General features: G+C 70.4%; 53 protein-coding genes and 1 pseudogene (1 of these 54 cut by a window edge). 26 read left to right on the top strand and 28 right to left on the bottom strand.

Features of this window, described 5'->3' with window-relative positions; translation table 11 throughout:
- Nucleotides 1-233: hypothetical protein (locus IE262_RS39540; protein WP_229877362.1), on the top strand; the 233-nt coding region annotated here is incomplete at its 5' end.
- A 228-nt stretch (nucleotides 234-461) separates the two neighbouring features.
- On the opposite strand, the gene IE262_RS20330 is transcribed toward IE262_RS39540, so the two are convergent.
- A complete protein-coding gene (locus IE262_RS20330) occupies nucleotides 462-1,469 on the bottom strand; it encodes a stage II sporulation protein M (RefSeq protein WP_134042665.1) in 1,008 nt (335 codons plus the stop codon).
- 119 nt (nucleotides 1,470-1,588) lie between these two features.
- Here IE262_RS20330 and IE262_RS20335 point away from each other — a divergent pair, with 119 nt between their 5' ends.
- Nucleotides 1,589-2,596 carry an RDD family protein gene (locus tag IE262_RS20335; RefSeq protein ID WP_189875420.1) on the top strand — a complete coding sequence of 336 codons (1,008 nt, stop codon included), beginning with the start codon at nucleotides 1,589-1,591 and terminating at the stop codon, nucleotides 2,594-2,596.
- A gap of 21 nt (nucleotides 2,597-2,617) precedes the next feature.
- Here IE262_RS20335 and IE262_RS20340 read toward each other — a convergent pair whose 3' ends face one another.
- From IE262_RS20340 to IE262_RS20380, 9 genes are all read right to left on the bottom strand, one after another.
- Nucleotides 2,618-3,232 carry a hypothetical protein gene (locus IE262_RS20340; protein WP_189875422.1) on the bottom strand — a complete coding sequence of 205 codons (615 nt, stop codon included), beginning with the start codon at nucleotides 3,230-3,232 and terminating at the stop codon, nucleotides 2,618-2,620.
- A gap of 245 nt (nucleotides 3,233-3,477) precedes the next feature.
- The gene (ahcY, locus tag IE262_RS20345; RefSeq protein ID WP_189875423.1) at nucleotides 3,478-4,935 is read right to left on the bottom strand and encodes an adenosylhomocysteinase; all 1,458 of its coding nucleotides are present in this window, start codon (nucleotides 4,933-4,935) and stop codon (nucleotides 3,478-3,480) included.
- Between the two features lie 389 nt (nucleotides 4,936-5,324).
- The gene (locus IE262_RS20350; RefSeq protein WP_189875425.1) at nucleotides 5,325-6,302 is read right to left on the bottom strand and encodes a cation diffusion facilitator family transporter; all 978 of its coding nucleotides are present in this window, start codon (nucleotides 6,300-6,302) and stop codon (nucleotides 5,325-5,327) included.
- A 170-nt stretch (nucleotides 6,303-6,472) separates the two neighbouring features.
- The gene (manA, locus tag IE262_RS20355) at nucleotides 6,473-7,624 is read right to left on the bottom strand and encodes a mannose-6-phosphate isomerase, class I (RefSeq protein ID WP_189875427.1); all 1,152 of its coding nucleotides are present in this window, start codon (nucleotides 7,622-7,624) and stop codon (nucleotides 6,473-6,475) included.
- Nucleotides 7,625-7,690: 66 nt separating this feature from the next.
- Complete coding sequence (locus IE262_RS20360; protein ID WP_189875429.1) at nucleotides 7,691-8,818, bottom strand: SIS domain-containing protein; 1,128 nt, start codon at nucleotides 8,816-8,818, stop codon at nucleotides 7,691-7,693.
- Nucleotides 8,819-8,915: 97 nt separating this feature from the next.
- A complete protein-coding gene (locus IE262_RS20365; RefSeq protein WP_134042677.1) occupies nucleotides 8,916-9,086 on the bottom strand; it encodes a Trm112 family protein in 171 nt (56 codons plus the stop codon).
- Nucleotides 9,087-9,343: 257 nt separating this feature from the next.
- Nucleotides 9,344-10,708, bottom strand: coding sequence for a phosphomannomutase/phosphoglucomutase (locus IE262_RS20370; RefSeq protein WP_189875432.1), 1,365 nt, complete (start codon nucleotides 10,706-10,708; stop codon nucleotides 9,344-9,346).
- Nucleotides 10,709-10,877: 169 nt separating this feature from the next.
- A complete protein-coding gene (locus tag IE262_RS20375; protein WP_189875434.1) occupies nucleotides 10,878-12,494 on the bottom strand; it encodes an L-lactate permease in 1,617 nt (538 codons plus the stop codon).
- A 255-nt stretch (nucleotides 12,495-12,749) separates the two neighbouring features.
- Nucleotides 12,750-13,172: a DUF3499 domain-containing protein gene (locus tag IE262_RS20380; RefSeq protein ID WP_134042683.1), complete on the bottom strand. Its 423-nt coding sequence runs from the start codon at nucleotides 13,170-13,172 to the stop codon at nucleotides 12,750-12,752.
- Nucleotides 13,173-13,479: 307 nt separating this feature from the next.
- Here IE262_RS20380 and IE262_RS20385 point away from each other — a divergent pair, with 307 nt between their 5' ends.
- Nucleotides 13,480-13,932 carry a metallopeptidase family protein gene (locus IE262_RS20385; protein WP_134042747.1) on the top strand — a complete coding sequence of 151 codons (453 nt, stop codon included), beginning with the start codon at nucleotides 13,480-13,482 and terminating at the stop codon, nucleotides 13,930-13,932.
- Between the two features lie 103 nt (nucleotides 13,933-14,035).
- Here the strand turns inward: IE262_RS20385 and IE262_RS20390 are convergent, their stop codons facing one another.
- The 3 genes from IE262_RS20390 to IE262_RS20400 all read right to left on the bottom strand — a co-directional run bounded on the left by IE262_RS20390 (nucleotide 14,036) and on the right by IE262_RS20400 (nucleotide 19,774).
- Nucleotides 14,036-15,538 (bottom strand): DUF5719 family protein, encoded by a 1,503-nt coding sequence (locus IE262_RS20390; protein WP_189875436.1) that lies wholly within the window; start codon nucleotides 15,536-15,538, stop codon nucleotides 14,036-14,038.
- Complete coding sequence (locus IE262_RS20395; RefSeq protein ID WP_189875438.1) at nucleotides 15,535-19,248, bottom strand: glycosyltransferase family 2 protein; 3,714 nt, start codon at nucleotides 19,246-19,248, stop codon at nucleotides 15,535-15,537. Before IE262_RS20395 ends, IE262_RS20390 begins: the two co-directional genes overlap by 4 nt.
- A gap of 262 nt (nucleotides 19,249-19,510) precedes the next feature.
- A complete protein-coding gene (locus IE262_RS20400; protein ID WP_003975777.1) occupies nucleotides 19,511-19,774 on the bottom strand; it encodes a WhiB family transcriptional regulator in 264 nt (87 codons plus the stop codon).
- Nucleotides 19,775-20,465: 691 nt separating this feature from the next.
- Here IE262_RS20400 and IE262_RS20405 point away from each other — a divergent pair.
- The 4 genes from IE262_RS20405 to IE262_RS20420 all read left to right on the top strand — a co-directional run bounded on the left by IE262_RS20405 (nucleotide 20,466) and on the right by IE262_RS20420 (nucleotide 24,577).
- Nucleotides 20,466-20,990 carry a cysteine dioxygenase gene (locus tag IE262_RS20405; protein WP_189875440.1) on the top strand — a complete coding sequence of 175 codons (525 nt, stop codon included), beginning with the start codon at nucleotides 20,466-20,468 and terminating at the stop codon, nucleotides 20,988-20,990.
- 136 nt (nucleotides 20,991-21,126) lie between these two features.
- The gene (gene cofD, locus IE262_RS20410) at nucleotides 21,127-22,110 is read left to right on the top strand and encodes a 2-phospho-L-lactate transferase (RefSeq protein ID WP_134042691.1); all 984 of its coding nucleotides are present in this window, start codon (nucleotides 21,127-21,129) and stop codon (nucleotides 22,108-22,110) included.
- Complete coding sequence (locus IE262_RS20415) at nucleotides 22,107-23,456, top strand: coenzyme F420-0:L-glutamate ligase (RefSeq protein WP_229877363.1); 1,350 nt, start codon at nucleotides 22,107-22,109, stop codon at nucleotides 23,454-23,456. The genes cofD and IE262_RS20415 overlap by 4 nt, the downstream gene beginning before the upstream one ends.
- Before the next feature lie 113 nt (nucleotides 23,457-23,569).
- Nucleotides 23,570-24,577 carry a DNA-3-methyladenine glycosylase family protein gene (locus tag IE262_RS20420; RefSeq protein ID WP_189875443.1) on the top strand — a complete coding sequence of 336 codons (1,008 nt, stop codon included), beginning with the start codon at nucleotides 23,570-23,572 and terminating at the stop codon, nucleotides 24,575-24,577.
- A 90-nt stretch (nucleotides 24,578-24,667) separates the two neighbouring features.
- Here IE262_RS20420 and manB read toward each other — a convergent pair whose 3' ends face one another.
- Nucleotides 24,668-25,750 carry a mannose-1-phosphate guanylyltransferase gene (gene manB / locus IE262_RS20425; RefSeq protein WP_189875445.1) on the bottom strand — a complete coding sequence of 361 codons (1,083 nt, stop codon included), beginning with the start codon at nucleotides 25,748-25,750 and terminating at the stop codon, nucleotides 24,668-24,670.
- A 152-nt stretch (nucleotides 25,751-25,902) separates the two neighbouring features.
- The gene (locus tag IE262_RS20430) at nucleotides 25,903-27,333 is read right to left on the bottom strand and encodes a peptidoglycan recognition protein family protein (protein ID WP_229877364.1); all 1,431 of its coding nucleotides are present in this window, start codon (nucleotides 27,331-27,333) and stop codon (nucleotides 25,903-25,905) included.
- A 114-nt stretch (nucleotides 27,334-27,447) separates the two neighbouring features.
- Here IE262_RS20430 and IE262_RS20435 point away from each other — a divergent pair, with 114 nt between their 5' ends.
- The 5 genes from IE262_RS20435 to IE262_RS20455 all read left to right on the top strand — a co-directional run bounded on the left by IE262_RS20435 (nucleotide 27,448) and on the right by IE262_RS20455 (nucleotide 33,965).
- A complete protein-coding gene (locus IE262_RS20435) occupies nucleotides 27,448-28,203 on the top strand; it encodes a TIGR03089 family protein (RefSeq protein WP_189875447.1) in 756 nt (251 codons plus the stop codon).
- Between the two features lie 116 nt (nucleotides 28,204-28,319).
- Nucleotides 28,320-29,570 carry an LCP family protein gene (locus IE262_RS20440; RefSeq protein WP_189875449.1) on the top strand — a complete coding sequence of 417 codons (1,251 nt, stop codon included), beginning with the start codon at nucleotides 28,320-28,322 and terminating at the stop codon, nucleotides 29,568-29,570.
- 222 nt (nucleotides 29,571-29,792) lie between these two features.
- Nucleotides 29,793-31,517 (top strand): LCP family protein, encoded by a 1,725-nt coding sequence (locus IE262_RS20445; protein WP_189875451.1) that lies wholly within the window; start codon nucleotides 29,793-29,795, stop codon nucleotides 31,515-31,517.
- A gap of 291 nt (nucleotides 31,518-31,808) precedes the next feature.
- A complete protein-coding gene (locus IE262_RS20450) occupies nucleotides 31,809-33,476 on the top strand; it encodes an LCP family protein (protein WP_189875453.1) in 1,668 nt (555 codons plus the stop codon).
- Nucleotides 33,477-33,602: 126 nt separating this feature from the next.
- On the top strand, nucleotides 33,603-33,965 hold the full coding sequence (locus IE262_RS20455) for a four-helix bundle copper-binding protein (RefSeq protein ID WP_189875455.1): 363 nt from the start codon (nucleotides 33,603-33,605) through the stop codon (nucleotides 33,963-33,965).
- 133 nt (nucleotides 33,966-34,098) lie between these two features.
- On the opposite strand, the gene IE262_RS20460 is transcribed toward IE262_RS20455, so the two are convergent.
- Nucleotides 34,099-35,379: an LCP family protein gene (locus IE262_RS20460; protein ID WP_189875457.1), complete on the bottom strand. Its 1,281-nt coding sequence runs from the start codon at nucleotides 35,377-35,379 to the stop codon at nucleotides 34,099-34,101.
- A 177-nt stretch (nucleotides 35,380-35,556) separates the two neighbouring features.
- Complete coding sequence (locus tag IE262_RS20465; RefSeq protein WP_444545232.1) at nucleotides 35,557-37,008, bottom strand: LCP family protein; 1,452 nt, start codon at nucleotides 37,006-37,008, stop codon at nucleotides 35,557-35,559.
- 128 nt (nucleotides 37,009-37,136) lie between these two features.
- Between IE262_RS20465 and IE262_RS20470 the strand changes: the two genes are divergently transcribed.
- Nucleotides 37,137-38,165: a glycosyltransferase family 2 protein gene (locus IE262_RS20470; protein ID WP_134042711.1), complete on the top strand. Its 1,029-nt coding sequence runs from the start codon at nucleotides 37,137-37,139 to the stop codon at nucleotides 38,163-38,165.
- A 206-nt stretch (nucleotides 38,166-38,371) separates the two neighbouring features.
- On the opposite strand, the gene IE262_RS20475 is transcribed toward IE262_RS20470, so the two are convergent.
- From IE262_RS20475 to IE262_RS20485, 3 genes are read right to left on the bottom strand one after another with little or no spacing between them, the layout of a single operon-like run.
- A complete protein-coding gene (locus IE262_RS20475; protein WP_189875459.1) occupies nucleotides 38,372-39,220 on the bottom strand; it encodes a helix-turn-helix domain-containing protein in 849 nt (282 codons plus the stop codon).
- Between the two features lie 14 nt (nucleotides 39,221-39,234).
- Nucleotides 39,235-39,750, bottom strand: a complete 516-nt coding sequence (locus IE262_RS20480) for a DUF6879 family protein (RefSeq protein ID WP_189875461.1) — start codon at nucleotides 39,748-39,750, stop codon at nucleotides 39,235-39,237.
- Entirely contained in the window at nucleotides 39,722-39,976 is a 255-nt protein-coding gene (locus tag IE262_RS20485; protein WP_189875463.1) for a hypothetical protein, read from the bottom strand. The genes IE262_RS20480 and IE262_RS20485 overlap by 29 nt, the downstream gene beginning before the upstream one ends.
- Before the next feature lie 180 nt (nucleotides 39,977-40,156).
- Here IE262_RS20485 and IE262_RS20490 point away from each other — a divergent pair, with 180 nt between their 5' ends.
- From IE262_RS20490 to IE262_RS20500, 4 genes and pseudogenes are all read left to right on the top strand, one after another.
- Complete coding sequence (locus IE262_RS20490; RefSeq protein WP_189875465.1) at nucleotides 40,157-40,339, top strand: hypothetical protein; 183 nt, start codon at nucleotides 40,157-40,159, stop codon at nucleotides 40,337-40,339.
- A 356-nt stretch (nucleotides 40,340-40,695) separates the two neighbouring features.
- Entirely contained in the window at nucleotides 40,696-40,920 is a 225-nt protein-coding gene (locus tag IE262_RS20495) for a DUF397 domain-containing protein (protein WP_189875467.1), read from the top strand.
- A 98-nt stretch (nucleotides 40,921-41,018) separates the two neighbouring features.
- Nucleotides 41,019-41,486, top strand: coding sequence for a hypothetical protein (locus IE262_RS39545; RefSeq protein ID WP_229877366.1), 468 nt, complete (start codon nucleotides 41,019-41,021; stop codon nucleotides 41,484-41,486).
- Between the two features lie 75 nt (nucleotides 41,487-41,561).
- A pseudogene (locus IE262_RS20500) lies at nucleotides 41,562-41,711 on the top strand (VOC family protein); the annotation flags it as partial.
- 101 nt (nucleotides 41,712-41,812) lie between these two features.
- Here the strand turns inward: IE262_RS20500 and IE262_RS20505 are convergent.
- The 4 genes from IE262_RS20505 to IE262_RS20520 form a co-directional block, all read right to left on the bottom strand.
- The gene (locus IE262_RS20505) at nucleotides 41,813-42,415 is read right to left on the bottom strand and encodes a DJ-1/PfpI family protein (protein ID WP_229877367.1); all 603 of its coding nucleotides are present in this window, start codon (nucleotides 42,413-42,415) and stop codon (nucleotides 41,813-41,815) included.
- Nucleotides 42,416-42,660: 245 nt separating this feature from the next.
- Entirely contained in the window at nucleotides 42,661-43,362 is a 702-nt protein-coding gene (locus IE262_RS20510; protein ID WP_189875469.1) for a 2-phosphosulfolactate phosphatase, read from the bottom strand.
- 126 nt (nucleotides 43,363-43,488) lie between these two features.
- Complete coding sequence (locus tag IE262_RS20515) at nucleotides 43,489-43,677, bottom strand: DUF397 domain-containing protein (RefSeq protein ID WP_189875471.1); 189 nt, start codon at nucleotides 43,675-43,677, stop codon at nucleotides 43,489-43,491.
- Between the two features lie 11 nt (nucleotides 43,678-43,688).
- Nucleotides 43,689-44,549, bottom strand: coding sequence for a helix-turn-helix domain-containing protein (locus IE262_RS20520; RefSeq protein WP_189875473.1), 861 nt, complete (start codon nucleotides 44,547-44,549; stop codon nucleotides 43,689-43,691).
- Between the two features lie 255 nt (nucleotides 44,550-44,804).
- Here IE262_RS20520 and IE262_RS20525 point away from each other — a divergent pair, with 255 nt between their 5' ends.
- Nucleotides 44,805-45,212: an ATP-binding protein gene (locus IE262_RS20525; RefSeq protein ID WP_189875475.1), complete on the top strand. Its 408-nt coding sequence runs from the start codon at nucleotides 44,805-44,807 to the stop codon at nucleotides 45,210-45,212.
- 270 nt (nucleotides 45,213-45,482) lie between these two features.
- Here IE262_RS20525 and IE262_RS20530 read toward each other — a convergent pair whose 3' ends face one another.
- Nucleotides 45,483-46,640, bottom strand: coding sequence for an acyl-CoA dehydrogenase (locus IE262_RS20530; protein WP_134042713.1), 1,158 nt, complete (start codon nucleotides 46,638-46,640; stop codon nucleotides 45,483-45,485).
- Nucleotides 46,641-46,862: 222 nt separating this feature from the next.
- Between IE262_RS20530 and IE262_RS20535 the strand changes: the two genes are divergently transcribed.
- The 6 genes from IE262_RS20535 (at nucleotide 46,863) to IE262_RS20560 (ending at nucleotide 53,345) form a co-directional block, all read left to right on the top strand.
- Nucleotides 46,863-48,206: a UDP-glucose dehydrogenase family protein gene (locus IE262_RS20535; RefSeq protein WP_189875477.1), complete on the top strand. Its 1,344-nt coding sequence runs from the start codon at nucleotides 46,863-46,865 to the stop codon at nucleotides 48,204-48,206.
- A gap of 639 nt (nucleotides 48,207-48,845) precedes the next feature.
- The gene (locus tag IE262_RS40205; protein WP_189875479.1) at nucleotides 48,846-49,475 is read left to right on the top strand and encodes a hypothetical protein; all 630 of its coding nucleotides are present in this window, start codon (nucleotides 48,846-48,848) and stop codon (nucleotides 49,473-49,475) included.
- Nucleotides 49,472-50,827, top strand: a complete 1,356-nt coding sequence (locus IE262_RS20545; protein WP_229877368.1) for a copper resistance CopC/CopD family protein — start codon at nucleotides 49,472-49,474, stop codon at nucleotides 50,825-50,827. The genes IE262_RS40205 and IE262_RS20545 overlap by 4 nt, the downstream gene beginning before the upstream one ends.
- 42 nt (nucleotides 50,828-50,869) lie before the next feature.
- A complete protein-coding gene (locus IE262_RS20550; RefSeq protein ID WP_189875480.1) occupies nucleotides 50,870-51,949 on the top strand; it encodes a cupredoxin domain-containing protein in 1,080 nt (359 codons plus the stop codon).
- A 119-nt stretch (nucleotides 51,950-52,068) separates the two neighbouring features.
- Complete coding sequence (locus IE262_RS20555; protein WP_189875482.1) at nucleotides 52,069-52,623, top strand: hypothetical protein; 555 nt, start codon at nucleotides 52,069-52,071, stop codon at nucleotides 52,621-52,623.
- Nucleotides 52,620-53,345, top strand: coding sequence for a cupredoxin domain-containing protein (locus IE262_RS20560; RefSeq protein ID WP_189875484.1), 726 nt, complete (start codon nucleotides 52,620-52,622; stop codon nucleotides 53,343-53,345). The genes IE262_RS20555 and IE262_RS20560 overlap by 4 nt, the downstream gene beginning before the upstream one ends.
- A gap of 10 nt (nucleotides 53,346-53,355) precedes the next feature.
- On the opposite strand, the gene IE262_RS20565 is transcribed toward IE262_RS20560, so the two are convergent.
- Nucleotides 53,356-53,859: a CGNR zinc finger domain-containing protein gene (locus tag IE262_RS20565; protein ID WP_134042723.1), complete on the bottom strand. Its 504-nt coding sequence runs from the start codon at nucleotides 53,857-53,859 to the stop codon at nucleotides 53,356-53,358.
- 155 nt (nucleotides 53,860-54,014) lie between these two features.
- Between IE262_RS20565 and IE262_RS20570 the strand changes: the two genes are divergently transcribed.
- Both IE262_RS20570 and IE262_RS20575 read left to right on the top strand, forming a co-directional pair.
- The gene (locus tag IE262_RS20570; protein WP_189875486.1) at nucleotides 54,015-54,374 is read left to right on the top strand and encodes a VOC family protein; all 360 of its coding nucleotides are present in this window, start codon (nucleotides 54,015-54,017) and stop codon (nucleotides 54,372-54,374) included.
- Nucleotides 54,375-54,387: 13 nt separating this feature from the next.
- Nucleotides 54,388-54,780, top strand: a complete 393-nt coding sequence (locus IE262_RS20575; protein ID WP_189875488.1) for a VOC family protein — start codon at nucleotides 54,388-54,390, stop codon at nucleotides 54,778-54,780.
- Nucleotides 54,781-54,853: 73 nt separating this feature from the next.
- Here IE262_RS20575 and IE262_RS20580 read toward each other — a convergent pair whose 3' ends face one another.
- Both IE262_RS20580 and purE read right to left on the bottom strand, forming a co-directional pair.
- The gene (locus IE262_RS20580; protein WP_189875490.1) at nucleotides 54,854-56,068 is read right to left on the bottom strand and encodes a dipeptidase; all 1,215 of its coding nucleotides are present in this window, start codon (nucleotides 56,066-56,068) and stop codon (nucleotides 54,854-54,856) included.
- 5 nt (nucleotides 56,069-56,073) lie between these two features.
- Nucleotides 56,074-56,494 carry the 3' portion of a 5-(carboxyamino)imidazole ribonucleotide mutase gene (purE, locus tag IE262_RS20585; RefSeq protein ID WP_134042731.1) on the bottom strand. It continues 119 nt past the right edge of the window, so only the last 421 of its 540 coding nucleotides appear in the window; the start codon falls outside the window, past its right edge; the stop codon is at nucleotides 56,074-56,076.

The following is a 56,494-nucleotide window of genomic DNA, read 5'->3' on the forward strand; positions in this document are numbered from 1 at the left end:
CTTTTGGCACGCTGTTGAGTTCTCAAGGAACGGACGCTTCCTTTGTACTCACCCGAGAAACTCTCTCGCGGCTTTCCTCCGGGCGCTTCCCTTCGGTGTTTCCGACTCTATCAGATCTTTTTCCGATCCGATTTCCTCGGCGCTTTCCAGGTCAGTCGCTTTCGCGCTTCCCTTTCCGGCGGTTCCGACTTTATCAGAAGTTTTGGGCCGGACTGACCGGCGTCCATTTCTGAATCATCGGGAGGGGCTTCGTCGAAATCGATGTATCGAGGTTTCGAGAAGCGGATAGATGCTCACTGTCGCCACCGGGGAGAGGTCCCCTCTAGGCAACTGTTCAAACCTACCTCCCCACACGACCCGTGTCAACGGGTCCTGCGAGGCGAGGACGAGGTTAACAGCTCGCCGGGGGTGCCTGCACATCGGCACTGCGCCTACGTGCCTGCCGGGCGCATCTACTGCTGTCAGGCGGCCGTCGGAACGGCGGCGCTCCGTTCGGGTTCGGCCAGGTCTCCCATGTTCCCGGCACGGGCCGCGCGGCCGCCCAGGACGTAGACGTACGCGAGGAAGGCCAGTTCCGCGGCGACGCCGATGCCGATGCGGGCCCAGGTGGGGAGGCCGGAGGGGGTGACGAAGCCTTCGATGGCACCGGAGACGAAGAGGACCAGGGCCAGGCCCAAGGCCATGCCCAGGGCGGCGCGGCCCTCCTCGGCAAGAGCAGCTCGGCGGGTGCGGGGGCCCGGATCGATGAGGGTCCAGCCGAGGCGCAGGCCTGTTCCGGCGGCCACGAAGACGGCAGTCAGTTCCAGGAGGCCGTGCGGGAGGATGAGGCCGAGGAACACATCGAGGCGGCCGGCCGAGGACATCAGGCCGATGCCCACGCCCAGGTTCAGCATGTTCAGGAAGAGGATCCAGAGCACCGGCAGGCCGAGGAAGACACCCAGGACGAGGCACATGGCGGCCGCCTGGGCGTTGTTCGTCCACACCTGGGCCGCGAAGGACGTGGCGGGGTGACTTGAGTAGTAGGTCTCGTACTCGCCTCCGGGGCGAGTGAGCTCACGCAGTTGGTCCGGGGCCGCGATCGAGGACTGGATCTCCGGGTGCGTGCCGATCCACCACCCCAGGAGGGCCGCTACGGCGATGGACAGGAGTGCGGTGGGTGCCCACCAGTGGCGGGAGCGGTAGACCGCGGCGGGGAAACCGTGGGCGAGGAACCGGGTGACATCGCGCCAGGAGGCGCGCCGGGTGCCTGTCACGGCACTACGCGCGCGTGCCACCAGTTGGCTGAGGCGCCCGGTGAGCTGGGGGTCCGGGGCGCTGGACTGGATCACTGAGAGGTGGGTGGCGGTGCGCTGATAGAGGGTGACCAGTTCGTCGACCTCGGCGCCGCTGAGGCGTCGCTGGTTCCGGAGCAGTGCGTCGAGGCGGTCCCACTCGCCGCGATGAGCGGACACGAAGACGTCGAGGTCCATCCGGTTTGCTGCTCCTCGTCCTGTCGTACTGCGTGTCAGCTTGTCGTACCGGGGCGCGATGTGCCCTCAGCTTGGCAGACTGGCGGTTCTCGGGGCAGGTCAGGGGAAGGAACAAGTAAGTGACTGAGCTAGTGACGGGCGAGGCGGTGGCGCTGGAACTGCGCCCCGCGAAGCTGCCGAGCCGGGCTCTGGCCGTGTTGCTCGACCTGATCGTCGCCTTCGTCGGCTACATCGTCGTGACCATGGCACTGGTCCTCTCCACCGCGAGTCTGGACGAGGCGGCGCAGACGGCGATATCGATCGCTGCCTTCTTGCTGGTACTGGTGGGCGGGCCGATCGCCGTGGAGACACTCAGCCACGGGCGTTCGCTGGGGAAGCTGGCGTTCGGGCTGCGGGTGGTGCGGGACGACGGTGGGCCGATCCGATTTCGACATGCGTTGGTGCGTGGCGCGGTCGGCGTGGTCGAGATTCTTATGACGCTGGGGGTCATCGCGTGTATCGCCTCGCTGGTGTCGGCGCGCGGGCGACGGCTCGGTGACGTGTTCGCGGGGACGCTGGTCGTGCGGGAGAGGGTGCCGGCCGGGCGCACGCCGTTCGTGCCTCCGCCACCGCAGTGGCTGGCAGGGCGATTCTCCGAGCTCGATCTCTCGGCCGTCCCGGATGGGCTGTGGCTGGCCGTCCGGCAGTACCTGACGCGGATGCAGCAGCTTGATCCGCAGGTCGGGCAGGCGATGGCGGAACGACTTGCCTCCGATCTCGTTGCGGTAACGGGGTCTCCGGCGCCACAGGGTGTTCCGGCGGCCGCTTATCTGGCGGCCGTGATGCAGGAACGACAGGCGCGGGAGGCCCAGCGGGCGTTCGGGGGCGGGGCGGCTGTCGGCATGGGCCCGTCCGGCCCCGTGCCGGGGCCGTCTGTCGGAGCCCCAGGCTGGGGCGGACCGGTCCAGCCGCCCGCCTACCAACCCCAGGGCTCGTATCCGCCCCCGGCAGCAGGCGGGCCCGAGGCACAGCTCCCGACCGCGCTGCCGCCATCCCCGTCACCGCAGGGCTCCGAGCCTGCGCCGTCCCAGGTCGCCGCAACCGAGCAGACCGACCGGCCTGTCACTGGATTCGTGCCGCCTGCGTGAGGCGGAGTGCTGCGTCCTGCGTCAGCTGAACACCGATGGCGGTGATTCGAGGTGCTGCAGCTCGATTCCGGGGCCCGCCAGGACCACGTCGCCGGCGATGTGGATGGTGTGCTGCTCACCTGTGTCCAGGGCTGTGACCTGGTATTCGTCCACGGTCAGGGGGCCGTTGTCAGTGGCGTGTGCTTCTCTTGCGATCAAGGCCCAGGACTGGTCGACGGTGCGTGGGGCGAGGACCGGGTCCGTGAAGGTGACGAGGCGTACGCGGGTTGCGGACGCGGAGGGGGTGAGGCGCAGGAGACGAGTGGTGGCGATGAGGAATGCGGGGGAGGTGCCGGTGAAGGCGTGGGCGCGGACATTGCCTTCGGTGGCATGCGCACCGGTGGGGTCGGTGCGGACCCAGGTGACGCCGTCGAGGGCGGCGCCGCGGACCTGCCAGCTCGCGGCGTGGAGTTCGAGACGGATGGGGCGGCCGAGGTCGTCGAGGGCGAGGTCGACGGAGCCGGCGTGGTCGCCGGAGGGGGTCGTGACTTGGGAGACATAGCGCCAGCCGGAGGGGCCGGGCGCGCACTGGAAGTGTTCTTCGGCGAGGAGGGAGTGGTCGTGCGGATCGTGGAGCGAATAGCGGCCGCGGGGCATGGGGGGTCCTGGAGCTTGACGGGCTGCTGGTCCGGGCGTCCTGGCGGACGCTGGTCCGGCGGTACGGGCAGGCCCCCGGCACGGGGGTGCGGGGGCCTGCCCGGGACCTGCTGTCCGGGCGAGCGCGTCAGTGCACGGACGCGCTCAACAGCTGTGACGACTCGGTAGCCGTGGCGGAGATCCGCCCGGCGGACCGGTCAGTACCGGCACTGGTCAGTAGCGGCAGTGGTCAGTAGCGGTAGTGGTCAGTAGCGGTAGTGGTCCGGCTTGTAGGGGCCCTCGACCTCGACCCCGATGTACGCGGCCTGCTCCGGGCGCAGCGTCGTGAGCTTCACACCGAGGGCGTCGAGGTGGAGGCGGGCGACCTTCTCGTCGAGGTGCTTGGGCAGCGTGTAGACGCCGGTCGGGTACGCGTCGGGCTTGGTGAACAGCTCGATCTGGGCCAGGGTCTGGTCCGCGAAGGAGTTGGACATCACGAACGACGGGTGACCGGTGGCGTTGCCCAGGTTCAGCAGGCGACCCTCGGAGAGGACGATGATCACCTTGCCGTCGGGGAAGGTCCACGTGTGGACCTGCGGCTTGACCTCGTCCTTGACGATGCCCGGGACCTTGGCGAGACCGGCCATGTCGATCTCGTTGTCGAAGTGGCCGATGTTGCCGACGATCGCCTGGTGCTTCATCTTGGCCATGTCCGAGGCCATGATGATGTCCTTGTTGCCGGTCGTGGTGATGAAGATGTCGGCCTTGTCGATGACCTCGTCGAGGGTCGTGACCTGGTAGCCGTCCATCGCGGCCTGCAGGGCGCAGATCGGGTCGATCTCGGTGACGATGACGCGGGCGCCCTGTCCGCGCAGGGACTCCGCGCAGCCCTTGCCCACGTCGCCGTAGCCGCAGACGACCGCGGTCTTGCCGCCGATCAGGACGTCGGTGGCGCGGTTGATGCCGTCGACCAGGGAGTGGCGGCAGCCGTACTTGTTGTCGAACTTCGACTTGGTGACGGCGTCGTTCACGTTGATCGCCGGGAACAGGAGGACGCCGTCGCGCTGCATCTCGTACAGGCGGTGGACGCCGGTCGTGGTCTCCTCGGTCACGCCGCGGATCTCGGAGGCCAGCTGGGTCCACTTCTGGGGGTTCTCACCCAGGGTGCGGTGGAGCAGCTGGAGGATGACGCGGTGCTCGTCGGACTCGGCGGTCTCCAGGCCGGGGACCTTGCCGTCCTTCTCGTACTCGACGCCCTTGTGGACGAGGAGGGTGGCGTCGCCTCCGTCGTCGAGGATCATGTTCGGGCCGCCGGTGGGCGAGTCGGGCCAGGTCAGTGCCTGCTCCGTGCACCACCAGTACTCCTCCAGCGTTTCGCCCTTCCAGGCGAAGACCGGGACGCCCTGCGGGTCGTCCACCGTGCCGTTCGGGCCGACAGCGATCGCGGCGGCGGCGTGGTCCTGGGTGGAGAAGATGTTGCAGGACGCCCAGCGGACCTGGGCGCCCAGGGCGACCAGGGTCTCGATGAGGACCGCGGTCTGGACGGTCATGTGCAGGGAGCCGGTGACGCGGGCGCCGGCCAGCGGCTGCGTCTCGGCGTACTCCTTGCGGATCGCCATCAGGCCGGGCATCTCGTGCTCGGCGAGGGTGATCTCCTTGCGGCCGAACTCGGCCAGGGAGAGGTCGGCGACCTTGAAGTCCTGTCGCTTGTCGACAGTCGTCATTGCGAGCTGCTCCTCGGTGTCGGGTCGAGGGTGGTTACGGCTGGTCTGCGCGGCGGCGGGCACAGGGGTGCCCGAAGAGGACACGGGCATGCCCGCGTGCGCGCAGCGCAGTCCGTCGGAGGCCCTCTCTCCCTCGGTCGGTCCGTGGTGGGACCGCCCGACCGCCATCAGCAGCGACGTCTGGCTCCGTCCCAAGCTACACGGTCGGCCCTGCTGTCCCCAGTCCGCCTCCGCGGTCCGCCTCCGTGCGGATCCGGTCAAGGGCGGGTGGTTCGGGGGGTGATGGTGCCGGGCGGGGGCTGGCGCGGGGCTGTGACGCGGCAGGGCCCGCCGAGCAGTTCGGCGGGCCCTGGTTCGGTTGGTGTGACCGTCAGTGGTCGGTGCGACCGTCAGTGGTCGGCGGTCTGGACGGGGCCGCCGGGGCTGGCCTCGGGGTCCGGGCCCTTCGCGGCCTCCACGTCGCTGTAGATGTCCGGCTCAAGGTAGATGACGCGGGCGATCGGGACGGATTCGCGGACGCGGGCCTCGGCGGCGTTGATGGCGGTGGCGACCTCGGTGGCGGTGTCGTCGTGCTGGACGGCGATCTTGGCGGCGACCAGGAGCTCCTCGGGGCCGAGGTGGAGCGTGCGCATGTGGATGACGCCCGTGACGCTGTCGCCGTCGACGAGGGCCTTTTCGATCTTGGCGACCTCTTCGGCGCCCGCGGCCTCGCCGAGCAGCAGCGACTTGGTCTCCAGGGCCAGGACGACCGCGATCAGGATGAGCAGGATGCCGATCAGGAGCGTGCCGATGCCGTCCCAGACGCCCTCGCCGGTGAGCAGGGCGAGGCCCACGCCGCCCAGCGCGAGGATCAGGCCGACCAGCGCGCCGAGGTCCTCCAGGAGGACGACGGGCAGTTCGGGGGCCTTGGCGTGACGGACGAAGTCCTTCCAGGACTTCTTGCCGCGCAGGGCGTTGGACTCCTTGATGGCGGTGCGGAAGGAGATTGACTCCGCGATAATCGCGAAGACGAGAACGCCGACCGGCCAGTACCAGTTGTCCAGTTCGTGCGGGTGCAGGATCTTCTGGTAGCCCTCGTAGAGGGCGAACATGCCGCCGACCGAGAAGAGGATGATCGAGACGAGGAAGGCGTAGATGTAGCGCTCGCGGCCGTAGCCGAACGGGTGCTGCGGTGTCGCCTCGCGCTGTGCCTTCTTGCCGCCGACGAGCAGCAGGGCCTGGTTGCCCGAGTCGGCCAGCGAGTGCACCCCCTCGGCAAGCATCGAGGACGATCCACTGAAGGCGAACGCCACGAACTTCGATACCGCGATCGCGAGGTTGGCGCCGAGTGCCGCCACGATCGCTTTGGTGCCGCCTGACGCGCTCATGTGTCCGGGATGTCCCTTCGCTTACGCTTTTGTGCGTCGTTTTGTCCGTCGTCGGCCGGGCCTTGCCCGCCATTTGCAGTGGGCATTGTTGCAGCCCGGTCCGACGCCGGTGTGCCAGGTCTTTCGTTCCGATGGCTTTCAGGCGTTCGTCGACGCCTTCCGGCTGTCGGTCAGGCGACCACCGTGGCGCGGAAGACCGTGCCGGCTCCGGAGACCTGGGCCTTTTCGCCGGCCGGTACGAAGACGGACTCACCGGGGCGGAGCGGGTGTTCGCCGGCCTGTACGGAGCCCGCCGTGCACAGCAGGATCTGCGGGGTCGCGCGCGTCAGGTCGTGGGCGGCGGAGCCCTCGGGGAGGACGTAGCGGGAGAGGCGGAACTCGTCGGTGGGGGTTTCGTAGACCTCTTCGCCGTCCGGGGACGCCTCGGGGCGCAGGACGCCGGGGTCGCCGGCCTCGAAGCGGACGATGCGCAGGAGTTCGGGGATGTCGACGTGCTTGGGGGTCAGGCCGCAGCGCAGGACGTTGTCCGAGTTGGCCATGATCTCGACGCCGAGGCCGTTCAGGTACGCGTGTGGGACGCCCGCGCCGAGGAACAGCGCCTCGCCGGGCTGGAGGCGGACGTGGTTGAGCAGCATGGCGGCGATGACGCCGGGGTCGCCCGGGTAGTGGTGGGCGATGTCGGCGTACGGAGCGTAGGCGCCGCCGAGGCGTTCGCAGGCGGCCGCGGTCTCGTGGACCGTCTCGGCCATCTGTCCGGGGTCGGCCGACAGTACGGCGGTCAGCACCTCGCGCAGGGCTGCCTCTTCGGGGTGGGCGTGCAGCAGGTCGACGTACGGCTTCAGGGAGTCGATGTCGAGTCCCGCGAGCAGGTCGGCGGCCTGCGCGGGGTCCCGGAAGCCGCACAGGCCGTCGAACTCCGTGAGGGCACAGATCAGTTCGGGCTTGTGGTTGGCGTCCTTGTAGTTGCGGTGGCCGGCGTCCACGGGGATGCCACGGCGTTCCTCGTCCTCGTAGCCCTCCCTCGCCTGGTGGAGGTCGGGGTGCACCTGGAGGGAGAGGGGTGCGCCGGCGGCGAGGATCTTCAGAAGGAAGGGGAGGCGGGGGCCGAACTTGGCGACCGTCCGGTCCCCCAGCTCCCGCTCCGGGGCTCCGTCGATCACCTCGGTGAGGGGGCCGCGTGCGGTGCGTGAGGGCGCGCCGGGGTGGGCGCCCATCCACATCTCCGCCTGTGGTTCGCCGGTCGGCTCCACGCCCAGGAGGTGCGGTATGGCGGTCGTGGAGCCCCAGGCGTAGGGGCGGACGGTGTTCTTGAGGCGGTCCATGGTTCCTTTTGTCTCCGGTGCGTACGCTGCTCGGCCCCGGTGCTGGTCACGGGGTGCGAGCCCACTTCACGTCGCTGAGGCGAGCGCCAGGTAAACGGCGGCGAAATCCGTGACGGCGATCAGCTCCGCGAGGGTCTCCAGGTCGCCGCCCTGTTCGGGTTCGAGTTCGCTGATCGCGGTGTCGTGGGTGAGAGCCAGTTCGCGGGCGGCGGGGGCGGCGCTGAGGGCGCCGCCCGCCCGGTCGCGCAGCAGCACCACGCGCGCGTGGAGGGCGGCCTGCTCCTCGACGCGGTCGCGGAAGAAGTCGTCGGGGTCGGCGCCCGCGGCCAGTGCGCCGGAGAGCAGGACCGTGTGCGAGACGAGCGCCTCCGGAAGCTGGGCGGCCAGGGCGGGGCGGCCTGCCAGCTCGGCCAGCGCGGCGGCGAAACGGCGCCCCACGGGACCTGAGGAAAGGCCCTCGGTCCAGATCAGCGGGAGGGACTCGGCGAGCTCGGCGGCGAGGGTCTTGGCGGGGTTGCTGTAGGTGGCGATGGCCGGTCCGCAGCGCTGGGCGACATGGTCGAGGCGGTCGGCGACCTTCTCCAGGCCGTCGGGGGGTGCCGTGATCAGGCCGGTGCGGTCGAGGAGCGCGAGCATCGGGGTGAGCAGCGCCCACAGGAGGCCGGGTGCGGTGGCCGCCGGGGGTTCGTCCTGTTCGTACGGGGCGGTGGCCATGGGGACGAAGAGGCCGTAGGCGCCCTCTACGGCATCGGTGATCGGGGTGCGGGCGGGAGCTACGGCGACGACCGTGCAGCCGCGGCGGTAGGCCTGGTCGACGAGGAGGGAGAGGCCCGCTTCGGTGCCGTCGGGGGTGGCGACCAGGAGGAGGTCGAGAGATCCCACCCAGCCGGGGAGTTCCCAGCGGAGGGCGCCCGAGGCGGGGGCCACCCCGGTGGGCTGCAGCCGGGTGACGGGGCAGCCGGAGCCGGCGAGGGTGCCGAGGAGGTCGGCGACGCCGGCGGACGCGGTGCCGGGGCCCGCGATCAGGACGGCGCGGGGGCGGCCGTCGGGCTTCAGGTCGGGGATGCCGGCCTCGGTGGCGAGGCGGACGGCGGTGCGGACGCGGGCACCGGCCTCGGCGGCGCCCCGGAGCAGGCCGCGGTGGTCCGCCTCCGCCAGGGCGTCGGGGGTGTCGAGCAGCGATTCGTCGAGCATGGGCGGCAGCCTCCGATCGCCGGTTGCCCTTGGTTCCCTTGTCGCCAGTTCCCTTGTCGCCGGTTTTCCTCGGCGTACCCGCTTCTGGGGCCGGGTGCTACTCGGGGCGGCGGGCCTCGTCGACGAGGAGTACGGGGATGCCGTCCCGGACGGGGTAGGCGAGGCCGCAGTCCTGGCCCGTGCAGACCAGCTCGGTGTCCTCCTCCTTGAGGGGGGCGTGGCATGCCGGGCAGGCGAGGATCTCCAGGAGGCCGGCTTCGAGCGGCATGGGCGTGTCCTTCCGAACGTGGATGCGGCCTGGTCAGCGTACCGCTGTGGGGCGGCTGCCGCCGGGGGGTGGAGGGGGGTTGGTGGGGGTGCCTGTGGGGGATGTCGCCCCCGCCGCCCCTACCCGTCCCATCCCCGGGGGCTCCGCCCCCAGATCCCCTCGGGGGGAGGGTGGTTGGGGGCGGCGGGTCTGTGCGGGACGGTTGGTGGCTGGTCGCGCGGTTCCCCGCGCCCGCAGGCCCCCCCTGGGCTCCCCTCTCAGCCCCTGATGATCGCCAGGGCCTCGTCGCGGATCTTCGCCATCGTCGTCTCGTCCCGGGCCTCGGCGTTCAGGCGCAGGAGCGGCTCCGTGTTGGAGGGTCGTACGTTGAACCACCAGTCCGTCGTGGAGACGGTCAGGCCGTCCAGTTCATCGAGCTCGACGCCCTCGCGGCCCTCGTACGCGGTCTTGAGGGCGGCGAGGCGGCCCGCCTGGTCGTCCACCGTGGAGTTGATCTCTCCGGAACCCGCGTAGCGGTCGTACTGGGCGACCAGGGCTGAGAGGGGGCCGTCCTGACCGCCCAGGGCGGCGAGGACGTGGAGGGCGGCCAGCATGCCCGTGTCGGCGTTCCAGAAGTCGGCGAAGTAGTAGTGCGCGGAGTGCTCGCCGCCGAAGATCGCGCCCGTGCGTGCCATCTCGGCCTTGATGAAGGAGTGGCCCACGCGCGTGCGTACCGGTGTGCCGCCGTTCTCCTTGACCACCTCCGGCACCGACCACGACGTGATCAGGTTGTGGATGATCGTGCCCTTGCCGCCGTGCTTGGCGAGTTCGCGGGAGGCGACGAGCGCGGTGACGGCGGACGGCGAGACCGGGTCGCCGTGCTCGTCGACGACGAAGCAGCGGTCGGCGTCGCCGTCGAAGGCGATGCCGAGGTCGGCGCCCTCCTCACGGACGCGCTTCTGGAGGTCGACGATGTTCGCCGGGTCCAGGGGGTTGGCCTCGTGGTTCGGGAAGGTGCCGTCCAGTTCGAAGTACATCGGGACGAGGTCGAGGGCCAGGCCCGCGAAGACCGTGGGCACCGTGTGCCCGCCCATGCCGTTGCCCGCGTCGACGACGACCTTCAGGGGACGGATGGCGGTCAGGTCGACGAGGGAGCGGAGGTGGGCCGCGTAGTCCTCCAGCGTGTCGCGCTGCGTGATCGTCCCCGGGGTCGCCGCGGGCGCCGGCGCGCCCGACTCGCTCCACTGCTCGACCAGCTCGCGGATCTCGGCGAGGCCCGTGTCCTGGCCGACCGGGGCGGCGCCCGCGCGGCACATCTTGATGCCGTTGTACCGCGCGGGGTTGTGGGAGGCCGTGAACATCGCCCCGGGCAGGTTCAGCGCGCCCGACGCGTAGTACAGCTGGTCCGTCGAGCACAGGCCGATCTCGGTGACGTCGACGCCGCGCGCCGCCGCCCCGCGCGCGAAGGCCCGTGACAGGCCGGGTGACGAGGGCCGCATGTCGTGGCCGATCACGATGGCGTCCGCGCCGGTCACCTGGGCGAAGGCTGCCCCGAAGAGCTCGGCCAGCGGCTCGTCCCACTGGTCCGGGACCACTCCGCGTACGTCGTACGCCTTCACGATCGTCGACAGATCAGCAGCCACGGCCTACCCTCCTGAAGTCCTCATCGGTCACCCCAAACTACCCGCCCGGGGTGACAGTCGGCTGTGCGACGTCTGTGGATGCGTAACGACTTCCTCCCGTGTTCTTCCCCGGGTCACCCAGGGGATCACTCAAGCGCCCCACCCGGGCCCGTGGCGTCCCGCGAGTCGCTCACGGGAGCATCCAGTCCAGTACGGGCGTGCTCTGCCCCACCACGATGAGACACATCACCAGGAGCAGCCCGAGGCTCCACGGCAGCACCTTGCGCAGCAGGTCGCCCTCGCGGCCCGCGAGCCCGACCGCCGCGCACGCGATGGTCAGGTTCTGCGGCGAGATCATCTTGCCGAGCACACCGCCGGAGCTGTTGGCGGCGGCGAGCAGTTCGGGCGAGAGCCCCGACTGCTGTGCCGCGCTCACCTGGAGGGCGCCGAAGAGGGCGTTGGCCGAGGTGTCCGATCCGGAGACCGCGACGCCGAACCAGCCCAGAACCGGTGACAGGAAGGCGAGTCCGGCGCCGGCCGCCGCCACGAAGTGGCCGATGGTGGCGGCCTGTCCGGAGAGGTTCATGACGTAGGCGAGGCCGAGCACGGAGGTCACCGTGAGGATCGCGAACCGCAGTTCGTACACGGTCGCCGCCCACTCCTTGGCCGCCACGCGCGCGTGGACCCCCAGTACGGCGGCCGTGCACACTCCGGCGAGGAGCACGAGGGTGCCTCCGGTTGACACGATGGGCCAGGTGAAGACGTTGCCGCCGACCGGGTCCCCGTCCGGGTTCGCCACGTCGAGGAACGGCCAGTCGAAGGTGCGGGTGGCTCCGGCCAGCCAGTCCTTCACGACGGGGATCTGGGCGAGGGAGAAGATGACGACGATGAGCGCGTACGGGGCGTAGGCGCGCACGACCTCGCGGCGCGGGTCGTCCTCGTCCAGGTCCTCGCTGCGGGCGCCGGTCAGGACGGCCGCCCGTACGGGTTCGGCGGCGGGCCTGCGCGCGTGGGGTACGGCGACCAGGGCGCCCGCGCCCAGCAGGGCCGCCCCGATGTCGGCGAGTTGCGCGGAGACGTAGTTGGACGCGATGAACTGGCCGACGGCGAAGGCGGTTCCGCACACCACGGCGGGCAGCCAGGTCTCGCGCAGCCCGCGCCGTCCGTCGACCAGGCCGACCAGCACCAGGGGCACCACGAGGGCCAGCAGCGGCGTCTGACGGCCCACCACGGACGCCACGGTGTCCAGGGGCAGTTCGGTGACCTGGGCGAGGGTGACGACGGGCGTGCCCATGGCGCCGAAGGCGACCGGCGCGGTGTTCGCGACCAGCGCGACCACGGCGGCCCGTACCGGTTCGAAGCCGAGTGCGACGAGCATCACCGAACAGATCGCGACCGGCGCACCGAAGCCCGCGAGGGCTTCCAGGAGCGCGCCGAAGCAGAACGCCACGACGAGCGCCTGGATCCGCGGGTCGTCGGAGAGCCGCCCGAACGACCGGCGCAGGATGTCGAAGTGCCGGGTGCGGACGGTCATCCGGTACACCCAGAGGGCGTTGACCACGATCCACATGATCGGGAACAGCCCGAAGACGGCGCCCTGCGCGGCACCGGAGAGTGTCTGGCCGAGCGGCATGCCGTACGCGAGCCACGCCACGAGCGCGGCCGCCACCAGCCCGGTCAGGCCCGCCCGGTGAGCCTTCATCCGCACGCCGCCGAGCAGGACGAGGACGAGGACGAGGGGCAGGGTCGCGACGAGTGCGGACAGGCCGAGCGAGTCGGCCACGGGTTCCAGTTCCTGGACGTACACGGGTGCCTCCCCGGATTCCGCGATGCGGAAAGCGATGTATCACCGGTACCCGGAATGGTCGTGTCCGTGACAAGCAGGCGTCAATGTGCGTGCACCGCTCGGTGAAATCCGCACACGGGAAGCACAACTACGAAACAGCCGCTTGCGAAACAGCCGCCTGCGAAACCGCAGTCTCCACAACAGCCGCCCGCGAATCAGACGTCGGGCGAAGGGAGTTCAGATGGACTCCGGAAGCGTCGAGGAGAGGAGGACCCGTCAGTTGTCCGGGGACCTCAGGACCCGCAGATGGCCCCGGCGAGCGACCTCCATCGGGTCCGCGGAGCGACCGCTGCCGCCGGCCTCCGCGGCACGCTGCTGCGGCCTGGCGGCCTCGCGCACGGCGTTGGCAAGGGCTTCCAGATCGTCGCCGCTGGGCCGGGCCGGAGCAGAGCCGTCGAGGAGGCGGACGACCTCCCAGCCGCGGGGGGCGGTGAGGCGCTCGGAGTGCTCGGCGCACAGGTCGTAGCAGTGGGGCTCGGCGTAGGTGGCGAGCGGGCCGAGGACCGCGGTCGAGTCGGCATAGACGTACGTCAGCGTCGCGACGGCAGGCCGGCCGCAAGCGGTGCGCGAACAGCGACGTACAGGGCTCACGACGTTGGACGGTACCGCACTCTTGAGCGGGCCGCGACGACTCTCCACCAGGTCACTCCACCGTGTCGCGCTGTGAAACGCCCCACACGCCCCACTGGACACACCATTCTGACCTGGGCGGGGAGCCGCGTCCAGAATGCCGAACATCTCACAAACCGGTCACAAGTCGCCTCAAACTCTGTCAATTGCCATGAGGTTGACGGTCCCGGAGGGATACGGAATCGAGCCCAACCTTGGCTGGAATGGTCATCTGCCGACATGCCGTAGGGCGTCCGCAACGGCTCGACGCGTCTCCTCCCGGGGCCCGCGTGGGCGTCGGGCACCCGCCCCCGCCGCGGACTACGCTTCGCAGGTGATGGACAAATCCGTACCGCCCCGTGCCGCCGCGCCCGGGCCCCGCCGCCGTGACCGGCACGGCAGGGGCATGCGTGGCCCCGTCGCACCGCCCCAGGTGCCCCTCGCGGCGAGCCGCGCCGAGGTGTTCGCGGACCTCGTGCAGGACTCCGTGGAGCGCCTCGAACGGCGCTGGCCGCAGCTCGCCGACATCGACTTCCTGGTTCTCCCGGTGCCGCGCCTCGACGGGCCGCGCGGGGCCGCCTGGAGCGATGAGGCGGTGCCGCTGGGGGGCACGATCCCCGCCCGGGAGGGCCGGCCCGCGCGTGTCGTCGTCTACCGACGGCCCGTCGAGATCCGCACCAAGGGGCGGGAGGAGCGGGCCGCGCTGGTTCACGAGGTCGTGGTGGAGCAGGTCGCCGAGCTTCTGGGGCTCACCCCGGAGACGGTGGATCCTCGGTACGGGGAGGACTGAGGGCGAGCGGGGGGGCGCCGCGAAGGGAGTCGCCCCCGCCGCCCTTACCCGTTCCCATGCCTGGGGGCTGCGCCCCCAGATCCCCCGCCGCTGAAGGACGCGCTCACTTCTGCAGTACCGACAAGTCCTGTTCCGCGTCCGGGACCGACACCGTGCCCCGGTCGTCCGGAAGGGGCTGCACCGTGAAGCCCGTGACGCCGCCGCTCGTGGTTTCGAGCATGCGGGAGCCGTAGACGGAACCGCCGGACACTGATTCGACCGTCAGTGCGTACGTGCCCTTCAGGCCGCTCGGGACGGGCACGGCCACGTTCTGGGTCGTGCCCGACTTGATCGTGTACGTCTTGGTCGCCGCCGTGCCGCCCTCGCTGCCCGGCGACGCCGTGACCTTGACCTGCGCGGTGCGCCCCGGCGCGGTGAGCGCGAGGGTGACGCCCTTGGAGCGGTTGTCGGCGACACTCGCGCGCGCACCCACCGCCCTGGTCCCGGGGATGAACGCCGTCTCCTGCTTGGTGCCCTTGCCGCGCACCACCCGCGCGGCGGCCACCACGGGCACCGCATCGTCCGTCGGTGTCAGCACCAGGGAGCCCGCCTCACCCCGTGTGACGTCGCCGAGGTCCACGGCCGCCGTCATGCCGGCCTTCACGTGCAGCGTGCCGTTGCCGACGGGGGTGAGCAGCCCTGAGGGAGTGGCGAGCCGGACCTTCAGTTCGGCGTCCTGCTCACCGGGCGCGAAGGCGACCAGGCGCACGGACGTCGCGTCCTTCGGGATGCCGGGGATCACCACGCTCCCCGCGGGATCGGCCGAGGGAGCGAGCCAGTCGCCGCCCGCCTTGGCGTCCAGCGCCTGGACGGCCGCGGCGACACGGCCGCTGCGCACACTCACGTGCACGGTCAGGTCCGTCTCCGCCGCTTCGGTGAGCGTGGACAGCAGCACCGGCTCGCTGGAGCGCGGCTTGACCGTGATGCCCTCCTCCACGGTCGTCTTGAGGGCGCCGTCCTTGCCGTACACCTCGATGTCGGCGACGGCGACGGAGTCGTCCGGGTTCGTCAGGTGGACGTAGTCGATGCGGTCGGCTCCGGTGCTGGCGGCCGGGAACCAGAACTCGGTGTCCGGAGCGGTGCAGTTGGTGCCGAGCAGCCCGCGCCCGCTGCCCGCGGCGACCTCGGTGGTCTCCTGGACGGTCCAGCCCGGCGCGTACTTCCCCTCGGCGAGACCGATCAGCGCGGGCGCCTCGGCTCCGTCGGTGCTGCCGGTGACGGGCTTGCCCGGGGCCTGCGGCTCCAGGACGGGCTTCGTGGCCTTGCCGGTCCGCTTCTTGCCGCCGTCGCCACCGCCGTCCGCCGCCCCCTCGCCCGCCGCCGCGAGTTCGGCCCTGCCCTTGGCCCCGGTCCCCTCCGTGACAGGCGTGAAGGAGGTGTACGTGGTCTCCGCGACGTCCGACGTGCTCGGCTGGGGGCAGAGCAGGCTCGTGCGCTCCACGGGCAGTTGGGCCGCCGCCCTGGCCGTGCCCTCGCCGGAGGCGTCGGGCGCGGTGAGCGCGGCGAAGCCGGTGACGGCGGCGAGCGCGGTCGCGCCGGCGATCAGGGACAGGGTCGTGCGGTTCACTGCTGGCTCCCGTCGGGGCGCTCACGGTCGGGGCGTTGCGACGGGTCGTACGTCGCGTCGTAGCCCTGGGGGTACGTCTGGGGGTACGTCTGGTCGTACGACGCGGTCGTGCCCCCGTAGGCGTACGGGTCGTACTGGCCGCCCTGCTGGGCGTCCGTCTGGTACGGGTCCGCCTGGTACGTCTGGTCGTACGTGCCCGCCGGGTACTGCTGGGCTCCCTGGTACGGGTCGTGCCCGTAGGTGCCGTGGTCAGTGCCCGCGTACCCCTGGGTGTCCCAGGTGCCGTAGGACTGCTGCTGCGGGACGGCTGCCGCTGCCGGGGCTGCCGGGGCCTCCTCCGGAGGAGGAGGCGTGGCGGCGGTCTGGTCGGTTCCCTCCCCGCTCGCGGCCTCGGCTTCGGCCTGGGCCCGCAGACGGCGGGCGCGGCGGCCGTCGCCGGTGATGTCCTGGGCGGGGACGACGGGCTCCTCGGGGAGGTCGTCGTCGACGTCGCGGCGGCGGCCCGGGAGAGCGAGGACGACGAGGACGAGGACGAGCGCGCCCTGTGCCCACAGCCAGCCGGTGTGGCTCATGGGGGCCTCGTAGGTGACGTCCAGCGTCCCGCCGTTCGGGGGGAGTTCGAAGCCCTGGGCCCAGCCGTCGACGGTGGTGCCCGTGAGCGGCCTGCCGTCCAGGGTGGCCGTCCAGCCCTCGTCGGCCGTGTCGGCAAGGCGCAGGACACGGCCCGATCCGCCGTCGGGGACGGTGGTGTGGATCTCGACGGGGCCGGCCGCGACGGGCTCCGGCTCGCCGGAGCCGGAGACGATGGTGGCGCGGGCGACCTGCCGGTCCACGCGCCACAGGGCGCTGCCGTCCTGCTGGCTGAGCCGGGTGAGGCCGGGCGTGGCGTCCAGGACGCGGCTGACCTCGCGGGGCGCGCCCTTGCGGACGAGGACGTAGCGCACGGCGAACCCGCCGAGTTCGTCGGCCTGGTCGGCGCCGGAGCCCGCCACGAGGTTGGCGACCACCTTGTCGAGCAGCTTGTTCTCGCCGCCCGCCGCCGCGAGTTCGGCGTCGCCCATGCGCGCACCGGAACCCCGGACGAGGCTGTAGCCGACCTTGGCGCCGGAGTGGCTGTCGAGGACCAGGGTGCGGGCCTGGTCGCGGGTGCCGCTCTCCTCGGCGACGAATGCGGGCACCTGCACCGGGTCGCGCCGCTCCAGGGGACCGTCGGCGCCGCGGATCATCCACCCGGCGGCGATCAGCAGGGGGCCGGCCGCCGCGGCGAACGCGATGAGCGCGGCCACCGGCTGGCGCCAGCCGAAGCTCTGCTCGGCCACGCGCGAGCGTGCCCCGTCGGCACCGAGCACGGCGGCGGCCAGCAGCGCGATGCCGTACACGAGGGTCGCGGGTCCGGCCCAGGTGGAGCCGTTCGAGAGGACCGCGAAGACGAGGGCCACGAGGGCGGCCGACCAGGCGGTCCAGATGGGCAACTGCCGCTCGGAGCGCAGCAGTGCGGCCAGTGCGGCCAGGACGACGCCGATGAGCATCAGCCCGCTGACCGTGCCGGGCCCGCCGGGACTGGCGCCGAGGAGGTCGGTGGCGGAGGCTGTGCCCTCCGTGTACTTCAGACCGGCCTCCCTGAAGAAGCCGAACGGCAGCAGCGTCAGCGACCAGGGGGCGAGGACCAGCAGCGGAGTGCCGAGCTGGACGAGGAAGCGCACCCCGTGGGCGGTGATGCCGCCGCGACGCAAGCCGAGCAGCCCGAGGCCGAGGACCAGGGCGATGGGCCACACGATGGGCGTGAACGCGGTGGTGACGGTCAGTAGCAGCGCGTACGCCCAGGTGGCGCGCCAACTGCCGGGTGCGCCCGAGGCGTTCGCGAGGCCGCCGGCCGCGACGCCCGCGCGCGCGATGAGCGGCAGCAGCACCGCGAGGACGGCGGTGCCGATGCGGCCGCCCGCGAGCGCGCCGGTGGCGGCGGGCAGGAAGGCGTACGCGACGGCCGCCCACGCGCGCAGCAGCCGGGACTGGACGAGCGGCCGTGAGGCGAAGTACGCCGTGAACCCGGCGAGCGGCACGGAGGCGACGAGCAGCACGGTGACCGCGAGCCCGGTGGAGCCCAGCAGCACCGAGGCGAGCATCGCGACGAGCGCCAGGTAGGGCGGCGCTGACTGGATGTCACCCGCGCCCACCGGATGCCAGCCGTCGAGGTAGCGCGCCCACAGCTCGCCGGCGTCGGCGGGCGCGGGCAGCAGCGCGCCGCCCGCGAGCGCGCCACCGCCGAGCAGTTCACGGCAGGCGACGAGCGAGACGAACAGCAGGACCGCGAAGAGCACGGGCCCGGGCTTGCGGGCGACGCGCTTGAGCCGGGCGAACTGCTCGACCTCCAGGAAGTCGGCGTCGTCGCCGCCGGGTCCGGACTCGACCGCGCCACCGTGCCGGCCGGCGGACGAGGACTCGGGGTCGGAGCGGCCCATCAGGTTGCCGGCGACCTGTTCGACGGTGGCCCGGACGGTCGCGCCGGGCGGCGGGAACAGGGCACGCAGCTCGCCCTTGTCGAGCTCGGAGCGGCCGCGCCTGCGGCGGCCCGCGATGATCCGTTCCGGACGCAGCAACGTGCCCAGAAGGCCCCGGATCTCGTCGACGGCCTGCCCGGGGACCTTGCCGACGAGGTAGGCGAGGGTCCGCAGCAGGGTGCCGAGCACGATCCGGACCAGCACCCACGGCAGCTGTGCCGTACGCGTGTTGACGAGCAGGGTGTAGACGGCGCCGGCCTTGTCGACCATGTGCGGGGAGGCGGCGCTGCGGCCCACGCAGTCGACGGTGCGGCGCTCGCGGGAGGCCGCCTCGGCGTGCCGTAGGACCGCTTCGGGGGCGACGAGGACGCGGTGTCCGGCGGCGGTGGCGCGCCAGCACAGGTCGACGTCGTCGCGCATCAGGGGCAGCCGCCGGTCGAAACCGCCGAGTTGTTCGAAGACGTCGCGGCGGATCAGCATGCCGGCGGTGGAGACGGCGAGGGCGGGCTTGACGTGGTCGTGCTGGCCCTGGTCCTGTTCGCGCCGGTCCAGGCCGGTCCAGCGGCGGCCGGAGTTGGCGATGGTGACGCCGACCTCAAGGAGCTGGCGGCGGTCGTACCAGCCGCGGAGTTTGGGGCCGACGACGGCGACGTCGTCCCGGCCCAGCTCGCGCTCGTTCTCGACGACCCTCAGCAGCTGGGCGAGCGCGTCCGGTTCGGGGGCGCAGTCGTCGTGCAGCAGCCACAGCCACTGCACCGGCTCCCCGTGGGGGAGCTCGGGCATGTCGTACGCCTCGTCGCGCCAGGTACGGGTGACCGGGTCCCAGCCGCTGGGGCGCTTGAGGTACGGCAGGTCGTCCGGGGTGAGCTCACCGGCGGTGCGGTTGACCTCGTCGACGGCCTGGCCGAAACCGGTGCGCCGGGCGAGGTGGAGGACCCGGTCGGCACCGAGGGCGTCGGTGAGCAACTGGGCGGACTCGTCCGCGCTGCCGGTGTCGGCCGCCATGACGTTCTGTACGGGGCGCTCCTGGCCGAGCACCCCGGCGAGCGCGTCGGGGAGCCAGCGGGCGCCGTCGTGGGCGACGAGCACCGCGGTCACCACGTGTCGCGGAAACTCGGGTGGGCGGGTCGGGTCGGACACCGCTGAGCGGGTCGGGTCGAACACCGCGGTGGCAGCGTCGTGGTGGGCTGCCGTGTGGCTGTGCACGGACATCGAGGTACGGGCCCCGGTTCGGTGGACTGTGGTCGACGCCTGTGTCCTGCGGGGACAGCGGACGTCTTGGACGAGCGACCACACTAACGGCTGGGCAGCAGAGCGGCCCGCCGCCTGTGGACAAGCCACCGGCGACGGGCCGATCGTTACGTAAGGGTGTGTGCTGTTTGGTCAGCGGTGCTCACGCGTGCGCGTGGCTGGTTCCAGTTGGTGCGCCGTCAGCTTCGGCTCCGCTGCCGCGGCGCGCACCATGCGTCTGTTTTCAGACAGCGGCCTTCTTCAGGCGGCGGCGCTCACGCTCCGACAGTCCGCCCCAGATGCCGAACCGCTCGTCGTTGGCGAGGGCGTATTCAAGGCACTCGGAGCGGACCTCGCAGGCGAGGCAGACCTTCTTGGCCTCGCGGGTCGATCCGCCTTTCTCGGGGAAGAAGGACTCGGGATCGGTCTGGGCGCAGAGCGCGCGCTCCTGCCAGCCGAGTTCCTCGTCCGCGTCGTCGACCAGCAGTTGCTGCACGAGCTCGGTCATGTGCGCCCCTCGTCTGTCTTTCGCGTCCCCGTCGTGCTGCCGTTACCGATTTCGGCTGAACGACACGAGTGAAATTACAAGTGTGCTGCTACGGGCGAGTCAAGCCGAGATCTGCTATTGAGCCCCTTATTCACTCTCCGGAACCAAGCCAATGCGGAAAGTGTTCAAATCGGCATAAACCATGACAGCGGCGGGGACCTGGAGCGCGTCCCCCTCCCATACGGGAAAAGACGTCCAGAAGTTCGATCCCGTTGCGGCCCGAACGCCGAAGCTCACCGAATCCGCCACGGAGGCCGCCCGCGGAGGCCGCGCCCGATGGGACGCCATGTGTCCCGAGAGCCCACGCACAAACCTTTCACCGGCCAGATGAACCGGAAGAGGTGAAACATCTCCCACATATCGGGCGTCAAGTTGACAGTCGAAGTGTGAACCGGTGTCCTAGTGGGCATGCTCGCGAACTTGGCACTCACCTCGACCCGCTCCGCCGGGTTCCCCGGTGCTGCCCACGCTCGCTGTAGCTGTCGCTGTTCCAGCTGTTGAGCCCAACGCGCTCCGGCTGCCACTGAGCCCACCCAGGGCTCGGCTGCTGTTCCCTCCGCCCGTACCAGGGCGCACCACAACGCCCGCGACCCGGGCGGACCAGCCGCTCCTCCCCACGCTTCCGCACACTTCCGCCGAGGAAACCCCACCCATGAACAGCGACAGCGACCTCCAGATCGCCGGCGACATCCTCGAAGTACCGCACCTCCTGCAGGCCCCGCGCGAGCACCCGGTCACCGTGGCCGAGTTCGCCGGCCTCGCCCGCTCCATCGCCGCCGACCGCTCCCAGTGGGAGCACCTCGTCCAGTACGACGCGACATCCCGCTGGTACCACCGGCTGCGCACCGGCCCCGGCTACGAGGTGTGGCTGCTGTCCTGGGTGCCCGGGCAGGGGAGCGGGCTGCACGGCCACGGGCGCTCCTCCGGCGTGCTCACCGTCCTCACCGGCGCCCTGACCGAGCGCACCGAGCGCGGCACGCGCGCCCTGGGCGCCGGCGCGCAGCGGGTGTTCGCGCCCGGATACGCGCACGAGGTGGTGAACGACGCACTCGAACCGGCGGTCAGCCTGCACGTCTACTTCCCGGGGCTGACGGAGATGCCGATGCGCCCCCAGTCCTCCATGGCGGACTCGGCCCGGTGCGCGGCTGCGTCCCCGTCCGCGGACGTGACCGCCTGAGGAGATCTGCGAACCGCCTGAGGGACGTCCGGCATGACTGCCTGACCCGTTGTCGTAGCCGCCTGCAACACTGTCCCACCCGTCACCCGGCCACCACCCCTCAAGGAGTCAGCCTGACGGCTGACACACTGTTTCAATGCGCATTGTGGTTCTGGCAGGCGGCATCGGTGGTGCCCGGTTCCTGCGTGGTCTGAAGCGGGCCGCGCCGGACGCGGACGTCACGGTCATCGGCAACACCGGGGACGACATCCACCTCTTCGGGCTGAAGGTCTGCCCGGACCTCGACACGGTGATGTACACACTCGGCGGCGGGATAAACGAGGAACAGGGCTGGGGCCGGGCCGACGAGACCTTCCACCTCAAGGAGGAGCTCACGGCGTACGGGGTGGGACCGGACTGGTTCGGGCTCGGGGACCGGGACTTCGCCACGCACATCGTGCGCACACAGATGCTGAGCGCCGGCTATCCGCTGAGCGCCGTGACCGAGGCGCTGTGCGACCGGTGGAAGCCCGGGGTGCGGCTCATCCCGATGTCGGACGACCGCATCGAGACCCATGTCGCGGTCACGCTGCCCGACAGCGGGGCCACCCCCGACTCCGGGGAGCGCAAGGCCATCCACTTCCAGGAGTACTGGGTGCGGCTGCGCGCCTCCGTTCCGGCCGAGGCGGTCGTGCCGGTGGGGGCGGAGCAGGCGAAGCCCGCGCCCGGTGTCCTGGAGGCCATCGCCGAGGCGGACGTGGTGCTCTTCCCGCCGTCCAACCCGGTCGTGTCCATCGGCACGATCCTCGCCGTGCCCGGCATCCGCGAGGGGATCGCCGACGCCGGGGTGCCGGTCGTCGGTCTCTCCCCCATCGTCGGGGACGCGCCGGTGCGGGGCATGGCCGACAAGGTGCTGGCCGCCGTCGGTGTCGAGTCCACGGCCGCGGCCGTCGCCGAGCACTACGGGTCGGGGCTGCTGGACGGGTGGCTGGTCGACACGGTGGACGCGGGCTCGGTGGAGCGCGTCGAGGCCGCCGGAATCCGGTGCCGGGCCGTGCCGCTGATGATGACGGACCTGGACGCGGCGGCGCGGATGGCCCGCGAGGCGTTGACGCTGGCCGAGGAGGTGCGGGGCGCTTGAGCAGCGAGTCGCCGAAGGGCACGGGCAGCGAGGTGTCGAGCGCTGTTCCCGGCTACCGTGTGTGGGCCGTTCCAGGGCTGCCCGAGGTGCAGCCGGGCGACGATCTCGCCAAGCTGATCGCCGCGGCCGAGCCGGGGCTCGCCGACGGGGACGTGCTCCTCGTCACCTCGAAGATCGTGTCCAAGGCGGAGGGCCGGGTCGTCGAGGCCACCGACCGCGAGGCCGCGATCGACGCCGAGACCGTACGGGTCGTGGCGCGCCGCGGGCCGCTGAGGATCGTCGAGAACCGGCAGGGGCTGATCATGGCCGCCGCCGGGGTCGACGCCTCGAACACCGCGCCCGGGACCGTGCTGTTGCTGCCCGAGGACCCGGACGCGTCCGCGCGGGACATACGGGAGGGGCTGCGGGACGCGCTCGGTGTCGACGTCGGCGTCCTCGTCACCGACACGTTCGGGCGGCCGTGGCGCATGGGGCTGACGGACGTCGCCATCGGGGCCGCGGGCATGCGCGTGCTCGACGATCTGCGGGGCGGGACCGACGCGCACGGCAATCCCCTCAGCGCGACCGTCGTCGCGACCGCCGACGAGCTGGCCGCCGCCGGGGACCTGGTGAAGGGCAAGGCCGCGGGGCTGCCCGTCGCCGTCGTACGCGGGCTGCCGCACCTGGTGGCCGGGGACGACGGCGACGGCGAGGGAGCGCGGGCGATGGTGCGCGGGACACGGGACGACATGTTCCGGCTCGGGACGTCGGAGGCCGTACGGGAGGCGGTGACCCAGCGGCGTACCGTACGGGCGTTCACCGACGAGCCCGTCGACCCCGGTGCCGTACGGCGTGCCGTGGCCGCGGCCGTCACCGCGCCGGCGCCGCACCACACCACTCCGTGGCGGTTCGTGCTGCTGGAGTCCGAGGAGTCGCGCCTCGGACTGCTGGACGCCATGCGGGACGCGTGGATCGCGGATCTGCGGCGGGACGGCAAGAGCGAGGAGTCCATCGCCAAGCGGGTCCGCCGGGGCGATGTCCTGCGGAACGCGCCCTACCTGGTCGTGCCCTGTCTCGTCATGGACGGCTCGCACACGTACGGAGACGCGCGGCGCGACGGGGCCGAGCGGGAGATGTTCGTGGTCGCCGCCGGGGCCGGGGTGCAGAACTTCCTGGTGGCGCTGGCCGGGGAGCGGCTCGGCTCCGCGTGGGTGTCGTCGACGATGTTCTGCCGGGAGGTCGTACGGGACGTGCTGGGGCTGCCGGAGGGGTGGGATCCCATGGGGGCCGTGGCGGTGGGCCACGCGGCTGAGGAGCCGAGGCAGCGGCCGGAGCGGGACGCGGGGGCCTTTATCGAGGTGCGGTGAACGTGGTGCACTGAATCGACGGCACCTTCTGTCTCTCCTTCTGTCTTTCCCTCTTCTGTCTCTCCCCTTCTCTCACTTCGCCCCCTCTCTCTTCGACCTCTGGGAACTCAACCGTGGCAGGACGTTTCGCACCGCGGCCCACGCGTACGACCGTGCGCGGTGGGCATGTCGTCGTACCCGGACCCAGGGGTGCGGCGCGGCCGGCTCCGGTGGCGGGGCGGACGCGGACGTGGGTGCCCGGCGGGCCGCTCGATCTGGGGCTGGTGCTCGGGCCGCTGCGGCGCGGGCCCGCCGATCCGACGTTCCGGGTGGCTCCGGACGGGTCCGTGTGGCGGGCCACGCGGACACCGGCCGGGCCCGGCACGCTGCGGGTCTCGTTGCGGGGCGGGGTGGCCCAGGCCGAGGCATGGGGGCCGGGCCGTGACTGGCTGCTGGACCAACTGCCCTCCCTGCTCGGGGCGTTCGACGATCCGGAGGCCTTCGAGCCGCGGCATCGGCTGGTCGCGCTGACACGGCACCGGCGGCCGGGGCTACGGCTGACGCGCACCGGGCTGGTGATGGAGTCGCTGATTCCGTCGATCCTGGAGCAGAAGATCACGGCAGGTGAGGCGTATCGGGCGTGGCGGTTGCTCGTACGGAAGTACGGGGAGCCGGCGCCGGGGCCCGTGCCGGGGCCGATGCATGTGATGCCGGCGGCGCGGACGTGGGCGCTGATCCCGTCGTGGGAGTGGCATCGGGCCGGGGTCGACAACAAGCGGGCGTCGGCGATTCTGCGGGCCGTCCGGATAGCCGCTCGGCTGGAGGAGGGAGCCGGGATGGCGCCGGAGGAGGCGCGTCGGCGGCTGGAGCTCGTACCGGGGATCGGGCCGTGGACCTCGGCGGAGACCGTGCAGCGGAGCCATGGGGCGGCGGATGCGGTGACCGTGGGAGATCTGCATCTGCCGGGGATCGTGGGATATGCGCTGACGGGCGACAGGGACGCGGATGACGCGGTGATGTTGTCGCTGCTGGAGCCGTATGCGGGGCAGCGGCATCGGGCGGCTCGGCTGATCCTGTTGTCGGGGCGCACCCCGCCTCGTCGTGTGCCGCGGATGCCTCGGGGGGATATCGGGCAGTTGTAGTTCGTTGCGGTTGTAGTTCGTTGCGGTTGTGGTCGGTTGCGGTTGTAGTCGGTGGCAGGTGTAGAGGGCGGTGCCGGACGGACTGGTCGGCTACTCGTCCGACGAGAAGCGCACCGCTGCCGTCGGGATTCTCGCGTCGCACCACACGCGTACGCCGTCCCGGAGTTCGTTGTCCGCCCCGATGACCGCGCCGTCGCCGATGACCGCGCCGGTGAGGATCGAGCGCTCGCCGATGCGTGCCCTGGCGCCGATCAGGGAGTCGGTGATGACGGCGCCGGGCTCCACGACGGCGCCGGCCAGGACCGTACTGCCGAAGACGCGCGCCCCCTCGCCGACGAAGGCGCCCTCGCCGACCACCGTGCCGCCGGTCAGCTTGGCGTCGCCGGCCACCCGGGCCGTGGGGAGGATCAGGCGGTCGCCGCAGCGGCCGGGGACGGCGGGGGACGGAGCCCGGCCGAGGACCAGGTCGGCGGAGCCGCGGACGAAGGCCGCCGGGGTGCCGAGGTCCAGCCAGTAGGTCGAGTCGACCATGCCCTGAAGGTGGGCGCCCGCCGCCAGCAGGTTCGGGAAGGTCTCGCGTTCGACCGAGACCGGGCGGCCCGTGGGGATCGTGTCGACGACCGAGCGGCGGAAGACGTACGCCCCCGCGTTGATCTGGTCCGTGACGATTTCCTCGGGGGTCTGCGGCTTCTCAAGGAAGGCGGTCACGCGGCCCGTCGCGTCCGTGGGGACCAGACCGTAGGCGCGCGGGTCCGTGACCTGTGTCAGGTGCAGGGAGACGTCCGCGCCGGTGGACCGGTGGGTCGCCACCAGGGCCCCGATGTCGAGGCCCGTGAGGATGTCGCCGTTGAAGACCAGGACAGGGTCGTCGGGCCCCGAGTGCAGGCGCGAGGCCACGTTGCGGATGGCGCCGCCGGTGCCGAGGGGCTCCTCCTCGGTGACGTACTCCAGGTGGAGGCCGAGCGCCGAACCGTCGCCGAAGTACGGCTCGAAGACCTCGGCCAGGTACGAGGTCGCCAGGACGATGTGGTCGACGCCCGCTGCGCTCGCCCGTGCCAACTGGTGGGTGAGGAAGGGGACGCCCGCCGCCGGAACCATCGGCTTCGGGGTGTGCACCGTGAGCGGACGCAGCCGGGTGCCTCTGCCACCGACCAGGAGGATCGCTTCTGTCACCTGTCGTCTCTGCTTCCTGCCGGGACCGGCCGAACTGAGTGCCGGCCGGCCAGTGTGTGCAGACGTGGGGTTGGTCGTGCGCGATCCGGAGCACCCAACTAGCGGCGCTACCGGCACTACCGGCTCTACCGGCTCTACCGGCTCTACCAGCGCTACCGGCTCTGGTACCGCGCCGCCTGCGAGCGGATCGTGCCGAGCCTGCTGTAGAGGCTGCGGCCGGGGCAGTCGGTGGCGAAGCCGTCCCGGTGGCCGGAGATCACGTTCAGTCGCACCTTCTTGCCCTTTGCGTAGAGATTGCCACCGCCCGACGTGAGATATGTCTTGCCGTTCGCGACTGCCCCGTAGAGCCCGAGTTTCCAGGCGGTGAGCTTCGCGATCCCCGTGACCGCGGCGCCGGACGGCTTCGTCGTGCCGTAGCTGCCGATGACGGCGACGCCCATGCTGTTCGCGTTGAACCCGCGGGTGTGGGCGCCCATGACGGCCTTGGCGACACCGCCCGCGCGGCCTTCGTAGATGGTTCCGCACTTGTCGATGAGGAAGTTGTAGCCGATGTCGCGCCAGCCGGTGCTCAGCACGTGGTACCGGTAGATGCTGCGGATGACCGAAGCTGCCTGCGAACAGCTGTAGTTGTTGCCCGACGCGGTGTGGTGCACAAAGGCCACCTTGACGCGTTTGGTGTAGAGGAACTGGCGTTCCCGCAGTTTCTCGTCGGCACCCCACCCGCGGCGTGTGACGATGGTCGGCCGTGGGGCGACGCGCGCGGCCACGCCGGGCTCCGCGGCGGCCTGCTGCTCGGCGTCCCGCGCGGACAGCGCGGGGATCTCCAGGGCGCCCAGCGGCGCGAGCTCCGCGTTCACGGCGGACGCGGCGGCCGCCTCGGCGGTCAGCGGTTCGAGGCGCGAGGCGTCCGCGGAGCCCCCGCCGACCGGTGGGGGCTCCGCGCCGACGCCCGGGTCGACGAGTTCGAGGCGCAGCCCCGAAGGGAGCGTCTGCACTCCGGGGACTCCTGTCCGGTGTTCGATCTCCGCGCGGACCCGTAGCTCGACCCCGTCCGAGGCGCCGACCCAGAGCGGCGCCGTCGAACCGCGTACGCGCCCGGAGGCGCGCTCGGCGGATTCCGGGTCCGCCGCGTGCTCCTGGTTGTGCGTCTCGATGTCCTGCCAGCCGGACCAGCGGGCCGTGCCGGTCGCCCGGGTACGGACCTGGACGCGGCCGCGGAGTTCGGTTTCCGGGTCGTCCCAGACGACGCCGACCATCGAGAACGAGCGCACGCCCCGGCGCGTGACGCCTTGTTCCGGTGCGGCCGGACCGCCCGCACGGTCGCCGCCGAGGGGGACGAGGGGGGCGAGGGGGATCGACTGGGTGCTGCCGGGCAGAGGCTCGACAGACCGGGGCTCACCGGACGCGGGCTCACCGGACGCGGGCTCACCGGACCGCGGGTTGACCGGCGCGGCCGAGGCCAGGGTCGCAGCCGAGGCCGGAGACGCGGGCAGGACCAAGGGGAGGGACAGGGCCGCGGCGCAGGTGACGCCGATCGAGGATGCCAGGAATCTACGCATACGCATGATCTTGGGCACAGTCATACTTATATGCATATCCAGGACTTAACGGATCGTCGGCCGAGTTCCCCCGAACCGGTGGTACGGCCGATCGACCACGCGGCCGTTCCCGGCTCGCGCCCCGCGTACGCTTGCCGCGTGAACGCCACCGACCGCACCCCTGCCGACCTGCTGCGATCCGCGCTCGCCGCGGACCCCGCGCGCCCCCTGGTGACTTTCTACGACGACGCCACGGGCGAACGAGTCGAACTGTCCGTGGCCACCTTCGCCAACTGGGTGGCCAAGACCGCGAACCTGCTCCAGGACGACCTCTCCGCCGAGCCCGGCGACCGGGTCGCGCTCCTGCTGCCCGCGCACTGGCAGACGGCCGTGTGGCTGCTGGCGTGCTCGTCGGTGGGTGTGGTCGCGGACGTGGCCGGCAGCCCGGCGGCGGCCGACATCGTGGTCAGCGGGCCCGACACGCTGGACGCCGCCCGCGCCTGCTCCGGGGAGCGCGTGGCGCTGGCACTGCGGCCGCTCGGGGGGCGTTTCCCGCAGCCGCCGCAAGGGTTCGCCGACTACGCCGTCGAGGTCCCCGGCCAGGGTGACCGTTTCCTGCCGTACGCGCCCGTCGATCCCGAGGAGCCCGCGCTGATCGTGGCCGGGCGGGAGTTCAGCGGTGCGGAGGTCGTGGAGCGGGCCCGGGCGGAGGCGCCCGCGCTGGGCCTGACCGGGCCCGGGTCACGGTTGCTGTCGGGGTTGCCGTACGACACGTGGGAGGGGCTGGCCGCCGGGTTGTACGCACCCCTCGCGACGGGTGGGTCCGTGGTGCTGTGCCGGCATCTCGACCGGCTCGGGGAGCTGTCGCTGGCCCAGCGGGTCGAGCGCGAGTGCGTGACGGCGACGGCCCGCTGAGGCCCCCGGCACCCCCCGGTCCCCCATTCGGCCCACTCCCGGCCGCCATCCCCGCCCTTCCTGAGGCATCGTCGTGAGAGCACGTCGCTCGTACGACACGAGGGGGTGACCCCGAGGTGAGAGGTACCGAGGGCGCCCCGGGCGGCATACGTCGGCGGCGGGAGTGGCTGAAGTGGGGTGCGGTCGGGCTGGCCGTGCTCACGGTCGGGGCCGTCGGCGTCGGGTGGGCGGCGTACGAGAAGCTGGACGGGAACATCACGCCGGACACCGAGACGGCGAACGAACTCGCCCGGTACGAGAAGGAGCGCCCCACCGCGCTGGTGCGCGACGCGCAGAACATCCTGCTGATCGGTTCGGACTCACGGTCGGGAGCGGGTAACCACGGGTACGGGCAGGACTCCGGCGCCGAGCACTCCGACACCACGATCCTGCTGCACCTCGCGGCCGACCGGCGCAGCGCCACCGCGGTGTCCCTGCCCCGCGACCTGATGGTGAAGGTGCCCAGTTGCCTGAGGCGGGACGGGACGCGCACCAGGCCCGTGTTCACCGTGTTCAACCAGGCCTACCAGATGGGCGGATCGGCGTGCACGATCCGTACGGTCGAGAGGCTGACGGACATCCGTGTCGACCACCACATCGTGGTGGACTTCCGCGGTTTCAAGGAGATGGTCGACGCGCTCGACGGCGTCGAGGTCTGCATGACGAAACCCATCGACGACGAGGCGGCCAAGCTGCGGCTGCCCGCGGGCAAGGTGCGGCTCGACGGCGAACAGGCCCTCGGTTATGTGCGCGCCCGCAAATCCCTGGGCGACGGCAGTGACACCGAGCGGATGGACCGCCAGCAGCGGTTCCTCGGCGCACTGGTGAGCAAGGTGCAGAGCAATGGCGTCCTGCTGAGCCCGGGCAGGCTCTATCCCGTGCTGGACGCGGCCACTTCGGCGCTCACGACGGACCCGGCGCTGGCCAGTTTGCGGGGTTTGTACGACCTCGTGCGAGGCATGCGCATGATCCCTACGGGAAACGTGCAATTCCTGACCGCTCCCCGCCGGTCGTATCCCTTCGACACCAATCGCGACCAACTCGTGGAGCCCGCGGCACAGAAACTCTTTGCGCAGTTGCGCGCGGACGCGCCAGTGACGGTGGTCACAGAGAATACGGAGGATTCCGGCTCAAAAAGCCGCAATGCGGCGCCGGAAGTCGCGGATCGAAGTGAACGCCGGACCGGAGAGAATCCGTACAGGGAGTCGAACACGCACCCGCATGACTACAGCGAGTCCCCTGGGGACACGGGCGAGGAGGGCTCCCGTGAGTCCGATCCGGCTCCCACTTTCCGCGGCAGCACGGCCGCCGAGGGCACCTGTAGGTAAAACGCACGTCAACGCAGGGAACAAATGCACTAAGAAATGGGCGGATTGCCCAGTTGTATGGACGTGGAATTTGTCACCGCCGTCGCTTGACGCCTAATCGGGCGGATAGTGTGAGCGATCCGGTGTGCCGGGCCTTCTTCGGCCGCGCACCACTTGCACGAGACCCGAGCGCCTTTTGAGGGGGAAGGCGCCGCGTGGCCCCATCGGAGGAATCGGACAACCGTGGACGCGCAAGGCCGTGGGCGGGCGGATGACATCGACCCCGCAGACCAGTGGGTGCTCAACCCGAACACCGGTGAATACGAACTGCGACTGACCCCTTCCGCACCGCAGTCAACGGTGCCGAGGCCCCGGAGGAACGGTGCGGGCGCCACGGGGAAGCGCTCCGCCGGACCCCGTACGGAAACCATGACGGCGGGACCGGCCACCCGGGAGATGCCGGAGGTCGTGCCGGGGCAGCGCCGTCGGCGTGGCGCGCCGCCCGGGCCGCCGCCGGGACGCCGCCGGCCGAAGCCCAAGGCCAAGGGCAGGAAGGTTCTCGTCTGGACGGGCGGCGTGCTGGCCTTCGTCCTCGTCGGCGGGAGCGCGGCAGGCTACGCCTATTACCGGCACCTCAACGACAACATCACGGCGCTCTCCGACGACGGCGCGAGCACCGGCGGCTTCAGCACGGACCGCGCGATCAACATCCTGATCATCGGCACCGACAAGCGCAGCGGCAAGGGCAACGAGGGATACGGCGACACCGGGAGCGCCGGCCACGCGGACACCACGATCCTGCTGCATGTCTCCAAGGACCGTTCGAACGCGACCGCGATGAGCATCCCGCGGGACATGGTCGTGGACATCCCGGACTGCCCGACCACGCAGGAGGACGGCAGCACCAAGGACATCCCGGGCACGCCCGGTACCCGCTTCAACGTGAGCCTCGGCCAGGCCGGGCGCACCCCGAGCTGCACGATGCGGACCGTCACGGAGCTGACCGGGATCAAGCCGGACCACTTCATGGTGGCCGACTTCAACGCGGTGAAGACGCTGTCCACGGCGGTCGGCGGTGTCGAGGTCTGCCTGAAGAAGGACATCGACGACCCGAAGTCCCACCTGAAGCTGCCCAAGGGCAGGTCCGTCATCCAGGGCGAGCAGGCGCTGTCGTTCGTGCGCACCCGGTACACCGTCGGCTTCGGCAGCGACCTCAGCCGGATCGAGCTCCAGCAGCAGTTCCTCAGCTCGCTGATGCGCAAGCTGAAGTCGAACGACACGCTGACCAGTCCCTCGAAGATGCTGAAGCTGGCCGAGGCCGGCACCAAGGCACTCACCGTCGACTCAAGGATCGCGGACATCAGCAAGCTCGCCGCGCTCGGCCAGGAGGTCGGCAAGGTCAACACCAAGAACCTCACCTTCACGACCGTCCCCGTCGTCGACAACACCGACGGCGCGACCGTGCTGCCCGCTCCGGAGAAGGCCCAGGCGCTGTTCGACACGATCCGGAACGATGTGTCGCTCTCCGAGGTGAAGAAGCAGGAGAAGGCCAAGGAGGCCGCCAAGCTCAAGGGCCCGCGGGCGGAGGCCTCCGAGGTCCGGGTGGACATCTACAACGGTGGCGCCCGCGCCGGCAGCGCACAGGAGACCCTCACCTACCTGCAGAACGACGAGGGCGTCACCAAGTCCAGTCAGCTCGGCAACGCGGACAAGAACCAGGCCAAGACGACCCTCGCGTACGATCCCGACCAGGCCGACCAGGCACGCAAGCTGGCCGACATACTGGGCCTGCCCGCGTCGGCGCTGAAGCCCGGTGACGGCAACAGCGAGAGCAACGCACAGGGGCTGCCCGCGATGGTCCTCACCCTCGGCGAGGACTTCAAGGGCGCCGGGAAGTCGGGGAGTTCGTCCGCGGCCGATCTGGACGTGGAGAAGAACACGGCGGACAAGGAAACGTGCGCCGAGTGATGACCTGACGGGGTCATTCCGCGTCTCACCATGTGTGAGGTGTGTCCGGGCCGGACACGAGAGCGCGTCCCGAGCGGGCGCGCGCGTGTCCGGCCCGGGCGCGTACTCCTGTCCGGGGACGCCGGACGGGCGGGCGCAACGGGGCGTCCGGGGCCGGGCGTACGAACGTGTCATACGGATCGGTCCTGTGATGTGTTCAACCAGTTGTGAGTACATCCCCGTTGGGCCTTCGAAAGTCCAACAGGGCGCGGGAACGGTCCCGTTCGGCAGGCAGGGTGGGAGGGCACGGAGTTGGTGCGCGGTGGTGTGCGAGAGGATCGTTGCCGGCCAGGGGTACGGGAGGCCGGTGCGGGCGGTGGCGACGGCCCGTACGACGCCGAGAGCGGCCCGAAGACGGACGACGCCTCGGCATCCGAGCCGCAGGGCGACGAACAGCACGGCGGGGGTGGCCAGGGGCGCGCGAGCGCTCCCGGACGCCCGCGCCGCAGACGCCGCGTCCTGCGCTGGTCGGCGACCGTCCTGGCGGTGCTGATACTCGGCACCGCGGGCGCCGGTTACCTCTACTACGAGCACCTCAACGGCAACATCAAGAAGGACGACCTGAACCTCGGTGACACGGACATCGCCAGGCCGACACCGAACGCGGCCGGTCAGACCCCGCTGAACATCCTGCTCATCGGCTCGGACGCGCGGGACACCAAGGAGAACCAGAAGCTCGGCGGCGCCAGGGAGACCTTCGGCGGCAAGCCGCTCGCGGACGTCCAGATGCTGCTGCACCTGTCCGCCGACCGCACCAACATGTCGGTGATCAGCATGCCCCGCGACACGCTGCTCCAGATCCCCAAGTGCACGGACCCCGACGACGGCAAGGTGTACCCGGCGTCCGCGGGCCCGGTGATGACCAACCAGTCGCTGGGCCGCGGCGGTCCCGGCTGCACGGTCGCGACCTGGCAGGAGCTGACCGGGATCCGCATCGACCACTTCATGATGGTGGACTTCGCGGGCGTGGTGTCGATGGCCGACGCGATCGGCGGCGTCCCCGTGTGCGTCAAGGACAACATCTACTCCAAGGACAGCCAGGGGCACGGCTCCGGCCTGAAGCTGGAGAAGGGCACGACGTACATCAAGGGCGAGCAGGCACTGCAATGGCTGCGCACCCGGTACGGCTTCGAGGACGGCAGCGACATCGCACGCGCCAAGGCACAGCACCAGTACATGAACGCGATGGTCCGCGAGCTGCGCGAGAACGCCACGATCAGCAACCCGAACAAGCTGCGCAACCTGGCCGAGAAGGCCACGGACGCCCTGACCGTCGACGCCGGCCTGGGCACCGTGAAGGAGCTGTACGACCTCAGCACCGAGCTGCGCGGCGTCGAGCCCGAGCGGATCACGATGACGACGATGCCGTACACGTACGTCGGCGCCCGTGTGATCCCGAAGGAGGGCGACGCCGAGCAGCTGTTCCGGCTGGTGCGTGAGGACATCGCGCTGGACGGCAAGGACGAGAAGAAGCCGGCCGCGGAGGAAACCTCGTCCGACCCGGCCGCGCCGGAGGACGAGATCGGCGTGCTCGTACAGAACGGCACGAGGACACAGGCGCTCGCGCCGGCCGCCGGGCGCGCGAGCACGGTGAGCGGACTGCTCGTGGAGAAAGGCTTCACCAGGACCACGGCCGACCAGACCACGGCGGTGACCGAGGACGAGACCGTCGTGCGCTATCCGAGCGCGGAGCTGGAGGGCGACGCCCAGGCGGTCGCCAAGGCCCTGGGCATCCCGCTGGGCCAGGTGGAGAAGTCGACCGACGTCAGCGGGGTCACGCTCGTCGTGGGCGCGGACTGGCGCGAGGGGACGGCGTACCCGGCGAAGAAGGAGGACGACACGACGCCCGAGTCCGCCGACGCCCTGAACGGCGCCAACAAGAAGGCGTGCATGGAGGTGAACCCGAACTTCACCTGGTAGCTCCCGCGCCCTGGCGGCTCCCGCATGGCGGAGTCTCGCCGTCCGCCCGATGGCGAGGGGTGGCCGGGTGGCGTACCACGGAGGGTGAGGGGCCCGTACGGGGCCCCCGTCCCCCGAGGAGGAGCCATGCAGCCGACCGGATCGATGACCCCCATGAGCAAGGAGATGCAGGACTGCGTCCAGGCGTGCATGTCCTGCCACGCCACGTGCGAGGAGGCCATGAGCTCCTGCATGCAGATGGGCGGTCAGGCCCAGATGCAGATCATGCGCACGCTGATGGACTGCTCCGAGATGACCCGCATGTGCGCGGACATGATGATGCGCCGGTCGCCGCTGTCGGCGGAGATGTGCGCCCTGTGCGCTCGCGCGTGTGACATGTGCGCCGAGGCGTGTATGTCCATGCCGGACGACCCCCACATGATGCGGTGTGCCGAGGCGTGTCGCCGCTGCGCGGACATGTGCCGCACGATGGCGGCCGCCCGGGCGTGACCCATCTGGTCGAGCCGAGGACGGCGAGAGGCCGCGTATCAGCGCGGCCTCTCACTGTTCCGGCGTGACCTGTTCCGGCGTGACCTGTTCCGGCGTGACCTGTTCCGGCGTGACCTGTTCCCGCGTGACGCGGTCAGTTCCCCGAGACGGTCACCTTCTCGTCGTTCTTCAGTTCGCTGACCAGCTGCTTGACCTTCGCGGTGTCCCACTGGAGGTTGCCGTTCGGGGAGTTGCCCGAGAGCGGGATGTTCATGGACGTGCCGTCGCCGCCCGTGACGCCCTTCATGGCCCAGAACATCTGGCCCAGGTCCCACAGGCTCATGTCCTTGTCGACGATCAGGGTGTCGAGACCCGCGCTCATCGTCGGGTACAGCTTGAACGGGTTGAGGATCGTGCTCGGCGTCGCCGTCTGGCTGGCCAGGGCGGAGAGGAACTTCTGCTGGTTCTTCGTGCGGTCCAGGTCGCTGCCGGCGAGGGCGTACCGGGTGCGGACGAAGGCGAGGGACTGCTCACCGTTCAGGGTCTGCTTGCCCGCCTCGAAGTTGGCACCGGACTTGGTGTCCTTCATGCCGCCCTTGGGAATGTCGATCTCCACGCCGCCGACCGCGTCGACGATGTTCGCGAAGCCCGCGAAGCCGATCTCCACGTAGTGGTCGATGTGCAGGCCCGTGTTGGCCTCGACGGTACGGACCAGCAGCTCGGGCCCGTCCTCCGCGTACGCCGCGTTCAGTTTCACCTGACGGCCGGTGCCCTCGTAGGTCTTGCCGGACTCGGAGCCCTTGTAGCTGGGGATCGTGACGTTCGAGTCGCGGGGCAGCGAGATGAGCGTGGGCCCGTTGCTGCCGGTGTGCAGGAGCAGCATCGAGTCCGTGCGCTTGCCCTCGGCGGACCCGGTGCGGAGCTTCTTCTTCTGCTCGTCGGACAGGCCGGCGCGGCTGTCGGAGCCGACGATCAGGTAGTTCGTGCCGTCTCCCGCCTCGGGCCGGTCGATCACCTTGGAGAGGTCGACCTCGCGGTTCAGCTTGGAGTCCGCCCAGAAGTACGTGCCGACGGACCACGCGACCAGCACGGTCACCAGGGTTATCGCGGTCACCTTGATACGGCGGCGCCAGTTGGGGGCGGGCCGGTCGCCGTGTCCCCCGTAGCCGCCGCGGCCCCCGGACCCGCCGCCGCGCTGCCCGTAGACCTGACCCGTGTTGTATCCGTCGTCGTACGGCTCGGGCCTGCCGTAACCATCGCCGTACCCGTCGTTGTACGACGGCTGCGGCGGTACCGCGCCGTGCGGGGGTGCGCCTGCGGGGCCGCGTCTCACCTGTCGCATCACGCGCGCGCCCTCGGGCTGTGCGCTCGCACCACCGTGGCCGTAGCCACCGCCACGGTTGCTGTCGGACCATCCCTCGGGCCAGTTATTCATGCGCCCCAGTGTGCAGTGCCCGGCCATGCCCTTTACAAGGGTCGTCGAAAAACAGAGGCGGGCCTGTTGCGAAGCTAACACATATCGCACAAATGTCAGTGCGGCGTGTGGTCGGGGCATCACAGAGCGCCGGAAGGTGCACGTAGGGCCCGTCTTCCCGTCCTCGCCCCCGGCCCGTCACGGGCACGAGACCTCGTCCCCGGTCACCACCCCGGACTCCCCTTGGTCCGCGTCGGCGGCGCGGACCTTCCGTACCTTCTTGAAGTCCGTCCCGACGATCACCTTCAGGGTCGCCCCCTGGCCCGGCACTTCCCGCATCTCGGCCCCCGGAAGGGCGGCCGCGAGGGACCGGGCGGAGCGGTCCCAGCGCGGGTCGTACGCGACGATCGTGCGCTCCACGTTCCGGACCTGCGCGTTCACGGGCACCCCGGTCGTGCGGAACCCGATGGCCGCGAGCCGGCCGTCGACCCGCTTGCCGAGCCCGTCCACGACCGTGCCGTTCTCCACCTGGACGTGGATCCGCTCCGGAGCGACCTCGACACGGACGGCACGGCTCCGTCGTACCTTGTGCGGGGCCAGGGGCCGGTCGTCGCGCAGGGCCTCGAAGAGGCGGTCCGACCTGGCCTCGTCCCACTTCAGCGTCGAGCCACCCCCCTTCACGGCGTACCCCATCTGCCCGATGGGGACCGTAGTGAATTCGGAGGAGGCGGGCGAGAAGTTACGCATCGCCCGCCCCAGGGTGAGCAGTTCCCTCGTGCCGAACCCCTCGTCCGCGCGCACCGATCCGAGGACGGCCCCGGTGACATCACGGAACTTCATCGGGTTCAGCAGCACCCCGGAAGACGTGGACTGCTCGATGAGCGAGGCCAGGAAACGCTGCTGGCGCTGCATCCGGCCCAGGTCGGAGGACCCGTCGGCGTGGCGGGAGCGCACGTACTGCAGGGCCTGGCCGCCGTTCAGCCGGTGCGAGCCCGCGGGGAGGTCGAGGCCCGTGTACCGGTCGTGCAGCGGGTAGGGGGTGCAGATCTCGACGCCGCCGAGCACGTCCACGGTCTTCATGAAGCTGATGAAGTCGATCTCCAGGTAGTGGTCGATCTTGACCTTCGTCATGTGCTCGACCGTGCGCACGGTCAGTTGCGGGCCGCCCTCCGCGTACGCCGCGTTCAGCTTGATCGGATGCGGGGCGTGCGACGTGCCGGTGTTGCGGTCGGTGTGCTCGGGCGTCTCGGCGTACGAGTCACGCGGCAGGCTCACCACGCTGGCGCGCTCCCGGTCCGCCGAGATGTGCACGATCATCATCGTGTCCGTGCAGTGACAGGGGGCCCCGCCGAGCCGGTACCTGTGCCGCTCCTCCTCCGTGACCTGGTCGCGCCCGTCCGTGCCGACGAGCAGGATGTTCGTGCCGTGGCCCGCCTCCGGGCGGTTCTTCATGTCCTTGAAGGGATCGACGCGGGCGATGTCGTTGTCGAGGCCGGTGAGCATCGCGTGCCCGATGCCCGCGGAGGCGAGCACCATCACGGAGAGGGTGGTCACCGCCCGTACGGCCCAGCCCGACCTGGTGCGCCGTACGCGCGGCCGGCGCGGGCGGGACGTCCTCGGCCGGGCAGGGTGGCGGGGCGGTCGGGGCACGGGGAACACCTCCGCGATGACTGGGGTGTGGGATCCGTGAGCACCGTAGGCCGATACGATCTGCTGCCCGGCCCAGCGGCCGGGCGGCGCGCGTCGGTGTCCCCCGTTCGCGGTAACGTGAGCCCCCTATGAACGCCAAGCCCGACGTGCAGCTCCCCGCCGTGTCTGTCATCATGCCCGTCCTCAACGAGGAGCGGCATCTGCGCGGCGCCGTCCACGCGATCCTCGCCCAGGAGTACGCCGGCGAGATGGAGGTCGTGATCGCCCTCGGTCCCTCCACGGACCGCACGGACGAGATCGCCGCCGAGCTCGTACGCGAGGACCCGCGCGTGCACACGGTCCCGAACCCGACAGGCCGCACCCCCGCCGCGCTGAACGCCGCGATCAAGGCGTCACGCCACCCGATCGTGGTACGCGTCGACGGACACGGCATGTTGTCGCCGAACTACATCGCGACGGCCGTACGGCTCCTGGAGGAGACCGGCGCGCAGAACGTCGGCGGCATCATGCACGCCGAGGGGGAGAACGACTGGGAGCACGCGGTCGCCGCCGCGATGACCTCGAAGATAGGTGTGGGCAACGCGGCCTTCCACACGGGCGGCCAGGCCGGCCCGGCGGAGACGGTCTACCTGGGTGTCTTCCGGCGCGCGGCCCTTGAACAACAGGACGGCTACAACGAGGAGTTCATCCGCGCCCAGGACTGGGAGCTGAACTTCCGCATCCGCGAGGCGGGCGGGCTGATCTGGTTCTCGCCCGAGCTGAGGGTGTCGTACCGCCCGCGTCCGTCGGTCAGGGCCCTGGCCAAGCAGTACAAGGACTACGGGCGTTGGCGCCATGTCGTGGCCCGCTACCACCAGGGTTCCATCAACCTGCGCTACCTCGCCCCGCCGGCCGCGGTGTGCGCGATCGCGGCGGGGATCGTCGTGGGCGCCGCGCTGACTCCGTGGGGGTTCGTCGTCCCCGGCGGCTACCTCGCGGCGATCGTGGCCGGGTCACTGCCGGCGGGCAGGGGCCTGCCGCTGAAGGCCCGGCTCCAGATCCCCGTCGCCCTCGCCACCATGCACATGTCCTGGGGCTTCGGCTTCCTGACCAGCCCGCGCTCCCTGGCGAAGCGGGTCATCGCGTCGCGGCGTCCGGCGGTGCCGGCGGGGAGCTGAGCGGTCGCGGGGCCGCTGACCGGCCCGCCGGACGGTGAGCGTCTGTATGATCTTGCGATCCAGGTCGTCGATGTCGGCGTGCTGCGGAGGGCCGTGGTGTTCTTTAACAGCACTCAGCACTCTCACCTACGCGAATACCCCCCTCAAGAGATGCTCCCCCAGCTTTTCCCTGTGATCACTCACGAGGGATGCGCCGACATCGCTGGTCATGTCAGGGAGGCCACAGCATCCGCTATCAGGGAACGTGCCGCAGCTCCCCGCGCGGCACCTTGCGACAGCCGCTCGAAGGCTCGGGAGTACAGCTGGACCTGGCTGGGTTCCGTAAGCGCGGAAGCAGCATCCAACGTGTCCGCGTGCACCCTGATGTCGTCGAAGACAGTGAAGGTGGGCATGGGCCACACAGTTCGTTGGGCCGAAAACGGGACGATGCCCACGGCAACGTTCTGGAGATCCATGACCCCCAGCAGGTGGCCAAGCTGTGCCGCCATGGTTTCGGCACCGCACAGCCGGTACCGCAACACCGACTCCTCCAGTACGAACGAGAACCGCCGGGAGCCATCGCTCAGCACCGCGTTACGCCTCATCCGGGCCGCCACCGCGTCACTCACGTCGTCCGGGGTACCCCGGAATTCCGCGATGGACGACAAGAGGGCGGTGGCGTATCCGGGCGTCTGGAGAAACCCGGGGATCACGTCGGATACATAGACGCGGAACGTCTTGGTTTGTTGGTACAGGTCGACCACGGACTCTTGCAGACGACGCAGACCGCTCCGCTGGAGTCGCCGCCACTGCACATGAGCATCTGCGGACTGCCTGTTTGCCGCGACCAAGTCGGCGGCCTTGCCGTCAGCGGCGCAGGCCCGGCACCATGCTTTGATGTCCGCGTCAGAGGGAGGTGTCTTGGCGTTCTCGATCCGTGACGACTTCGACTCTGACCAGCCGCACCTGACCGCCAGCTCCCGCCCGCTGATCCCCGCATCCTTCCGGATCTCGCGCAGACGGCCGGCCAGCTCTTCACGGGCCTTCTGAACGCGTGAGGAGGGGTGTGGGGGCATGGAGCTGGCTTTCCTCAGATCTTGTACAGGTGGTGCGGGATCGCTCGTTCCCAGACCGCTTCGAAGGCGGCAGAGCACAGCTTCACGGCCTCCGGGTCTGCTGTGATCTCATCCTCGACCACCACTCCGTCTCCGGAGAAGTGATGCACCCGAAGCAGTGCGCCGTCGAACAGCCAGAAGTCGTTTCCCGGCAGGGGGATGCTTGTGGCCCGCCGACGCGGCAACCACCGGACCTCCTCACCCGCCGTGATGTTGGCGCGAGTGACGAAGTGCTCCCAGCGGATGTACTCCGAGACGGGCTCGGAAACCACCCTGGCCCGACGGACCGTTATGCCCCGGGCCACGGCGTTTGTGATCAGCTGGTAGAAGGGATGCCACCAGGCTTCACGATCCTCCCAGTTGATCCGCTCACCCCGCTTCCACGCCTCGAACCGGTCTGTCGAAGCGTAGGTGTCGCGTAGCTCCAGGTGGACGGCGGACCGTTCACACTGGCCAAGCAGCTCAGCGAAGCTGGGCACGTTCGACGGCATCACACGCCTCCCTGATCATCGGGATCATCCGGGCCGGAATCCTGACGATGGCTTCACTGTCGGGCACCGAGCCGTTCGCGGGGCTACTTGCCTCGCACTCCGCCTGAGTCTCGGTGCTCGGCTTCCACCCTTGCAACAAGATCTCCTGAGCTTCCGCGTCCGCCCAGACGGCGGGGCAGTGGTCCAGATCGGTGTCGGGGTCGATTCCGACGAACTCCACAGCCATGACTCGCTCCCCGGGTCTAGGCGCTTGCTGGTACTTGCATCAGCTTCGTTGAACTGCAGAGACTGCGTCAATACCGCTGCCATCATGCCAATTGACGTGCAAGCTCATGCAAGTTTGTGGAACCTCGGACTCACCGCCTCCTAGCGTCGTTGCACCGCGCAGACGAGCTGGGAGGAAGCAATGTCACAGAAGCCGCAGGGCTACCACCTGACCGAGTTACCAGCCGAGCCCTCCGCCGTGCCGGGCTGTGCCAAGTGCCTTTCCCTCGTGAACGCCAGACAGAATGCGCGTTCCACCGGTGACTACAGCGCCGTCTCCGACTGCAACGTGGGGCTGCGTGAGCACCACGCGGAGGCGCACTGATGGACATGCAGACGTGGCGGGACAGCCGCAGTCGGGCGGACAGCGCCACCGACGCACTCCGTGAAGCTCTGGCCGGTCTCGGCATTCCTGAGCGAGTACAGCGGCACCTGCGACCGATGGTCACCCATCGCGGCTCCCCGATGGTGCACGTGGGCATGCTCCAAGCCGAGCACGTGGAGCAGATAGCGGAAGCGCTTCGTGTCGCGGCCGAGTCTCGGAGCCTGACGGCCGCTTCTCAGGAAACCGGGGCGTAGCTCCGGGCATCAGACACCTGCCTCTCCCTCTTTGAACTCCCGTCCGGCATGGGCGGCGGCGGCCAGCCATGGCCGCGATCAGTTGAGCAGGAAGGTGCAGTGATGCTGGACGGAAGTGAACTGTATGCGCTCGACATCAGCGGGGCCTCGTTCGTGAAGGCGTGCGGTGGCCCCTGCACCGAGGGGTGCGTAACCCTGGCCCGGATCGACGACGACGCATGGGCCCTCGGTGACAGCAAGCGGCCGGACGCGGAGCCGCTGCGGTTCACCACGGAGGAACTGGACGCGGCCGGTATCGACCCGGCGCGGTTCGGTATGTCCGTCTGACGTTCTCTCCCCCCGCGGTCGGCCCCACCCGTCCCCTTCTCCAACGGGTGGGGCCTACTGCTCCGCTTCATCCTCCAACGCCAGAACGGGAACGACTGGTGCACCATCACGGCTATCTGTGGACTGGGGCCAAAGAACGCTTCGACCAGGAGGCCCTACGGCGGCCCCCGTATCCTGAACCGCCCCCGGCCGGCAGCAAGCCGGAACTGATCCAGCGCTACCGGGAAGTGGCGGCGGAGTTTCCCACCGTTGATCTACCCCCGCTGGAAACGGCATATTGGCTGATCAAACCACGCTCGTTGGTTCGTGGCACGTGGGATGGGGCCAAGGAAGCGGCGGCCTGGCTCGGGAACCAGTTGGCGGAGTGCGCGCCCCGGTTCGCTTCGGAGAGGGACCGCGACACCACCCACCTGATCATGCTCGTCAGCTCGGCCACCGAACTGCTGGACTCTGGAGCTGATGTATCACTCGGCTTCTACCTCGAACGCCCTTCATATCTATCTCTGGCCGTGGTGACGTGTTCTCCGAACCGGTCGAGGCACGAGTTGGCATGCCCTGTCCGGTAGTTGACTTACCGGGGCCTGCGTTGAGCTTGAGTGGACGAGCGAGCGCGGCCCTGCCTAAGGGTTGTCCTGCAACGGGGGGACGAGCGTCTCGCCACGCTCGAAGCCGAGTGCGCGCGACTGGTCGCGCTCGGCGCCACCCACGTGCAAACGCTGTATGCCGATGAGGAAAACGAGTCGTGCATCCCAATGCCGGACATCGAGGGCAACGAATTCTGTATCGACTGAGCACTCTCCGAGCCGGAGCCGCGCAGGGCGAGATCCTCCGCCTGCGACGGCGGCTGGGCGAGCAAGGTCTGCCCGACTGATCGTCTTTGATGTGGGGCAGGTCACACTGGTGGCTGCGGATCGTACTGAATACCGCGGCGCACTTGACGTGCGCGTTCCGGAGATGACAGTCGGGCGACGAGGTGGAGAGCCATGTCGATGCCGGCCGAGACCCCCGCGGAGGTGACCATGTCACCGTCATCAACGAACCGCTCGTCGGCGCGCACGTCGATTGTCGGGTCAAGTTCCTTGAGCCGTTCCAATGCGCCCCAATGGGTGGTCGCGGGACGCCCGGTCAGCAAGCCCGCCGCAGCGAAGACCAGCGAGCCGGTGCAAACGCTCGTCATAAGCGGAACCGACCGGCGCTGGCGGCCCACCCACTCCAGGTGCTGGCTGTCGTCGAGCTGAGGCCGGGTTCCCCGACCACCGGGATGCAGCAGGACGTCCAGCGCAGGCATGTCGTCCATCGAGTAGTGCGACCCAATCGTGAGCCCCTTCGAGCAGGTCACGGGCTTGCCGTCGGCGGAGAAGCAGAACACCGCCCACTCGTCCTCAGGGAAGACCCGCGTCCAGTACGACAGGACCTCCCAGGGGCCGACCGCGTCCAACTCCTCGACGTCCGGGAACAACAGGATCCCGATCTGCCGCACGCTTTGGTTGCTCATACGGCGATCCAAGCAGCCTCGATCTCACACAGCCACGAGTTTTCGCCCAGCCCTCAAGCGGGTTCTGGATCACTTTTCAGCGTCGCCGACAGGCTTTGAAGTGGCTCCGGGTATCGGCTTGCGCCGGGGCCGCTTGAAGCAGCTCTGTCGGAACCCCGAACCACCGTCATCGGGACATGCAGCTGATGACGCATACCCGACCGGGTGCCGGCTCCCGCACGACGCGAGTTGGACCTCACCAGCGATCAGATCGAAGCCTCGTCGGCCAGCGAAGGTACGGCGCACGGACGGAGGACCATGAGCGAGTCTTCCAAGGCCGCCAGCATGGCAAAGGGGAACCGGTCGAGCTCAAGACAGAGTGCGATGTCATCAGGATGGACTCCTTGACGCACACCCTCCGCCAGCTCGGCGGCAGCGCGCGACTCGCCGGCGCGCCGGAGGAACTCAGCAGCATCCGTCCCGTTCTCGGTGACCCTCCGGGCGATGTATTGAGCGCATGCCAGGTCTTCATCGGCGTGCCCGTTGTCCCCAGTGATCACGAACGTGACACTGTCACACTCGCGTGTCCGCAAGAGCCGAGCCGTTGCCTCCGCCACCACGAAGCTGGCGCACAGCACCAGCGACGCCTCCTTGACCGCAAGGGCGCCGACCGTCCCTGCCGTGGTCTTCTGCACAACCGTGCGTCCGCCAAGGTCGATAGACCGCAGCAGGCCCGGCGAATTGACCGTGTCGAACCCGGGCACGGGCGGACCGTCTTTGAGCGCCACCCAGTCCGGGTGGCGAGCCTTGAGCGCCAGGGCCTCGTCCAGCGACTCAGCAAGAACGATCTTTTCCGCCCCCTGGGCAAAGGCCCAGGCAGCCACCGTGAAAGCACGCATAACATCGACCACGACCGCCACGGACGGGGCTTCGACCAGCTCAGGGATGCCAAGGAAACGAGCGTCCATGCGGTCATGATCGCTTATGCCCGACCCGAAGCACCCAGACCGTGATACTGATACGCATCACATCGAGGGTCTCGGAGTGCAACACCTCCGGCTGCCTGCGTCGCGAAAGCGGTGCGCAACGTCGGCTCAGACAGACAGATCCTTGAGGGCCCCCACCAGTGTGCGCAGGGATGCGGGCGTCATGTGGAGTACGGTGCCCGGCTCGTCCGACTCGCGTAGCAGCCTCTCCCCGCTTGGGGTGGAGGCGACTTCCACGCAGTCCCGGCTGGCGTCGTCGCCGGAGAAGCTGGACTTCTGCCACACGGGGTCGGACACCTGTACCTCGCTCAGACTTGGAGCCGCCCGGCCATGTCCCGTACGAGCTTCAGCGACGGTCCTGGGCCGAGGGCAACTGCCCTCAACTGGTCGAACATCAGTTTATAGGCGGCAACTTGTGTGTCGTCCTGAACGTACAAGGAGGACAGCGCCGTCTCCGTCCGCACCACGTCCATCCCTGGGTCGGGCATGCCGACAATTCCGAAGGGGCCGTTCACTCCTCGGTGGGAGTCGGTCGAGTACGGCAGTACCTGCAACGTCACGTGATCGCGCTGCGCCATCTGCGCCAGCTGCAGCAACTGCTCCCCCATGACGTCTGGGCCACCGAACTTCGCGTGGAGTACGGCCTCGTAGAGCACGAACCACAGTTCCGGAGTCCCTGCACCGTGCAGAATCTGCTGGCGGTGCAAACGTCCGCGCACATGCGCCTCAACCTCATCCTCGGGAGGCTCAATTCGGCCGCGCCGGAAGAGAACGCGCATGTAGTCGGGTGTCTGTAGCAGGCCAGGCACAAGAACTGTCTCCCAGGAGTGCAGGCTCATCGCCTTCGACTCCAGTTCTGCGAGATCGGCGAAACCTGGCGGCAACACGCTCTCGTATTGGTTCCACCAGTTGCGCCTGCGGCCCTCGCGCGCCATCTCCATCAGCGCCTGGGTGAGCTCGCCGTCGTCCACGCCGTATGCCTGAAGCAAGGCTCTCAGCTCCGCGATCCGGATTCCGCTCATGCCGGTCTCGACGCGGCTGATCTTTCCCTTGCTGCATTCGAGCACCTCTGCGGCCTGCTCTCCAGACAGGCCGGCGGCCTCGCGCAGCCTGCGCAGTTCGCTTCCCAGGCGCTTCTGCCGGACGGTTGGGTATCTCCGGGGCGGCATGACGACTCCCTTGCTGATGACGCGAGTTGAGTCTTTCGCCGAGATCCGTAGCCGTCTAGTCACACGGTCGGGTGAAGCTACTCCAGAATGTTGCACCTCAGGAAGTCGCACTTCTACCTTCGAGAGCAGAGCGCTCCCCCCACGCCCTCTCATGAGCCCGGAAGAGCACCGCCGCCGCGCCCCATGCGGCAGGCGATGGCGCCACCGCATGAGCAGGCGCGTTCCAATCGCCGTTCTTCCGAAGAGAGTTCAAGCATGAGCGAGCCCTCCTCCCCACAGCCCAACTGCTCCTGGGAGTACAGACTCACCCTCCCCCACCACGCCATCGGTTCCGGCGTCGCCCGCACCACCGTCCGCTCGATCCTCACGCGCCACTCGCTGCCGGGCCTCGTCGACACCGCCGAGTTGCTGACGAGCGAGTTGTGCGGCAACGCGTACCGTCACACCGCTGGCCCCTCGACCGTACGCGTGCGCTGGAGCGACGGCACTCTCCATGTCAGCGTGAGGGATGGGAGCGACGTCGTGCCGCGCCCAACAGGTGAGGGAGAAGGCATGGAAGGCGGCCGTGGTCTGTTACTGGTGAGCCGTTGCGCTCAAGCCTGGGGAAGTCAGACCGCGCCATCAGGGGCGGGGAAAGTCACGTGGTTCGAGCTGCGCGGGTGACGGGACCCCGCGGGTCCTGGAAACAGGGTTTCGACGGTGAGTGATGCATCAGTCGAGAGCGAGCCACTCAGCCGCGGCCGTCGCACCGGCCGGCGATTGGCGAGTTTGGGCCAGCCCTGACGGCTTCGGCCAAGCCGCAGCGGGACCGTTGGTGGCCGAGATCTGCCAATCGCCCAGAGCAGATCACCGGCCAGCCTCGAAAGGCCCAGGAAATGTACGTGGCCCTCCGCCCGAGGGGACGGAGGGCCACGTACGGCCGGCCAGGACGCCTTACGGCAGGTTCCTCGCCATCACGATCCGCTGGACCTGGTTCGTGCCCTCATATATCTGCGTGATCTTGGCGTCGCGCATCATCCGCTCCACCGGATAGTCCCGCGTGTAGCCGTACCCGCCCAGCAGCTGGACCGCGTCTGTGGTGACCTCCATCGCCACATCCGACGCGAAGCACTTCGCGGCGGCGCCCTGGAAGGTGAGGTCGGAGTCGCCGCGTTCGGACTTGGCGGCGGCCGCGTACGTCAGCTGGCGGGCCGCCTCGATCTTCATGGCCATGTCCGCGAGCATGAACTGGACGCCCTGGAAGTCGGCGACCGGCTTGCCGAACTGCTTGCGTTCCCGGACATAGCCCTTGGCGTAGTCGAGGGCGCCCTGGGCGACACCGAGGGCCTGGGCGGCGATCGTGATGCGGGTGTGGTCCAGCGTCCTCATCGCCGTCGCGAAGCCCGTGCCCTCCTCGCCGATCATGCGGTCGGCCGGGATGCGGACGTTGTCCAGGTAGACCTCGCGGGTCGGGGAGCCCTTGATGCCGAGCTTCTTCTCGGGGGCGCCGAAGGAGACGCCCTCGTCCGACTTCTCGACGACGAAGGCCGATATGCCCTTCGAGCGCTGGGTGGGGTCGGTGACCGCCATCACCGTGTAGTAGTCGGACACCCCGGCGTTCGTGATCCAGCGCTTCACACCGTTCAGGACGTAGTGGTCGCCGTCGCGGACCGCCTTCGTCTTCATGCCCGCCGCGTCGGAGCCCGCGTCCGGCTCGGACAGGCAGTACGAGAACATCGCGTCGCCCTTGGCCAGGGGCCCCAGGTACTTCTTCTTCAGCTCCTCGGAGCCGGAGAGGATCACCGGGAGGGAGCCCAGCTTGTTGACGGCCGGGATGAGGGAGGAGCTGACGCAGACGCGGGCCACCTCCTCGATCACGATCACCGTGGCGAGCGCGTCCGCGCCCGCGCCGCCGTACTCCTCGGGTACGTGCACGGCGTGCAGGTCGTTCGCCACGAGGGCGTCGAGCGCCTCCTGGGGGAAGCGGGCCTCCTCGTCCACGGCGGCGGCGTACGGCGCGATCTTCGCCTCGGCGAGCGCGCGGATCGCGTCGCGGAGCATGTCGTGCTCCTCGGACGGGCGGTACAGGTCGAAGTCAGCCGATCCGGCCAAGGTCTCTCACGCTCCAAAGACGGGGTGGACGCACGCTAACTACCGTTAAGTAACCCAGTAAGTAACCCAGATTTTAGAGGGCCGCCCGCACATGGGACACGTGAGTTTGGCGACAGGGAGAAATCTGCCCGTTGAGGGGCGCGGACACGCCCCGACTATGCTCAGGCAGCGCACGTTCGACCCAGCCCGAGCGCACGTTCGACCCACCTCTCTGGAGCACCCATGGCCCTCAGGATCACAGTGATCGGCACCGGCTATCTCGGCGCCACGCACGCCGCGGCCATGGCCGAGCTGGGGTTCGAGGTGCTGGGGCTCGATGTCGTGCCCGAGAAGATCGAGAAGCTGGAGCGGGGCGAGGCCCCCATGTACGAGCCCGGCCTCGACGAACTGCTGCGCGCGCATGTCGCGGGGATCGAGGGCTCCAGCGGGCGGCTCCGGTTCACCACCGACTACGCCGAGGTCGCCGCGTTCGGTGACATCCACTTCGTGTGCGTCAACACCCCGCAGCGGCACGGTGAGTACGCCTGCGACATGTCGTACGTCGACTCCGCGATCGCCTCGCTCGCGCCGCATCTGACGGAGCCCGCGCTGGTCGTGGGCAAGTCCACCGTGCCGGTCGGCTCGGCGGACCGGCTGGCCGCGTACCTCGCCGAGCACGCGCCCGTGGGGGCGGACGCGGAGCTGGCGTGGAACCCCGAGTTCCTGCGGGAGGGGTTCGCCGTGCAGGACACGCTGCGTCCCGACCGGATCGTGGTCGGCGTGCGCAGCAAGCGGGCCGAGAAGCTGCTCCGAGAGGTGTACGCGACGCCGGTCTCCGAGGGGACGCCCTTCGTGGTGACCGACTTCCCGACCTCCGAGCTCGTGAAGACCTCCGCGAACTCGTTCCTCGCGACGAAGATCTCGTTCATCAACGCGATGGCGGAGATGTGCGAGGCCTCCGGCGGCGATGTCGCCAAGCTGGCCGAGGCCATCGGGTACGACGACCGGATCGGGAAGAAGTTCCTGCGGGCCGGGATCGGGTTCGGGGGTGGCTGCCTGCCCAAGGACATCCGTGCCTTCATGGCGCGGGCCGGTGAGCTGGGGGCCGACCAGGCGCTGACCTTCCTGCGTGAGATCGACTCCATCAACATGCGTCAGCGCGGGCAGATGGTGGAGCTGGCGCGACAGGCCCTGGGCGGCGGGCCGTTCCTGGGGAAGCGGGTCGCCGTGCTGGGCGCGACGTTCAAGCCGGACTCGGACGACGTACGGGACTCGCCGGCGCTGAACGTCGCCGGGCAGATCCATCTCCAGGGCGGGCAGGTCACGGTCTACGACCCGAAGGGCATGGACAACGCCCGGCGGATCTTCCCGACCCTCGGGTACGCCGGCTCCGCGATCGAGGCGGTGCGGGGGGCCGATGTCGTGCTGCACCTGACGGAGTGGCGGGAGTTCCGGGAGCTGGACCCCGCGGCGCTGGGTGAGGTGGCGGCGACCCGGCTCGTGCTCGACGGCCGCAACGCGCTGGATCCGGAGCTGTGGCGGCAGGCCGGGTGGACGTATCGGGCGATGGGGCGGCCGAAGGCCTGAAAGCGCGGGGCGTTTCTGAGTTTCCCTCCTCCCCGCCGTCGTGGCTTGGGCGCCTGCGGTTTCGTCGCGGGCCGGGGCGCGCCAGGAGGTCTCCGTTCTCGACTCGGTCCGGCGGTGCTGCGGGTGTGATGAGGGTGCCCGTCGGCGGGCGCCGTCCGCTGCGGGCGGACTCCTCCCGGCACACCTCCTTGCGGACGTACGCGCTTCTGGCGGCGCGCCTGGTGCCGGTGCGTTGTGAGTTGTGATGCCGGTGCGCCCCGTGCTCTTCATGGGCGCGGGGAACTGCGCCACCAGACCCGTTCAACAGCCGTCGCCCACCGGCAGAACTCGGCGGGACCGGCAGACGAGACTCGATGGCCGACGTGTGACGGAATAGCGGATACCGCCTCCCCAGAATCCCCCGAACTAATTCGGGCTCAATTCGAGCAGCGTGAGGGAATTGACGGCCCCTCTGTGCATTTTCTTCACAGCCGCATTGCGCGGAATGGCGGCGATGTCGACCGTTCTCACAGGAGAGGTGCCCATCAAGGAGAGGCAGGCAACAAGCGCTTAACCGCAGCGTAGTCACGCGGAATCCGCATGCCACTCCACTGGTCCGCATTCACTGACCGGTTTGAACGGACCATGCCAGGAGTGATCATGCCCCTGTTGCGCAGGGCTGACTGGCCGAGGGACCACCGAGACGAGGTGGTCGCGGGAGCGCTCGTCGGTGCCGTGGTGATCGTGCTCGGCTACGCGTCGGGTATCGGCGCCCCCTCGGCCTCGGGCGCCGGCGAGGCCGCCGACCCTCCCGCCTCGCCGCCCGCGGCCACAGCACCCCCTAACCCCGCACCTGCTCCGTCGGATCCCGAGGCACAGGTCCCGGTGGGCCAAGTGCCGGTGGGCACCGGCGAGTTGCCCGTGCTGGGCGGTGGGACCGGGTCGCACGCCGGGCACGGGAGCAGCGCGGGTGAGGGGCATGGGGCCGGGGACGGGTCCGGTGCCTCGCCCGGCGGCTCTGCCTCTCCCTCGCCGTCCGGGTCCCCGGACGGGGAGCCTCCGGCTGGCGACGACACATGTGAGGACGGTGAGGTGCGGCTCGTGGCGCCGCTCCTCACGGGGCTCACCCAGCCGCTGTTCGAGGTCGTCAACCCAGCGGACGGGACGCCCACGCCCCAGGCAACAGCGGACGGGACGCCCGCGCCTCCGGCCTCGCCCTGTGTCGGGCTCGCGCCGGTCAACGGGCTTCTCGGGATCTCCGCCTCGCCGCTGCCGGAGGCCACCCCGTGATCGTCCGCCATGTTCCTCGTACCGGTTCGCTGGTCGCCCTGGTCTCAATCCTTGCTTCTGTCTTCTACGGCCTGCTCGGCGCCTCGCCCGCCTCCGCCCACACCGAACTGGTTCGCTCGGTTCCCAAGAACGGCGCGGAGCTCGCGAAGGCTCCCGATCACCTCACCCTCGTCTTCGACGAAGCCGTCGATCCCGGCGATGTGCGCGTGATGACGCCGGACGGTGACCGGCTTCCCGTGTCGCGTGCGCCGCGTGCCGGGGACGAGAGCGTGCGGGTCGCCCTCGGCCGGCCGGCGAACGGGGAGTTCGCCGTCACCTGGTCCGTCATCAACGAGGAGGACGGGCATGCCGCCTCCGGGCGGATCGCCTTCGCGACCGGGACGAAAGCGGAGGCGGGCGCCCACCAGGACCGCGGTGACAAGGCCACCGCCGTGCCGTCCCCCTCGCCCGCGGTGCGCAAGGGCATCGTCGCCGCTCGGTGGGCGGGATACGTGTCGCTGGCCCTCTTCGTCGGTGGGCTCGGGTTCGTCGCGCTGCTGTGGCCGCGGGGTGCGCAGGAGCGGCGGGCCCGGTTGCTGCTCGCGTCGGCGTGGGTCGTGGGGCTCGTCTCGACCGTCGCGGGGCTCGGGCTTCAGGGCACATATGTGGCGTTCGGTGGGCTGCGGGACGTCGTGCGCGCGGCGACGTACGCCGATGTCCTCACCACCGAGCCCGGGATCGTGCTCGCCGCCCGTGGGTTGCTGTGGGTGCTCGCCGCCGTGGTGCTGGCCGCGCTGTTGCAGGGCGGGGGGCGTACGGCGCGCTCGCCCGGATGGCGTGTGGGCGCCCTCGCCGTGACGCTCGGGCTGCTGCGTACGACCGGTATGGCGGGCCACAACTCCGAGGGTTCCGAGCCCACTTGGGGTGCCCTCGCCGATCTGGTGCATCTGCTGGGCGCCTCACTGTGGGTCGGTGGGCTCGTCATGCTCGTGGTGGCCGTGCTGCCGCGTCGCGAGCCCGGTGAGCTGGCCGCCGTGGTGCCGCGGTACTCGCGGCTCGCCGCCGCGAGCGTGCTGGCCGTGGCAGTGGCCGGGCTGGTGCTCGCCTGGCAGGTCGTGGGGTCGTACGACGCCCTGCTGAACACCTCGTACGGGCACCTGCTGTTGCTGAAGACCGGGGTCCTCGCCGTGGTGATGGTGGCGGCCCACTTCAGCCGGCAGTGGGTGAGAACCCGTCTCGATCTCGCCGTGCTGCTGCGCGGCGACGCCGCCTCGGTGCGGCCCTTCGGTTACTCGGTGGCGGCCGAGACGGGGCTCGTCCTCGTCGTGCTGGCCGTGACGAGTCTGCTGGTCACCGCCGATCCCGGCCGGTGAACCCCTGAAATCCCTGAAATCCCCTGAGACAAAGGAGTTGTCGTGAGACGCACCAATGAAACCGGTGAGCGGGAGCGGCGCCGCAGGCCGCCCGCCGGGAACCGGGCCCTGCTCCTCGGCGGGCTCGGCGCGGCCCTTGCGGCCGTGCTCAGCCTGGGGCTGCTGCAGGCGGCCTCGGGCACCTCGACGGCCGGCTCGGAACGGACCGCGGGCGCGGCTCAGGCGCCCGCTGCCGCCGCCGAGGCGCAGCCCGCAGCTGCCGCCGCGCCGGACTACCAGGTCGACATCATGGGCAACCAGTTCGGCGACGGTAAGCAGCTCGTCGTCAAGGTGGGTGAGACGGTGCGGTGGACCAACCACGACAGCGCGCCGCACACGGTCACCACCACCAAGGCACCGACGAAGTTCGACTCCGGCACCCTGCAGCAGGGCGACTCCTGGTCGTACACCTTCACCCAGGCCGGGACGTACGAGTACTACTGCGCCGTGCACCCGGACATGGTCGCGTCCGTGAAGGTCGTCGAGGACGACAGCGGGTCGGCGGGCGGGTCCACCGGTGGGTCCGGTGGCGGATCCACCGGCGGGTCCGATGGCGGATCCACCGGCGGGTCCACGGGTGGGTCCACAGGCGGGTCCACCGGAGGTTCGACGGGTGGCACCTCGGGGGGCGCGTCCGGCGGCTCGGGCGGCTCGACCGGCGGTACGTCCGGTGGCAGCACCGGCGGAACCTCCGGTGGCGGCAGCGGCGGTGGCTCGGGTGACGACGAGCAGTGCGCGAACGTGCGGGACGTCCTGCTGCCGATCCTGCAGCACCTCAACACGGCGCACCTGGAGCGGTCGCCCGGGCAGCAGGTGCAGGACGCGCTGGCGCTCGACTCGTACCTCAAGATGCACACGGTGTGGGCCGAGACGATCCTCACGCCGGTCGTCGAGGGCGGCGGATCGATCGCCGACAACACACTCAGCACGCTGCTGAACCACGTCAACAAGGCGCACCTGGAGGCGTCGCCCGGGCAGCAGGTCAGCGATGCGCTGAACGTCGACAGCTACGTGAAGATGCACACGGTCTGGGCCGGGCAACTGCTCGCCCCCACCCAGGACTTCCTCACCGACAGCTGCTGACACGCCCTGAGACAGGGGTGGGCGTCGGTCCGGCCGAGGCTCAGTCGGCCGGACCGGCGCCCGCTCCATTCTCCACATGCTCCCCAGACCTCGGGAACCGCTTTCCAAGGAGATCCGGGATGACAACCGTCACCCTGCCCACCGTCCCCCCGCCGCCGCCACCGCCGTCCGGCGGGGCCGGTTGGCTGCCGCGGCCCGGCCGGTACGCCGTGGCACCCGGCCGCTCGCTCGTCGAACTCACCGGCTGGTACGGCCCACTGCCCACCCGGCGCCGCCGCATCACCCTCACCGGCGCCTCGCTGACCGTGCCAGACACCGCGGTGCCCGGCGCCGACCCGTCCGCCCCTTCCGAACAGCCCGTGTTCCGCTTCGAGCTGAGCGGCATCGAGCCGCGGTCCACGCTCACCGCGTCCAAGGCGGCCCTCGTCTCCCAGCACGTCGAACCCTTCGAGGGTGGCCGCCGGCTGCGGCTGCTCGCCGACCTCGAACTGCGTGGCGTCCTCTTTCCCGCGCTGCTGTGGCTGCGCGTGGTCGAGCGCTCCGACGACCGGCTGCTCGTAGTGGGCACGGTCCGGCTGCCGTACCGGCCGCTGCGCCGGGCCACCGGCTTCCGGCTCGGGCGGCTGTGCCCGGCGACGCGGCTGCGGCTGCTGGTCGCCGCGGAGTTCGCGTGAGGGCGGCCCGGCGGGCGGCGCCGAGGGCCGCACTCGCCGTACTCACCGTACTGGGCCCCTTGCTGTTCTTGCTGTTCGCGGCACCGGAGCGGGCGTCGGCAGCCTCGTACCAGGTGACGATGAAGGGGTATGCCTTCTCTCCGCGCACCCTGACGGTCGATGTCGGCTCCACCGTGACCTGGACCAACCAGGACACGGCACCGCACGACGTGAAGACCACGTCGGGCCCGGCCTCGTTCCACTCCCCCATGCTGAACAAGGGCCAGAGTTGGAGCTTCACCTTCACCAAGGCCGGGTCATACGGCTACTACTGCACGGTTCACCCCGCCATGACGGCCGGGATCGTGGTCCGTGGGGCGGCGCCCGCGACCTCGGCGGCGCCCCCGAGCCCCGCGGCGCCCACCACCAACGACCACTCGGGCGGGCACCCGGCGACGGTACCGGGGCGGCCCGCGACGCCGACGACGGCACCGAGCACCAGGGCACCGGCGACACGTACGACCCGCTCGCCTTCGGCGTCCCCCAGCGTGTCCACGGCCTCCCCCGCAGCCGTGGGCTCCCCACCCGCGCCCACGGCGCCGCAGGCCCAGCAGACGGTGCCGGCGGCCCGTCCCCTGGATCCCCTGCTCGTGCTGGCCGGACTGGTCGCGGGCGTCGCCGTGCTGTGCCTGCTGCTGGTGGGCTCGCGGGCGGCGGCAACCAGGGAGGGGGGCGGGGACTAGACAGAGCCGACTAGTTCTTCGCCCGGTACCTGCGCATCTTCGCGCGTGCCCCGCACACCGACATCGAGCACCAGCGACCGCGGCCCGCCGGGCTGCGGTCGTAGTACGCCCAGTGGCACTCGGGCAGTTCGCACGCCTTGAGGCGGAGCCAGGTGCCGGCGGTGAGCGCCTGGGCCACGGCCGCCGCGACGCGGGAGAGCAGCGGGCCCTCGTCGGCCGGGGCGAGGACCGCCGAGCCGTCCCGGGCGTCGACCGCGACGTACAGCGGCGCCCGCGCCAGCAGCTCACCCAGGGGTGTCACCGCGCGGTGCGGCGGGTGGCCCGCGTGCGCCAGGCAGACGGCGCGCAGCGACTCGCGGAGTTCCCGTACGTCCGCGAGGTCCCGTTCCGCGACACCGAAGCGGTCCTGGCCCTCGGCGGTGTCCAGGGTGTCGGCGCCCGACCCCAGGTCGAGGGTGTTCACCAGGGCCTCCAGCAGGGCGAGGCCATCGGGTGCAGGCGGTCTCTCACTCATGCCGGTGACGGTACCTCCGATGGCGGCGTTCTCGACGACGGCGTTTTCCCCTTGCGGCGTTACCCCAAGTGCGGCAGCATGCAGTAACCGCAGCCGTTACCGGTTATACCCGTTTAGGGGTAACCGCACGCATACCGCGAAACGAGGAGGAAGTCATGGCTCTCGCCAAGCTGGGCGTCGTCGTCCTGGACTGCCCCGACCCGCACGCACTCGCCGTCTTCTACGCCGGGGTGCTCGGCGGCACCGTCGAGGGCGACGGCCGCTGGGTGGACCTGAAGGTACCCGGCGGCCAGTCGCTGGCGTTCCAGGCCACACCCGGGTACGTACCGCCGGCCTGGCCCGCGCCCGACGCCTCGCAGCAGTTCCACCTGGACCTGACCGTGGACGACATGGACGCGGCCGAGCGGGAGGTGCTCGCGCTGGGGGCGAAGCCGCTGGACACGGAGGACCGGTCGCGGAGCTGGCGGGTTTACGCGGACCCTGCTGGGCACCCGTTCTGCCTCTGTGCCTGCTGATCCTGGAGGTCCCATGCCCGCCGTCGCACGTTTCCACGCCGTCGTCGTGGACTGCCCCGACCCCCACGCGCTCGCCGCCTTCTACGCGCAGGTCGGCGGCGGTACGCCCCAGGCCAAGGACGACGGCTGGGTCGTCCTGAACGTCCCCGAGGGCCCGAGCCTCGCCTTCCAGCGCGTGCCCGCCCACACCCCGCCGGAGTGGCCGCGGGCCGACCGGAACTCGCAGCAGTTCCATCTCGACTTCGACGCCGGGCGCACCTGGGAGGAGGTCGACGCGGTACAGGAGAAGGTGCTGGCGCTGGGCGCCCGGCCGCTGGATCTGGAGGCTGACGCCGGAAAGGACTTCCGGGTGTACGCCGACCCGGCGGGGCATCCGTTCTGCCTCTGCCTCACCAGCACTCCCTGAAGTCCGCCGTCGACATCCCTGACCGGACATCCCTGACCGGACGTCCCTGACCGCTCGGGGCGCCCGCGCGATGTCAGCCCTCCAGCTTGCCTGATTCCCCTGATTTGCCCGGTTCGTCCAGTTCTTCCAGCGTGGCGTTCGAAGGAGCCGTACGTGACCGCAGGTCCCGCGCCACGTCCTCGGCGGCGCCCAGTACCCGCACCGCGTTCTGCCAGGTCAGCTTGGCGAGGTCGGTGGTCGACCAGCCGCGGTCGAGGAGTTCGGCGATCAGGTTCGGGTAGCCGGAGACGTCGCTGAGGCCGTCCGGGGTGAAGGCGGTGCCGTCGTAGTCGCCGCCGATACCGAGGTGGTCGATGCCGGCGACCTCACGCATGTGGTCCAGGTGGTCGGCGACCGTGGACACCGTGGCGACCGGGCGCGGGTGGGCCTCCTCGAAGGCACGGTGGACCCGCATCGCCTCGGCGGTGGTGTCGAGGTGGTGGAAGCCGTGCGCCCGCATGTTGTCGTCCGCGGCCGCCGTCCAGTCGACCGCCGCCTGGAGCACGAACTTCGGCACGAACGTCACCATCGCCACTCCCCCGTTCGCGGGCAGGCGCTCCAGCACGTCGTCCGGGATGTTGCGCGGGTGGTCGCACACCGCGCGGGAGGAGGAGTGGGAGAAGATCACGGGCGCGGTCGACGTGTCCAGCGCGTCCCGCATCGTCGTGGCCGCCACATGGGAGAGGTCCACCAGCATGCCGAGCCGGTTCATCTCCCGGACGACCTCACGGCCGAAGGCCGTCAGACCCCCGGCGCGCGGTTCGTCGGTCGCGGAGTCCGCCCAGTCGATGGTGTCGTTGTGGGTGAGCGTCATGTAGCGGACGCCCAGCGCGTACAGGCCGCGCAGTGTGGCGAGGGAGTTGTCGATGGAGTGGCCGCCCTCGGCGCCCATCAGCGACGCGATACGGCCCTCCGCGCGCCCCGCCTCCATGTCCGCGGCCGTGAGCGCGGCCCGCAGGTCCTGCGGATAGCGGGCGATCAACTGCCGTACGCAGTCGATCTGTTCGAGCGTGGCGGTCACGGCGCCCGGCTGGTCCGAGCGCACGTACACCGACCAGAACTGCGCCCCGACCCCGCCCGCGCGCAGCCGCGCCAGGTCGGTGTGCAGATGGGCGCTCTGGTCGGTGGCGATGTCGCGGGCGGCGAGGTCGTAGCGGACCTGTTCGCGCAGCGCCCATGGCAGGTCGTTGTGGCCGTCGACGACCGGGAACTCGGCGAGGAGCTCCCGGGCCTCCCCCAGTGACGTCATGGCGCTCACCTGCCCGAGCCGCCCGATCCGAATCCGAAGCCGCCCGCCATACCGTCCACCTTGGAGCGCAGGCGCTTGCCCTTCTCGGTGGCCTGGTCGTTCAGCTCCTGCTGGAACTCCCGCATACGGCCGAGGAGTTCGGTGTCGTGCGCGGCGAGGATACGGGCGGCCAGCAGACCGGCGTTGCGGGCGCCGGCGACGGACACGGTCGCTACGGGCACACCCGCGGGCATCTGCACGATCGACAGCAGGCTGTCCATGCCGTCCAGGTACTTCAGCGGGACGGGCACGCCGATGACGGGCAGCGGGGTGACGGAGGCGAGCATGCCGGGCAGGTGCGCGGCTCCCCCGGCGCCCGCGATGACGACCTTCAGGCCCCGCTCGGCGGCCTGTTCGCCGTACGCGATCATCTCGCGGGGCATACGG

This window comes from Streptomyces bluensis (assembly GCF_014650715.1).
Lineage (GTDB): Bacteria > Actinomycetota > Actinomycetes > Streptomycetales > Streptomycetaceae > Streptomyces > Streptomyces bluensis.

Bases quoted from the DNA above. Each gene is read 5' to 3' on its own strand.
- IE262_RS20330 (WP_134042665.1), bottom strand. From the start codon at position 1,469: ATGGACCTCGACGTCTTCGTGTCCGCTCATCGCGGCGAGTGGGACCGC.
- IE262_RS20340 (WP_189875422.1), bottom strand. From the start codon at position 3,232: ATGCCCCGCGGCCGCTATTCGCTCCACGATCCGCACGACCACTCCCTC.
- ahcY (WP_189875423.1), bottom strand. From the start codon at position 4,935: ATGACGACTGTCGACAAGCGACAGGACTTCAAGGTCGCCGACCTCTCC.
- IE262_RS20350 (WP_189875425.1), bottom strand. From the start codon at position 6,302: ATGAGCGCGTCAGGCGGCACCAAAGCGATCGTGGCGGCACTCGGCGCC.
- manA (WP_189875427.1), bottom strand. From the start codon at position 7,624: ATGGACCGCCTCAAGAACACCGTCCGCCCCTACGCCTGGGGCTCCACG.
- IE262_RS20360 (WP_189875429.1), bottom strand. From the start codon at position 8,818: ATGCTCGACGAATCGCTGCTCGACACCCCCGACGCCCTGGCGGAGGCG.
- IE262_RS20365 (WP_134042677.1), bottom strand. From the start codon at position 9,086: ATGCCGCTCGAAGCCGGCCTCCTGGAGATCCTCGCCTGCCCGGCATGC.
- IE262_RS20385 (WP_134042747.1), top strand. From the start codon at position 13,480: ATGGACAAATCCGTACCGCCCCGTGCCGCCGCGCCCGGGCCCCGCCGC.
- IE262_RS20395 (WP_189875438.1), bottom strand. From the start codon at position 19,248: ATGTCCGTGCACAGCCACACGGCAGCCCACCACGACGCTGCCACCGCG.
- IE262_RS20400 (WP_003975777.1), bottom strand. From the start codon at position 19,774: ATGACCGAGCTCGTGCAGCAACTGCTGGTCGACGACGCGGACGAGGAA.
- IE262_RS20405 (WP_189875440.1), top strand. From the start codon at position 20,466: ATGAACAGCGACAGCGACCTCCAGATCGCCGGCGACATCCTCGAAGTA.
- cofD (WP_134042691.1), top strand. From the start codon at position 21,127: ATGCGCATTGTGGTTCTGGCAGGCGGCATCGGTGGTGCCCGGTTCCTG.
- IE262_RS20430 (WP_229877364.1), bottom strand. From the start codon at position 27,333: ATGACTGTGCCCAAGATCATGCGTATGCGTAGATTCCTGGCATCCTCG.
- IE262_RS20455 (WP_189875455.1), top strand. From the start codon at position 33,603: ATGCAGCCGACCGGATCGATGACCCCCATGAGCAAGGAGATGCAGGAC.
- IE262_RS20460 (WP_189875457.1), bottom strand. From the start codon at position 35,379: ATGAATAACTGGCCCGAGGGATGGTCCGACAGCAACCGTGGCGGTGGC.
- IE262_RS20470 (WP_134042711.1), top strand. From the start codon at position 37,137: ATGAACGCCAAGCCCGACGTGCAGCTCCCCGCCGTGTCTGTCATCATG.
- IE262_RS20475 (WP_189875459.1), bottom strand. From the start codon at position 39,220: ATGCCCCCACACCCCTCCTCACGCGTTCAGAAGGCCCGTGAAGAGCTG.
- IE262_RS20480 (WP_189875461.1), bottom strand. From the start codon at position 39,750: ATGCCGTCGAACGTGCCCAGCTTCGCTGAGCTGCTTGGCCAGTGTGAA.
- IE262_RS20485 (WP_189875463.1), bottom strand. From the start codon at position 39,976: ATGGCTGTGGAGTTCGTCGGAATCGACCCCGACACCGATCTGGACCAC.
- IE262_RS20490 (WP_189875465.1), top strand. From the start codon at position 40,157: ATGTCACAGAAGCCGCAGGGCTACCACCTGACCGAGTTACCAGCCGAG.
- IE262_RS20495 (WP_189875467.1), top strand. From the start codon at position 40,696: ATGCTGGACGGAAGTGAACTGTATGCGCTCGACATCAGCGGGGCCTCG.
- IE262_RS20505 (WP_229877367.1), bottom strand. From the start codon at position 42,415: ATGAGCAACCAAAGCGTGCGGCAGATCGGGATCCTGTTGTTCCCGGAC.
- IE262_RS20510 (WP_189875469.1), bottom strand. From the start codon at position 43,362: ATGGACGCTCGTTTCCTTGGCATCCCTGAGCTGGTCGAAGCCCCGTCC.
- IE262_RS20520 (WP_189875473.1), bottom strand. From the start codon at position 44,549: ATGCCGCCCCGGAGATACCCAACCGTCCGGCAGAAGCGCCTGGGAAGC.
- IE262_RS20525 (WP_189875475.1), top strand. From the start codon at position 44,805: ATGAGCGAGCCCTCCTCCCCACAGCCCAACTGCTCCTGGGAGTACAGA.
- IE262_RS20535 (WP_189875477.1), top strand. From the start codon at position 46,863: ATGGCCCTCAGGATCACAGTGATCGGCACCGGCTATCTCGGCGCCACG.
- IE262_RS40205 (WP_189875479.1), top strand. From the start codon at position 48,846: ATGCCCCTGTTGCGCAGGGCTGACTGGCCGAGGGACCACCGAGACGAG.
- IE262_RS20555 (WP_189875482.1), top strand. From the start codon at position 52,069: ATGACAACCGTCACCCTGCCCACCGTCCCCCCGCCGCCGCCACCGCCG.
- IE262_RS20565 (WP_134042723.1), bottom strand. From the start codon at position 53,859: ATGAGTGAGAGACCGCCTGCACCCGATGGCCTCGCCCTGCTGGAGGCC.
- IE262_RS20570 (WP_189875486.1), top strand. From the start codon at position 54,015: ATGGCTCTCGCCAAGCTGGGCGTCGTCGTCCTGGACTGCCCCGACCCG.
- IE262_RS20575 (WP_189875488.1), top strand. From the start codon at position 54,388: ATGCCCGCCGTCGCACGTTTCCACGCCGTCGTCGTGGACTGCCCCGAC.
- IE262_RS20580 (WP_189875490.1), bottom strand. From the start codon at position 56,068: ATGACGTCACTGGGGGAGGCCCGGGAGCTCCTCGCCGAGTTCCCGGTC.